Genomic DNA, 57,246 nt, shown 5'->3' on the forward strand with positions numbered 1-57,246 from the left:
GAGCTGCCGGGCTATGTGCAGCGCTACATGGATGGCGAGATCAAGATCGACGAGTTCATCACCCATGAGATGCCGTTCGAGAAGATCAACGAGGCCTTCGAGCTGCTGCACGAGGGCAAGAGCATTCGTACCGTGTTGAGGTTTTGATACGCACCGCTATTTAATTACGCCCGAAGCCGCGTGGGGCGCGATGAGCCCGGTACGCGCCTAGAATGGTGCGGGTGACCGTTAGGAGACCGACCCATGACCATGACCGAGAACCTCGAGCCGATATCGAGCAACAAGAGTTTCGGTGGCTGGCACAAGCGTTACCGGCACCGCTCGCGGGCGCTGGATTGCGAAATGGAATTCGCCATCTATCTGCCGCCACAGGCGGAGACCGAGCGTGTGCCTCTGCTGTGGTGGCTGTCGGGGCTGACCTGCACCGACGAAAATTTCATGCAGAAGGCGGGGGCGCACCGCGTGGCTGCGGAGCTCGGCGTGGCCATCGTCTGCCCCGACACCAGCCCGCGCGGTACCGACCTGCCGGGCGAGCACGATAGCTACGACTTCGGCTCGGGGGCGGGCTTCTACGTCAATGCTTCCCAGGAGCCCTGGAAGCAGCACTACCGCATGTACGACTACGTGGCCGAGGAGCTACCCTCGGTGGTGCGCCAGCATTTTCCGGTCAATGGTCGGGAGGCGATCAGCGGCCATTCGATGGGTGGCCATGGGGCACTGATCCTGGCGTTGCGGCGCCCCGGGCATTACCGTTCGGTGTCGGCCTTCTCGCCGATCGTCAATCCCACCCAGTGCCCCTGGGGCCGCAAGGCCTTCCGCGAGTACCTGGGCGACGATCCCGGCGCCTGGACACAGTACGATGCCTGCGAGCTGGTGGCCAAGGGGGCTTCCACTCAGCATCTGTTCGTCGATCAGGGCGAGGCCGATCAGTTCCTGGAGGAACAACTCAAGCCGGAACGACTCGAGGCTGTATGCGAAGAGCATGATCACCCCCTGACGCTGCGTCGTCAGCCGGGGTATGATCATAGCTATTTCTTCATCGCTACCTTCATCGAGGATCATCTGCGCTACCATGCCGAGCATCTCTACAAGCCTTGAGCCAGCTACCCGTCAGGGTGGTACATGATTCGCGTCTGGCTACACCGTGTGCTCCGCTGGGCGGCCCTTGTCGGGGCCGCCTTCGTCGTACTATCCATAGCTATGGTGATGCTGCTGCGACACGTGCCCACCTATGGCTCCATGGTGATGCTGGAGCGCAAGGTGGAGGCCTGGATGGGCGGAGAAAACTTGTCCATTCAGCATCAGTGGCGCCCCTGGGAGGAGCTTTCCGACCACGCCAAGCTGGCGGTGATCGCTGCCGAGGATCAACGCTTCGCCGTTCACCGCGGCTTCGATGTTGACGAGATGCGCCGCGCCTGGGAGGCAAGTCGCAACGGAGGGCGCCTGCGCGGGGCCAGCACCATCAGCCAGCAGACCGCCAAGAACCTTTTCCTGTGGACGGGCCGCAGTTGGGTACGTAAGGGATTCGAAGCCTGGTTCACTGTGCTGATCGAGGCGCTTTGGCCGAAGCAGCGTATTCTCGAGGTCTACCTCAATATCGTGGAATGGGACCATGGCGTGTTCGGCCTGGAAGCTGCCGGCCAGCACTATTTCGGGGTTCCCGCCGATCGCCTGAGTGATGTACACGCCAGCCGCCTGGCGGCGATCCTGCCCAACCCCAGAGCCTGGGATGCCAGCAGGCCGGGGCCTCACGTGGAACGCCGCAGCCAGTGGATTCGCCAGCAGATGCGCAACCTCGGGGGGGCGGGCTATCTCGAGCGGCTGGCGGCCGATTGAGCCTTGCTGCCTCTACATGCCTGGACCTACCGGCGGGCCTGTCCTCGCGCCGCGAGAACCACACCCACGATGGTGACAGCCATGCCGACCAGTGCCACCAGAGGCAGGCGTTCATCGAACAGCCACCAAGCCTGTAACGCCGTGACCGGTGGCACCAGGTAGAAGAGGCTGGCCACGCGCGAGGCTTCGCCGCGCCGGATCAGAGCCATCAGCAGCAGGATGGCGGCAATGGAGAGCACCAGTACCAGCCAGCCCAGGGTCAGCACGAAGGTAGTGGTCCACTCGATGTGCCGTTCCTCGACCAGCAGGGCCCCGAGGCCGAGCAGAACGCTGGCGGAGAGATACTGCACCACCGTGCCCGAGAGTAGCGGCATGCCAGTGCAGAAGCGCTTCTGGTAGAGCGTTCCCAGGGTAATGCCTGCCAGCGCGACGATAACGCAAGCCAACGCCCCGATGCCGAAGCCCTGGAACAGCGCGGTACCCGGATCGAGCTTGCTGCCCAGGACCATAGCGATGCCGGCCAGCCCCAGGGCGAGCCCCAGCCATTGAATGACATTGATGCGCTCCCCCAGCAACGGGCCTGCCAGCGTCGCCGTCAGCAGCGGCTGCAGGCCAACCAGCAGAGCCGTAAGACCTGCCGGCATGCCCAGATAGATGCCGTAGAATACACCGCCCAGATAGGCCGCGTGCACCAGCAGGCCCGATACGGCGATATGCCCTCTCAGCCGCCAGCTTGCCGGCCAGGCGCTTCCCATCATCTTCAACAAGGGGAGCAGCAGGGCGAGGGTCAGCACGAAACGGACGAACAGGAAGGTAAAAGGCTCGGCATGAGGCAAGCCGAACTTGGCGCCGATGAATCCGGTACTCCACAGGGCCACGAACAGCACCGGCATACTACCCAGAAGTGCGGCATCGAGGCGAGAGTTGGCGGATGTGGTCATTAAAAAGAAGGTCCTTGTACACAGACAATTGAGCTGATGACGATACTTGGTCGGCGGAGCGTAAGAAAGCTAGCAGGTTAACTTTTTATCGAAGCGTTTCACTATGGAATGAATGGCCAATACAATATTACGTTTTGTAACATAAAAAACTGAACTCCCTTCGTTCCTCTTCGTCAGACTCCATACATTCACAGCAACACCCTCGGAGGTATCCATGCAACGGATGACTGCACTGTTCTCGGCCGCCCTGCTCACTGCTGGGCTGATGACCGCACAGGCGCACGCTCAGCAAGACCCTGCCCAGGACCCGGCAGCCGGCCAACCGCAGGCGCAAGCACCGGCGCAGGATTTCAGCGATGATCAGCTTCAGCAGTTTGCCGACGCCTCCCAGGACATCGCCGTGATCTCGCAAGAGTACACCGAACGCCTGCATGCTGCTGAAGACGAGCAGACCCAGCAGGAAGTTCGCATGGAGGCCAACGACAGGATGGTCGAAGTGGTCGAGGAGAATGGCCTCGACGTGGATACCTTCAACGCCATTGGTCATGCTATCCAGCAGGATCCGGAGCTGATGCAGCGCGTGCAGCAGATGGCCGAGCAGTCGTAAACCGACCGTCGCTCCATCGAAGCAAGAAAGGCCACCTGCGGGTGGCCTTTCTTGTGTCGCGAGCCGGTGGGACTTTACCCACTGGTCGAGGGTACGATGGGTGCAAGGCATCGCCAGCGGGAGCCAGACAGGACATGGACGCGGAACTACTCGAGATTCGGCAGCACATGGGGCGCTTCCCTCCCTTCGATGTTCTCGACGACGAGCTGCTGGACAACGTAGCCGGGCAGGTCGAAGTCAGCTATTTCAAGGCCGGCTCCGACATTCTCCAGCTCGACCAGGAGCTCCACGAGCTGTGCTATATCCGCAGTGGGGCGGTAGAGATCCGGCGGCGTACGGGTGACCTCTACGATCGCCTGGGCGAAGGCGACATCTTTGGCCATTTCAGCCTGCTGCGAAACAACCGGGTACGCTTTCCGGCCCGCGCCCTGGAAGACACCCTGATCTACTACATCCCCGAAGCGATCTTCATGCGCTTGTGCGAGGCTGACGACCATTTCGCCGACTTCGTTGAGCTGGAGCGTCCGCGGCTGGAAGCGGCGGTGGAGGAGCATAAGAAAGCCAACGACATGATGATCACCCGGGTGCGCAAACTGGTCACGCGTTACCCGGTGATGGTCGAAGCCCGGGCTTCGGTACAGGAGGCGGCACGCCAGATCACCGACGCTCAGGCCTCGGCGGCGCTGATTCTCGACGAGCCGAACGACGATCCACGGTATACCTTCACCGATAGCGAGGATCGCCCCTGGCGTCTACGTGGCATCCTGACCGACAGTGATTTCCGCACCCGTATCGTGGCCGAGGGGCTGTCTCCCGATACGCCCGTGGGTGAACTGGCAGGCGGGCGGGTAATCACCATTCAATCGGACGAGTCGGTCCACGAAGCCATGCTGTGCATGCTGCGCAACAACATTCACCATTTGCCGGTGCTGTATCGGCGCCGCCCGGTGGGCATCGTCCATCTTTCCGACATCATCCGCTACGAGACCCACAGCAGCCTGTACCTGGTCAGCAACATCTTCCATCAGTCCAGTATCGAAGGGTTGGCTCGGCTGGCGCCCGACGTGCGCGCCGCCTTCATACGCATGGTGGAGGAGGGAGCCAATTCGCAGATGGTCGGCAGCGCGCTGTCGACCATCGGTCGCAGCTTCGTGAGGCGTCTGCTGGAGCTAGCCGAGGAAGCGCTGGGGCCGCCGCCGGTAGCGTATTGCTTCATGGTCAATGGTTCCATGGCACGCAACGAGCAAACCATCGTCACCGACCAGGACAATGCTCTGGTGCTTGCCGACGATTTCGAGCCGGCCCTTCACGATGCCTATTTCGCCGCCCTGGCGCAGTTCGTCAGCGATGGCCTGGCCGCCTGTGGCTATGCCTATTGCAAGGGCGCGGTGATGGCGACCAATCCCCAATGGCGCCAGCCCCTGGCGGTATGGAAGCGTTATTTTACCGAGTGGATAGAATCACCTACGCCGGAGCGGCTGCTGCACTGCTCGATCTTCTTCGATCTCGACAGTGCCTATGGCGAGGAAGCCTACGTCGAGCAGTTGCAGGACCTGATTGCCCAAAAGGCACCCAACAGTCCTCGTTTCCTGGCTGCTGTGGCGCGCAACGCGTTGAACCGTACACCACCGCTGGGCTTCTTTCGTACCTTCGTGATGGAGAAGGACGGCAAGCACAATAATTCGATCAACCTCAAGCGTCGAGGTACGGCTCCTCTGGTCGATCTGATTCGTGTGCATGCACTGGCCTGTGGTTCGCGGGGCCAGAACAGCTTCGAGCGCCTGGATGACATTGCCGCCACACAGCTGCTGGCCCCCGGTGTGGGCGACAAGCTGCGCTATGCCATGGAGCTGCTCTCCATGGTGCGGATCCGCCATCAGGTCCTCGACCTGCAGCAAGAACATGAGCCCGACAACAACATCGAGCCGGAGAATGTCGCCGACAGCGAGCGTCACCACTTGAAGGATGCCTTCCAGGTCCTGAGTCACGCCCAGAAATTCCTCAAGTATCGCTATCCGATGCCTGTGCGCACTGGCCGAGGGCGCTGAGCCATGTTGTCCCATCGTCTGGCTACGCCTTCGCGAGACCTGGAGTGGTCGGACTACCTGCAGCGACGGGCGGCCGAAGCGCAAGATCCATTGCTCAAGGCGTTTTTCGCGGCAGGCTGTCCAGACCCTGACATGCCGATCGGCGAAGCCTCGCTGGTGGCTCTGGATCTGGAAACCACCGGTCTCGACGTGCAGCGACATGCCATCGTCAGCATCGGCCTGGTTCCCTTCAACCTGAAGCGAATCTCCCTGGCCAAGCGGCGCTATTGGGTTGTGCAGCCCAGCAGGCCGCTGTCCGAAGGCTCGATAGCCTATCATCACATCACACACTCGGAGGTGGCCAAGGCGCCCGACCTGGAGGAGATCCTGCCCGAACTGCTCGAGGCACTGGCGGGCCGGCTCGCGGTGGTGCATTTCCGCCACATCGAGCGACCTTTTCTCAATGAGGGGGTCAAGGCGCGACTGGGGGAAGGGCTACGCTTTCCGATGATCGATACCATGTCGTTGGAAGCGCGGCTCTACAGGCTTTCGCTGTGGTCGCGGCTGAGGCGCTGGATGCGGCGCCCGCCGGTTTCGATACGTCTGGGTGACAGCCGGCGCCGCTATGGCCTGCCCGATTATCAAGGGCATCACGCCTTGGTCGATGCGCTGGCAACGGCGGAACTGTTCCAGGCCCAGGTAGCGAAGTACTACGGGCCCACACTTCCCGTCAGTGCGTTATGGACCTAGCTACCATCCCGCGTCGATTTTTCATGCGTTGCCTGGTGGTTCGCGGGTCTGGCTCATGCTCAGAGCCAGAGTTCGGCGAAGGTATCGCCATCCACGGGGCGGCCGTAGTGGAAGCCCTGGACGCCGGTGCAACCCAGTGCGCGCAAGGCCTCGGCCTGCTCGGCGGCCTCGACGCCCTCGGCCACCGTCAGCATGCCCAGGGTTTCGGCCATGGCAATGATGGTCGAGACGATGGCATGGTCGTGGCTGCTCTTGAGCATATCCTGAACGAAGGACATGTCGATCTTCAGGGTATCGGCGGCGAAACGCTTGAGATAGGAAAGCGATGAATAGCCCGTGCCGAAGTCGTCGATCGCCAGGCTGAAGCCGGCCTTGCACAAGGCCCGAGTGATGCGCACCGTCTGCTCGGGGTTGCGCATCAAGCCGCTTTCGGTGAGTTCCAGCCCCAGCTTGCCTGGAGGAATACGTGTAGCGATACGCTGAATGTGCTCGGCCAGGCGGGGGTCATCCATCTGCTGGGCCGAGACGTTGACGCTCAGACGCCCGGGAAACGGCTTGCCTTGACGCTCCCAGGTCATGAGCTGCTGACAAGCGGCTTCCAGCACCCATTCGCCCAAGGTGCAGATGAGACCCTGCTCTTCCGCCAAGTGGATGAAGGTGGCGGGGCTGACGTGCCCCAGGATGTCGTCGTGCCAGCGGCACAGGGCTTCCGCGCCGGTCAGCTGGCCCGTCTTGAGGCTGAACTGAGGCTGGAAGGCGAGCGATAGCTTGCCCTTGGCCAAGGCTTCGCTGAAGCGTAATTGCAGCAGCTCGTATTGGTGAAGTTCGTCCGCCATGGTGGCGGTGAAGAAGCGGGTGCGGCTACTGTCCTGCTTGGCATGGTTGAGCGCGATACTGGCATGCTGGAACAACGATTGGGCATTGTCGGCATCGCGGGGAAACAGCGCAGCACCAACGCTGGCGGAAATTGAAAAGCTGCGCTCTGACAGCTGGATCGGCGCGGTGAGGCTATTTCGATAACGCTCGATGGCATGAGCCATGGCTGCCGGTCGGGTATCGGTGAGCAATACCATGAACTCATCGCCTCCCAGTCGGGCGACGAACTCCCCGGGCTCGGCCTGGGCGCCGAAGCGACCGGCGATTTCGGCCAGCATGAGGTCGCCAAGCTCGTGCCCCTGGGTATCGTTGATCTGACGGAAGCGCTGCAGGTCGAGGTAGAGCAACCCCAGGGAGTTGCCGCGTAAACGGGCCTGCTCGCAAGCTTCTTCCAGCCGTTCCATGAAGTAGCGCCGGTTGGGCAGTCCCGTGACGCTGTCCCAGTAGATGAGCTGCTGGATACGGTAGTCGCTGCTGCGTCGCTTCTCTTCTTCTGCCCGCCGAGCCATCTCGGCACCTGCCTGGGCCGCGGCGATGCGCAACACTTCCGGAGCGTAGGCGGCCAGCTCGAGGGGGCGGCTGGAGAGCACCGCGAGAAGCCCGACGAGGTGCCCTTGCGGCGCGCGTAGCGGAATGCCTATATAGCTTTCGACCCCCAGATCCTGAAGCATCGTGTCGTCTGGGAAGCGTTGGCAAACGCCATCGGGAAATTCGCAGATTTCGTCATTCAGCACGTGCTCGCATGGCGTGCCTGCCAGCGTGTAGACCGTGGTGGGCTGCAATGCGCCTCGTGACCAGAAAGCGACTGTGCGGATGGAGGCCTCATCGGAAAGCAGTTTGCCGATGAGCACATGCTCCCCATCGAGTATCGTGGATATGCGCTCGACCAAATGATCGAACGCCTGGGGAGTGCCGGCCTTGCCCAAGCCATCGGCGAGCAGACGAAAGGCGTCTTCGGGGGCCATCATGGGCGTAGAACGGCTCCTTAGGCATAGTTGTAATGATCTATTGGGAATATGCCCGAAGCGCCAGCGTGTTGCTAGTGGTCGTTAGCTTCATGAAACACTTGACGAATGGGATTTTTTTAGTACTTGGGGGAAGCTTCGATCAGCGGGGCCGTGCCCGAGGCTACGACTTCGGGCCAGCCTGAGAAGAGAGCCTGAGAGCGGCAGGCGACCCAATGGGCCACCTGCCCTGAATCATGGCATCAGGCCCGCGGTTCGCTCATCAATCCTTTGATGATGGCATAGCAGCCAACCAACAGCACCAGGGTGAAGGGCAGTCCCGTCGAGACGGCCATTGCCTGGAGGGCGGCAAGGCCACCACCCAGCAGCAGGGCGATGGCGATGACGCCTTCGAGGATTGCCCAGAATACCCGCTGCGGCTTGGGTGCATCGACCTTGCCACCAGCAGTGATGGTGTCGATCACCAGCGAACCGGAATCCGACGAGGTGATGAAGAACACTACCACCAGCACGATCCCCACGAACGAGGTGATGGCGGTGAGTGGCAGTTCGCCGAGCATCACGAACAGCTGCAGCTCGAGGGCCGCGTCGCGCACGCCTTCGAATCCGGTACCCGCCAATTGGTCGATGGCGGTACCGCCGAAGGCGGTCATCCACAGCACCGAGACCAGCGAAGGCACCAGCAGCACGGCGACCAGGAATTCGCGTACGCTGCGCCCCCGGCTGACACGCGCAATGAACATCCCGACGAAGGGTGACCAGGAGATCCACCAGGCCCAGTAAAAGGCGGTCCAGCCTTGGGTGAAGTTGGCATCCTCACGGCCGAAGGGGTTCGACAGCGCCGGCAGGTTGACCACGTAGGCCCCCAGGTTCTGGAAAAAGCCGGTCAGGATCAGCAGGGTCGGCCCCACCAGGATGACGAACAGCAGCAGCAGTACGGCCAGGCCCATGTTGATCTCGGAAAGCCGGCGCACGCCCTTGTCCACCCCGGCCAGGATCGACAAGATGGCCACGGCGGTGATGCCCAGAATCAATAGCACCATGGTGGCGTCCGTCTCGGGCACGCCGAACAGGAAGCCGAGGCCGGCCGAAGCCTGCGAGGCACCGAGGCCCAACGAAGTAGCGAGGCCGAACAGGGTGGCAAACACTGCCAGGATGTCGATGATGTGCCCGGGCCAGCCCCAGACGCGCTCACCCAGCAGCGGGTAGAAGATGGAGCGCATGGTCAGCGGCAGACCCTTGTTGAACGAGAAGATGGCCAGCGCCAGGGCCACTACGGCATAAATCGCCCAAGGGTGCAGCCCCCAGTGGTAGATGGTGGCGGCCATGCCCAGGCTGGCCGCGGCCGCTGGATCGTCCGCGGCGGCGCCGAGCGGAGCCCAGTCGGTGCGCACGCCATCCTCGACGGTAGTGCCACCCAAGGCCGCACCGAAGTGCGACATCGGCTCCGATACGCCGTAGAACATCAGGCCGATGCCCATGCCGGCGGCAAACAGCATGGCAAACCAACCGGTGTAGCTGAAATCCGGCTTGGCATGCATGCCGCCGATGCGCACCTTGCCCAACGGCGATACGATCAGCACCAGACACAGCACCACGAAAATGTTCCCGGCAAGCAGGAAGAACCAGGCCAGGTTGCCGGTAAGCCAATTACGCAAGGCAGTGAACAGTGGCTCCACTTCGGCCTGCAGGGCAAGGGTGATTACCACGAAGAACACTGTGACCAGTGCCGAGATGGTAAATACCTTGCCGTGCAGGTCGATGCTGAAGCCGAGCTTGTCGGTAGCCAGGTTGTCCTGGCCGATGACGTAGTCGGTATCTATCAGATTGGCCGGTCCTTCCGGCGCCGGTACGCCTTCCGAGGGCTCTGTCTCCCTGATGCGATCGTCGTGAGAATGGTTATCCACGTTACGCTCTCCCATTGAAACGTCGAGGGTGGTGGCGAGGGGCTGCTACTTCTGCGGTGTTCTAACCATGCTGCTCGGGGCAGAGGAGGTCACTCCGACATAGCAGACCTCGGCCCGGTAGTGCCGAGCCAGATCGGCTACTGTTTGCAGGGAGGGCTCGAGCATTGCCAGATGGGCAAGGTCGAGCGGGACCATGATCTTGCTATACATATTCGTGCTCTCCTGGTTTACGTGATGTCGGCTGTCCGACGAGACGTACGCGGGTGCACGTTTATAGGAACGTTACACTATGGCAGTGTGGCGGCTTTGGCGCGTGATGCCAGTCCTGGGACCGACGTCCAAGAGCGTGACTGCACTCGTATGTGAACGAAAGATTGTACGCGAATGGGCCGGCGCTGCCGAGCCGGGCCCATGACAGTGCTGTCGTCGCTTTGGCGGTAACGTAAGGATTCTTTTGGGTAACGTTGAGTTACCCGATATCCCGGTTTCTGTCTCAGTTGTTGTTCAACGCTATTTGGACCCTGTGGGGATTGCGGTCACTGTCCGGAAAGGAATAGGGTCATGGTATTCCGATAAGAACAAGGCCCAGCCAGCTTGCACGAATGCGTCACCCTTTACTTTCGGCTGGCCATGAGTGGGAACCCTGCATGAACGTAAGCCTGCAACAAGAACGTAACGATAACGCACGGGAAGCCGGTCACAACGAGACGGATAGGCATTTCGTCCGTTTCCTCAACGTGCAGAAGAGCTATGATGGGGTCGAGCTGGTCGTTAAGGGCTTCAATCTCGATATCCGTCGTGGCGAATTCGTCACTCTGCTGGGTCCTTCCGGGTCGGGCAAGACCACCTGCCTGATGATGATGGCGGGCTTCGAGACCCCTACCCATGGGCAGATTCTGCTCAAGGGTAACCCGATCAACGACTTGCCCCCGCACAAGCGGGGCATCGGCATGGTCTTCCAGAATTACGCCCTCTTTCCCCATATGTCGGTCGCCGAGAACCTCGCCTTCCCCCTCGAAGTTCGTCACCTGTCAAAAGCCGAGACCAAGCGCAAGGTCCAGCGTGCGCTGGCCATGGTGCGCCTCGAGAATTTCGGCGATCGGCGGCCGGCGCAACTGTCCGGGGGGCAGCAGCAGCGTGTGGCCCTGGCCCGGGCACTGGTGTTCGAGCCCGAATTGGTGCTGATGGACGAACCCTTGGGGGCGCTCGACAAGAATCTGCGTGAGGAGATGCAGTACGAGATCAAGCGCATCCATGCCGATCTGGGTGTCACCATGATCTACGTGACCCATGACCAAACCGAAGCGTTGACCATGTCCGATCGCATCGCCGTGTTCAACGATGGCGTGGTGCAGCAGCTTGCTACGCCCGAAACGCTCTACGAAGCGCCCGAGAATGCGTTCGTTGCCAATTTCATCGGTGAGAACAATCGGCTCTATGGCGAAGTGACCGAAACGATCGGGGACCGGTGCCAGGTTCGCCTCGACAGCGGGGAGACGGTATTGGCCAAGGCCGTTGCTGCGGGCGGTATCGGCGCGCGTACGACGCTTTCTCTGCGTCCGGAGCGTGTCGACATCATGCTGGATGAAGCCGGTGAGGCTTTCGATAACCGATTCCGGGCCGAAGTGAAGGAGGTGATCTACCTGGGCGATCACCTGCGTACCCGAGTCAGCGTTTGCGGTAACGATGAGTTCATTCTCAAGACACCCAATGCGAAGGGATACGCTTCGCTGAGGCCAGGCCAGTCGGTCGATGTCGGCTGGTCCAGTAGCGACTGTCGGGCCCTGGATGCCTGATGCGCTCCAACGTGTGGCGATGCCACCCCTGTGGCAATAAGTACAACGGCAATAAGTACAACAAGAGTGGAGATCGAGATGAAGAAAGACAACAAGAAGCAAGCAGGGAAACCAGTGCTTAAGCTGATGACATGTGCCGTTGCGGGAGCTTCGGTCATGGGTCTGGCAGGCATGGCGCAGGCCCAGCAGACACTCAATATTGTCTCCTGGGGCGGCGCTTACACCATGAGTCAGCAGAGGGCTTACCATGAGCCCTGGATGGAACAGACCGGCGATCAGATCATCAACATCGACCGCAGCGGCAATGCCCTGGCCGGGTTGCGCGCGCAGTCGCAGGCGGGCAACGTGACCTGGGATCTGGTGGACATGTTGCCGGCCGACGCCATGATCGCCTGCGCCGAAGGCTTGATCGAGCCGCTGGACCACGACGAGCTGTTGGCGCCTGCACCTGACGGTACGCCAGCGAGCGAGGACTTCGTCGACGGTGCCTTGGGCGAATGCTTCGTCGCCTCGATCGTCTACTCCAACATCGTTGCCTTCAACACCGAGATGTTCCCGGAGGACAACCAGCCGAGCACCATTCACGATGTGTTCGATCTGGAGAATTTCCCCGGTAAGCGCACCCTGCTACGCAAGCCGATCAACAATCTCGAGTGGGCTCTGGTCGCCGACGGCGTGGCTCCTGAAGACGTCTACGACGTGCTCGAGACCGAAGAGGGCATTCAGCGCGCCTTCGCCAAGCTCGACACCATCAAGCACGAGGTGATCTGGTGGGAGGAGGGTGCCCAGCCGCCGCAGCTGCTCGCCGACAAGGAGGTGGCCTTCGGCTCCGCCTACAATGGCCGTATCTTCGATGCCATGGTCAGTGAGAACCAGCCCTTCGAGATCATCTGGGATGCCCAGGTGTTCGAGCTGGATGGCTGGGTGGTACCCGTCGGCAAGCTCGACAAGGTGAAGGACTACATTCACTTCGCCACCGACACCCAGCGCCTCGCCGACCAGGCCCAGTACATCTCCTACGGCCCGGCTCGCTACTCCTCCTCGGACATGGTTTCGGTGCATGCGGAAACCGGTATCGACATGATGCCGCACATGCCGACCTTCCCACCCAACTTCGCCACTGCCATCCAGAAGGACGACGAGTTCTGGGCTGACTACAACGACGAGCTGACCCAGCGCTTCGACGCCTGGCTGGCGCAGTAAGCCGTGTCCCCCACCCGGCCCTTGGCCGGGTGGGGCTGTCGACTCTATTTTCGCCACGTCGTTTCCTGGAGGGGCCTGAGTGTCCGAATCTGTCGCTTCCCCTTTGACTACTGCCGACGGTGTGCCGCTCAAGGTCAGCTTGCGCCGCGCCGTGCGGCGCTCGAAGGCCAAAGCCTTCCTGCTGGTATTGCCACTGTTGCTGTTCCTGGGCATCGCCTTCGTCATGCCGATCGTAGAAATGCTGTGGCGCAGCGTCGACAATCCCGAAGTTTCCACCCAATTGTCGCGTACCGTCGCCGCTCTGGAAGGCTGGGACAGCGTCGCGTTACCTGATGAGCCGGTCTTCGCCGCGCTGGTAGAGGACCTGCGTGAAGGGCAGGCCGCGCGCAATCTGGGGCTCTTGTCGAGCCGCCTGAACTACGAGAAATCGGGCATGCGCTCGGCGATCAACCGTACGGCGCGCCAATTGCCCGTGGAACCGCCCTATCGTGAAGCTTTGATCGAAATCAATGCCACCTGGGGAGAGCTCGATACCTGGAAGTTGATCGAGCGTGAGGCATCGCCCTATACGCTCACCTACTATCTGGCGGCAGTGGATCGACAGCTTACGCCGACGGGGGAGATCGTCCGGGTGCCCGACCACCTCAAGGTGCACGTTTCGCTGTTCTGGCGCACTTTCTGGATGAGTGCAGTGATCACCGGTCTGACTCTGTTGCTCGGTTACCCAGTCGCCTTCCTGCTTGCCAGTTTGCCGCTGCGCCATTCGAACCTGTTGATGATCCTGGTGCTACTGCCGTTCTGGACATCGCTGCTGGTGCGTACCACCACCTGGATCGCCATCCTGCAGTCCCAGGGAGTACTCAACGACATGATGGTTGCCATTGGCGTGATTGCCGACGAGGCGCGCTGGCAAATGATCCACAATAAGACCGGCACCATCATAGCCATGACCCATATCCTGCTGCCGTTCATGATTCTGCCGCTCTATTCGGTGATGAAGACCATTCCACCGAGCTATATGCGTGCGGCCCGCTCTCTGGGTGGCAAACCCTTCCTGAGCTTTCGGCGGGTCTACTTCCCGCTGACCGTTCCGGGCATTGCTGCCGGGGGCATTCTGGTCTTCATCCTGTCGATCGGATACTACATCACGCCGGCACTGGTGGGCGGGCAGTCAGGGCGCTTCATCACCAACTACATCGCTTACCACATGCAGACCTCGTTGAACTGGGGGCTGGCTGCAGCCATTGCCTCGATCCTGCTGTTCGTGGTGATCGTCTTCTACATGGTCTTCAATCGCCTGATCGGCGTCGACAAGGTCAAGCTGGGGTAATCCGATGGCCATTCCTTCCTATGCGACTCGCGGCGAACGTATCTGGCATTACGTCTTCCTGGGTATCTGTGCGCTGATATTCCTGTTTCTGGTGGGGCCGCTGCTGGTGATCATCCCGCTTTCCTTCAATGCGCAGCCCTACTTCACTTTCTCGGAGGCGATGCTCAAGCTCGATCCGGCCGCCTACTCGCTGCGCTGGTATGAAGACTTCTTTACCTCGCGGGCCTGGCTGCATGCGATCAAGAACAGCTTCATCATCGGTATTGCGTCGACGATCCTGGCGACGATTCTGGGTACCATTGCGGCGCTGGGGTTGTCGAGCCGGCATATGCCGGCGCGCGGGGTGATCATGGCGCTGCTCATTTCGCCCATGATCGTACCGCTGATCATCTCCGCGGCGGCCATGTTCTTCTTCTTCTCCAAGATCAACCTGGCGCAGACCTACCTAGGGGTGATCCTGGCGCATACCGCGCTTGGCATACCGTTCGTCGTCATCACCGTGACGGCTACCCTGTCGAGCTTCGATACTACGTTGATCAAGGCGGCTCATAGCCTTGGCGCCAATCCCACTCGAACCTTCTTCAAGGTGGTGTTGCCGCTGGTGACTCCGGGTGTGGTTTCCGGCGCCCTGTTCGCCTTCATTACCTCCTTCGACGAAGTGGTGGTGGTGCTGTTCATCTCCGGCCCGGAACAGCGCACCATGCCGATTCAGATGTGGTCCGGTATTCGCGAGCAGATAAGCCCGACGATACTGGCCGTGGCCACGCTGCTGGTGCTGCTCTCAATGCTGTTGCTGACGACGCTGGAGCTGTTGCGGCGGCGCAGCGAGCGACTGCGCGGAGTCTCTCCGGAGTAAGGCGTCGATTCACCGGCTTTCCTCAACCTGACAGGGGGCACCTATTGGTGCCCCCTGTTGCGTCATGTCTTGCGTCAAGCGGAATCTTTGCGGCAACAGCTGTGGCAGACCTGACCATGTGTCAATTTGTACCACGTTAAAGCCATGCCAAAGCGACATTATATTAGTTCTTGTTCAAACCTAATTGTCTGATTTTTATGAAATATAAGAAAAAATGGCAAGACTGGCACAGCCTGTGCTGCATATTGGGTGAGGACGAACCAACCAGGGAGAGATCCACATGAGCCATGAGAAACGTGCAAGCAGGTCTGCCAGGCGATTGACGGCCTTGGCCTCGGCGGTGGCTCTTGCAATGGGCGCATTGTCACTCGCCGGCTGCGGCAATGACGATGATGAGCTTCCTCCGGTTGAGGAAGAGCGTCCAGCCATGGAGGAGCAAGGCTCGCCGATGCAGGACACAACGGCTGATCCTGGCATCGACCAGACAGATACTGCCGCTGGTGATGGCGCTGCGGATCCCACGACTGGTGTCGAGGAGAGCCCTGAAGGCGCGGGGGATGTGGCTCCTGAAGAGGATCCGCTCCCGGAAGCCGAACAGGAGCCGGTGCCTGAAGAAGAGCCCGACGGGCAGCAGGCTACCATGGATGGTGAGGAAGAAGATCCCCTTGAGGATGAGGAAGAGCAGGGTGGCAACTAACGTGCTACCCGATGGTTCAAGTGCCGTCATCGAATGCGGTGACGGCTAGGGCGGGAAGCCCATTCCATTCGTCGCAAGACGATACCGCAGGAGGTGGAAGTATGATGTCCAAGGAATTTCTGAAGAAGCTAGGCGTCCTGGGCGTGACCATGGGGCTGACCGCCAGCCCGCTGGCCTTGGCGCAGCAGACACAGCAGGACGAATTCCAGACCCAGCAGGGTACCGAGCAGCCGGGTGACTATCCGGCCACCGAGGCAGCTCCGGGTCATGAGACAGGTGTTGGTGAGCCCCCGGGTGACCCCGCCGCGCCGGGCTTCGATGGCACCACGGCGCCAGGCGAGGATCCGGCCATGCCGGGCACCGAGACGGATCCGGGCATGCAGCAAGATCCGGGCATGCAGCAGGATCCGGGCATGCAGCAAGCGCCTGGCACCGAAGCGGCACCGGGTACCGATCCAGCCGCGCCTGGTATGCAAGACGAGCCCGGCTTCGGCGAGGGCACCGAGGCGATGCCGGGTGACGAACCCGAGTTCGAGTACGAAAACGAGGAAGAAGAGTGGGACTATCCGGAGGATGAGGGCAGCGACGAAGCCTATTGATCCTCTTTGGTTCCGGCCCCGGCCGAATGGCTGGGGTCAGAGGAGAAGTGTCGACGCAAGGATGCGTCATCCGCTAAGCATGACGCGGCGCAATCCGCTGGCGGCCCGCCACCCTCCCCCCTTGCACCGTCAGATGGATTGCATGGCGTGCTTCGCCCCCGAGCTCCCACGGGGGCCTTTTTGTGCCTTCCATCGGCGTGTCGTGATATCGAGTCGTGATCATGACAAGGGGCGGCTATTCCTCCTCCAGGCGGCGATAGAGGGTGCGTCTGGCGATGCCAAGGATATCGGCGGTGCGCCGCTTGTTGCCGCCCGTCGCCTCGAGTACTTTCTGGATGTAGCGCTTTTCGACTTCCTCCAGGCTTGGCCAGCTCTGCTGGCTGCTGGCGACCAGCGACTTGCCCGTTTCGATCTGACGCATGACGCCACGCTGCTCCTGGCCGTGCTGGCGAATGCGCTCCGGCAGGTCGGCATGGCTGAGCAGCCCTTCCTCCGCCAGGGTCACGGCACGCATGACGGCATTCTCGAGTTCGCGAACGTTGCCAGGGTAGGGGTAGTCGAGCAGGGTCTGCAGTGCCACGGGTTCGATGCGCTCGATGCTCTTGCCCTGGGCGCTGGCGTGCTTCTCGATCATGGCGGAGATCAGCCGCTCGATATCCCCTTGGCGTTCGCGCAGCGGAGGAATGCGCAGCGAGAAGGTCTCCAGGCGGTAGAACAGGTCGCTGCGGAAGTTGCCGCTTTCTATCTCCTGCTCCAGGTCACGGTGGGTGGCGGCAATGATACGGACGTCCACCGCCTCCTCCCTCTCGGCTCCCACCGCCTTGACCATCTTCTCCTGCAGCGCCCGCAGCAGCTTGGCCTGCAGGCCGGGTGACATTTCGCCGATCTCATCGAGAAAGAGGCTGCCGCCGTTGGCGGTCTGGAACAGGCCCTGGCGCGATTCGCTGGCGCCCGTGAACGCGCCCTTGATGTGGCCGAAGAACTCGCTCTCCATCAGCTCCGAGGGAATGCTGGCACAGTTGACGGCAACGAAAGGTTCGCCGGCGCGTGGGCTCTCGGCATGAATGGCACGGGCCAACAGTTCCTTGCCGGTGCCGCTCTCGCCCAGTATGAGGATGGGCGCATCGCTCTTGGCCAGCCGCGCGGCATCGTGGAAAAGTGCCTGCATCGTCTCGCTTTCGCCGACGATGCCATGGAAGTGGCCGGGCGGCTCGTCCTGATGCAGGCGCTCGGCCAGGCGCCGGTTTTCCAGCACCCGGTAGACCGCTTCTCCCACGCTCTCCAGATCCAGCGGCTTGGTGAGGAAGTCGTCTGCGCCGATCTTCAACGCCTCGACGGCCTGGTCGATGGTTCCAAAGGCGGTGATGACGATGAAGCCCAGGTGGCTGCCCTCGTGGCGTAATTGCTCAAGCAGCTGCATGCCGCTCATGCCGGGAAGGCGCACGTCGCTGATGACCAGGGCCACTTCGCTGTGGCTCAAGGTAATGACGGCATCCTCGGCACTGCCGACGCCTAGTGTCTGATAACCGGCTTCCTGGAGCTCCTCTTCCAGCAGCTCGAGAATGGCAGCGTCATCCTCGACGATGAGTATGGGTAAGTCGGTATGGCTGTGGCTCCCAGTCACGTGGCAGTTCCTCCTTCATCGGCATCGTTCAGTGGCAGTCCGATCTCGAAGCCGGCTCCCCCCAGTTCGCTGTCGAACACCCCGACGGTTCCGCCGTGGTCATTGATGATTCGGTGCACCATGGAAAGCCCCAGGCCGCTGCCTTGGCCGACGGGTTTGGTAGTGAAAAAGGGATCGAAGACCTTGGATTTGTCCTTGTCGCCGATACCCGAGCCGTCATCTTCCACCCACAGCGTCAGCCAGCCCTCTTTTTCCCGCGTGCGTATGCGTACACGGCTGACTTCCTTGACCTGGGCGGCATTGCGCAGGAGGTTGGTCAATACTTGAATCAGTTGCTGACCGTTGGCCAGCAGCGGTGAAGAGGAAGGGGGGAGATCGAGTTCGAGGCGGATAGCGTTCTGCTCGAAGTCTTCCTCCACCAGTTCGCGTGCCGCTCCGAAGAGTTCGGTCAGGTCCAGCGGCTCCTTTTCGACATTGTGGCGGCGGCCGAGCTCCATCAGCTGACGCACGATCTCGACGATGCGCTCCACCTCGCTGCGAATGCGCCCCAACCTGGCCCGGTCGGCGTCGTTGAGCGTTTCGCGCCGGGACAGCCGCTGGGCCTGGCCATTGATCACCGTGAGCGGGGCGCCGATCTCGTGGGCGACCCCGGCAGCCAGCACCCCCAGCTCGGCGAGCTTCTTCGACTTGCGCAGCCGTTTCTCAAGCTCGATCTCCTTGCGCCGGCGCGCCTCGATGTCGGCATCCTTCTCGGCCATGGCGTCCAGCATGCCGTTCAGTGCCACGGCGAGACGTTCATACTCCTGGGGTCCTTCGGCTTCGGCGCGCTGACCACGGTCGCCGGCCTCGACGCGTTGCATGACGGTGAGCAGACGCTCGAGCGGCCGCTCGATGTGGCGTCGAAAGCCCCACCAGATGCCCAGCACGATGCCGGCCGCGCCGATGATGAAAGCCAGTAGGGCCAGTTGGCTTAGAAACCCTGTGTAGTTTTCGATACCGGTGTTGAGCCGATTGACCTGTAGCACGCCCTGCACTTCGCCAGTGGCAGAAAGCAGCGGTTTCAGCGCCGAGTAGTAGTGCCAGCCGTCGTGTTCGCGGTAGGCGGCACGCATCTCGCCGTGCTCGGCCACCTCGCGAATGGTCTCGGGGCTGAACAGCGCCTGGCCCAGCCCAAGGCCGTAGATCTCGCGGCCATTGGCATCGAATACATAGGCGCCATAGATCCGGTGGAAGGAGAAGGCGGAGTAGAGCGACTCCTCGAGGGGTTCGGTGGCATTGCGGGCCAGGGCGTGGCTCAAGGTGGTGCCGATCACGTTGGTGATTACCTGGACTTCCCGCTCCAGGCGATTGCGCACGTTATCCTCCAGTGACTTGATGGCCACCAGGCTGAAGATCAGCAGCGCCAGGAAGAGCGGCGCAATGACGGTAATCAGTATGAGATTGCGTAGGCGCATGGCGACTCGCGGACGGTGTTCGACGAATGTGACGGCACCGGGCTTCAAGCCCGGCGCCACACTTGGGATCAATCGACTGGCCTCAGCCGGTAAAGGCTGCCCTGGGGATCGTCGTTGATCAGGTAAATGGCACCATCATGTCCCTGGAGTACGTCGCGAATGCGCCCGATTTGCCCATCGAGTACGACCTCACTGTCGACCAACTCATCGCCATCCAGGGCCAGACGGTGCAACTGCTCGCTTTGCAACCCTCCCGCCAGCAGATGGCCCTGCCATTCCCCGAACATGGGCGAGCTGACCTGGGCCAGACCAGAGGGGGCGAAACGGTCTTCGAAGACATGAATGGGATCGCGCATGCCTGGCAGGGAGTCCTCGCCGACGGGCTGTTGAGCGCCGTAGCTGAGTCCCAGGCTCACCTCGGGCCAGCCATAGTTCTCGCCGCCAACGAGGCGGTTGAGTTCGTCGCCGCCCAGAGGGCCGTGCTCGGTGGCCCAGGCCTCGCCCTCTTCCGTGACCACCAGACCCTGGGCATTGCGGTTGCCGAGGGTGAAGATCTCATCGAGCGTCTCGTCGTCGCCGACAAAGGGGTTGTCCTCTGGAACGCCACCAGTTTCCGTCAGGCGCAGTATGCTGCCAGCATGGTCACGGCTCTCCTGGGCTCGCGATGGGCTGCCGCGGTCGCCAATGGACATCAGCAGCGTGCCGTCCGGCAGCCAGGCGAGCCTGGAACCGTAGTGGCGTCCGGGGTCGGCGGGCTGTTCCTGTTCGAACAGAGTCTCGAGGTCGATCAGGCGGTTGTCGTCCAGGCGGGCTCGGCCCAGGGCCGTAGCAGTCTGGCTACCGTCGGGCTTGCTCCAGGTGAAGTAGATCCAGTCGTTCTCGCCGTCGCCATAGAGTGGGTGCAGCGCGACGTCGAGTAGCCCACCCTGGATCTGGGCGCTGATCTCGGGTAATCCCTCCAGGTGGGTAATGCTGCCATCCTCGTCGACCAGCGCCAGACGCCCCGGGCGCTCACTGACCAGGAAACGGCCGTCGGGCAGCATGGCCACCGACCAGGGGTGTTCGAATCCCTCGGCAAGGCGCTCGAGACGCAGCTCCAGATGTTCGGTGGCAATGCGCTCGGCGACGATCTCCGCGGCCTGGGCCGAACCGACGCTTCCTGCGATGCAGGCCAGCAGCGGAACTGCCAGCCGTTTGCTTGCTTCGTGCATGATTCTCTCCCTTGCATTTCGATACCGCCCCGGTAGATACAGACTCTGGAGCAGCCCGGGTGTTCCCATCACCCTCGTGGTCCGCTGGCGGCTACATCAGTATCGCCAACAGGATCGGCAGATAGAGCAGTGCCAGCAGTGTCGAGCAGAACACCAGACTGGCCACGTACTCCGGCTCACGCTTGGCACGCTGCGCGAACAGGTAATTGAAGACGGCCACCGGCATGCTCATCTGTAGCACGAGGATGCTGAGCGCCAGCGTCGACAGGCCCAGCAGCGTGCCGATTCCCCAGGCCAGCAGAGCGGCAAACGGGATGCGCAGCAGGCTGAAGCCGATACCCGAACGCAGGTTCTTCACCTGGATGCTGGCCAGCGAGACTCCCAACGTGATCAGCATGAGCGGTACGGTGAAGCCAGATATCAGGTCCACGCTATTGGCCAGCCATCGCGGCAGCTCGGTGTCGCTCAGCAACAGAGCCAATGCAATCAGGATAGCGTAAACCGTGGGAGTCCTGACCAGAGTTCGCAAGGGATTGCTGCCGCTGCTGGCAATGATGGAACCGATGGTGAACTGGAACAGAGAAACCGTGATCATCACGGTAATGCCGAACGCGAAGCCGGCGCTGCCGAAGGCGTAGAGCACCACCGGCAGCCCCATGTTGCCCGTGTTGGGGTACATCATCGGCGCCAGCAGCACCCGCCAATCCCGGCGCAGCAGGCGCGCCATGGCGAAGGTGGCGAGGCCCATGCTCATCATCACCAGCGCAGTGGCGAGCATGGTACGCCCGAAGCTGCCGGCATCTATCTCGGCGTTCGTGAGCGACGCGATGACCAGGGCCGGTGTGCCGATGTTGAAGACCAGGCGCGTGACGAAGTCCACCGGGTAGGGCTGGCCCAGGCGAATCCAGGTAAAGCCCAGGCCGGCGCCGGCCAGAACGGGGGCCATCACGGCGAAGAGGTCGGCGAGCATCGAGCATCCTTGGCGGTGAGCAAGCCAAACATTGTCGTGAATACCGGCGTGGCGATGCAAGTTCGACGCAACGTTGCTCGATTTCGAACGCCCTGTTGCGAAAATCGGAAGCCCAGTTTTCGCCTTGGTGAAAGCTTCCCCGACCCGGTAAGCTGCGACTCTTGCTCGAGACGCTTGCTCGAAAGGAATCCCTCATGTCAGCCAATACTTCCGCCAACAGCTTCCAGGCACTGGTGCGCCTGCTGCGTTATGCGCGCGGTTACCGGCGCCGTATCGTCGCCGCCACGACGTGCTCGATCATCAACAAGATCTTCGATATCGCTCCGGAGATACTCATCGGCGTGGCCATCGACGTAGTGGTCAACCAGGAGCGCAGCTTCGTCGCTCGGCTGGGCTTCGAGACCGCCCAGCAGCAGATCATGGTGCTCGCCGTACTCACCTTCTTCATCTGGGCCGGTGAATCGATCTTCGAATATCTCTACAAGATCCTGTGGCGCAACTTGGCCCAGCGGCTACAGGCCGACATGCGCCTGGATACCTACGAGCACGCCCAGCGCCTCGACATGGCCTACTTCGAGTCGAAGAGCTCGGGCCAGCTTGTTGCCACCATGAACGACGACGTCAACCAGCTCGAGCGCTTCCTCGACGGCGGCGCCAACTCGCTGATCCAGGTTGGCGTCACCGTGGTCGCGGTGGGCGCGGTGTTCTTCGTCATCTCACCCTTGATCGCGCTGCTCGCCTTCACGCCGATTCCGCTGATCATCTGGGGCGCGTTCTTCTTCCAACGCAAGGCCGGCCCGCTGTATGCCGACGTGCGCGAGAAGGTGGGCGACCTCGCCAGTCGGCTCTCCAACAACCTCGCCGGCATCGCCACGATCAAGAGCTTCACCAGCGAGGCACGCGAGGCCGAGCGGCTGCGCCAGGTCAGCGAAGCTTACGTGGAGGCCAACCGCCGCGCCATCCGGGTCAGCTCCGCCTTCATCCCGGTGATCCGCATGGCGATCCTGGCCGGCTTCCTGGCCACCTTCACCGTGGGCGGCATGATGGCCCTGCGCGGCGACCTCAACGTCGGCGCCTACGGTGTGCTGGTCTTCCTCACCCAGCGCCTGCTGTGGCCGCTGACGGGGCTCGCCGAAGTGATCGACCTGTTCGAGCGCGCCATGGCCAGCACCCGACGCATCCTCGACCTGCTGGCGGTACCCATCACGGTCAAGGACAATGAAGGGCAGCCACTGGCGGAACCGGTGCGCGGCGAGGTGAGCTTCGACAACGTCAGCTTCCGCTATGCCGCCAGCGGCGTCGGCGTGGGTGGTGTGAGCCTGCAGGTGCCAGCCGGCAATACCCTGGCGTTGGTGGGTGCCACCGGTTCGGGCAAGTCGACCCTGATGAAGCTGCTGCTGCGCTTCTACGATCCAGAGGCCGGCCAGGTGCGTATCGACGGCCAGCCGATCGGCGAGGTAAGCCTTGCTTCGCTGCGCCAGGCCATCGGCCTGGTGAGCCAGGACGTCTATCTCTTCGAGGGTTCGATTCGCGACAACATCGCCTACGGGCGCCCCGAGGCGAGCGAAGCCGAAGTGATCGAAGCGGCGCGTACCGCCGAGGCGTGGGAGTTCATCCAGGCGCTGCCCCAAGGGCTCGACACGACCGTGGGCGAGCGCGGCGTACGCCTCTCCGGAGGCCAGCGACAGCGCCTCTCGCTGGCCAGGGCGCTGCTCAAGGACCCGCCAATCCTGGTGCTCGATGAGGCCACCAGCGCGGTGGACAACGAGACCGAAGCGGCCATCCAGCGCTCGCTGGCCAAGATCGGCCACGGTCGCACGGTAATCATGATCGCCCACCGGCTCTCGACCATCGTGCACGCTGACGAGATCGTGGTGGTCGACGGCGGGCGGGTCGTGGAACAGGGTACCCATACCGCACTGCTGGAGCGTGGCGGCCGCTACGCCGCCCAATGGAGAGTGCAGACTGGCGCGCTGGAGGAGAGCGAGGCGCTGAGCTGAACCCGTGCGGCCGCAAGCCTTGGTGCGCCGACGACGGTGGCGGCGCAGCACGTCACCGTTTTCCCGCTAGATGAACAGGCCCACCCAGACCACCGTGACGACCACCAGCAGGCCCGCCAGCACGCGATAGTTCTGCCACAGCGGCTTGCCGGCAAGCTCGCGTGACTCCTCGCGCCAGGCCTCGCGTGACCAGACGTACTCCTTCTGAGTCTCCTGGGGCGGCGGTTCGGTACTCAGCGTGATGGCGACGAACAGCGATGCGCTCAACAACAGCATGATGCCGGCGCCATAGAGGAACTGCAGCGTGTACAGCGCGAAGATCTCGCCTGCCAGGAAGGCAGCAAAGCCAATGGGGGCGGCGATGACCAGGGTCCAGAAGGCTGCCGCACTGCTGGCTCGATGCCAGAACAGCCCGCCGAGGAAGATCACCACCACCGGCATGGTCACGTAACCCAGGAAGGATTGGAAATACTCGACGATACCGTCGAAGGTGAGGATCACCGGTGCCCACAGCCCAGCAGCCACCATGAACACACCCACCATGGCTCGGCTGATCAACATCAGCTGCTTCTCGCTGCGCTGCTTCTTTCGTGTCTTGATAAAGTCGTTGACGACCAGTGACGAAGCGCCGTTGAGTACCGAGTCGAGGGTGGACATCAGTGCGGCCACCAATGCTGCCAATACCAGTCCACGCACGCCGATGGGCAGGAAATCGAAGGCTAGCGTTGGCCAGATCAGGTCCGCGTCGGACAGATCCGGATAGAGCGCCCGCCCCATGGTGCCGGGAAGGATCAGCAGGAACAGCAGCGGCAGCTGCAGCAGGCCGGCCATCAGTGCACCCCAGCGGCCATGGTCGATGCTCTTGGCGGAAAGGACTTTCTGCATGACGATGTGGTTGGTCGTCCAGTAATAGAAACCCAACCACAGCACGCCGGTGAGTACGCCGGGCCAGGGCAGGAAATCGTCGTCCGCCGGCTTGAATACCGTGAAGCCATCTTCCGGCGCTGCATCCCGGACGGCATCCCAGGAGCCCAGCTCCTGGAACAACATGTAGAAAATGACTCCCCCGGCCACATAGAGCAGTACGGCCTGGATGGTGTCGGTGATCATCACCGCACGCAGGCCGCCCAGAATCACATAGAGACCGCCGAGCAGCGCCATGGCGGTAATCAACAGGCCCAGCGGCACTTCCGGGAACAGCAGCTTCAAGACGATCCCGCCGGCAAAAAGCGCGCCGGCACTATCGATGAACAGGGCAGTGAAAACCGAAAAAAGAGAGAAGGCGTAGCGTGAGCGCTTGTCGTAGCGGTTTGCCAGGAACTCAGGCATGGTGCTGACACGCGAGCGCAGGTAGAACGGTAGGATGAACAGAGCGAAGAACACCAGCACCAGAGTGGCCATCCACTCGTAGTTCCACACCGCGATGCCATCGTGATAACCGGCACCGGCGAGACCGATATAGGACGTCCCGGAAAGGTTGGCAGAAACCAGGCTGAGCCCGACCAGGGGCCAGATCATGCCGCGGCCGGCGAGAAAGTAGTTCTCCGAATCCTGGCGCTTGCGGCCCGCCCAGAAGCCGACGCTCAAGATCATGACCACATAGAGGCCAACGATCACCAGATCGATTGTCGCCAGATCGAACTCGGGCACGGTCTTCCCTCCAGCCCATGATTCCCTGTCGAAGTCGCCACGATGTCCGTCCTGGGGACGTGGCTGTCTCAACTGCAGTTCGCCTTCTAAACCGTAGACTAGCAGCAACGAGGCAGCAACGAAGCGTTAACAGCTTCAGGAAGCGTGCCGGAACTTAGTCCATGCAGGGCGGCCATCACACCGCCCAGGGGAGGGGAACGCTTAGGCTCGAGTCAGCGACCAAGGGATTATGAGTCTCCCGACTTGACCAGCATGGCATCGAGACTGACCGGCACCTCGTCGCCGATCTGCTCGTAGCCGAGCAGCAGCATCACCGAGCGCAGGGTCGGGTCGGCCATCAACGCCTTCCCATCCAGCGCCACCCGCTCGGCATTGGTGACCTGGATCTGACTGCTACCGGTCTTGGTGAAGCGCACCGGCAGCGACTCCTCACGCATGGAGTTGCCCGACTGCACCTTCATCGTCAGGTTTTCCACCATGGACTCCCCCTCGGCGAGCTGATCCAGCCGTTCGGGCGGAAACTGGGTGGTCAGGGTGGCCATGGGCCGCTGAGTGATGCCGGAAAGCCACGGCGGCAACTGCCCGAGCCGCTCGATCACGTCGCTCTGGTTGAGCCGCAGCGGCAGTTCCAGGTTGCCGCTGGCATCGGCACTGCCACTCAGCCGGCGCACCTCGTGCTGGCGCGGAATGGGGCCGTCGGGCGTAATCTGCATCACCATGGCGGAAACCCGCGAGCGTTCGGGGTCGAGCTCCCAGGCTGCCAGCGGCAGGGCGAACAGCAGGGCGGAGGCACCCAGGGCGACCAGCGGGAAAGAAGAGAAAAGGCGTTTCATGAACAATGCGTCTCCTGGAGCGGAAGGCTCACCCCAGAAGACACGCCAAACGCTGGGAAGTGCCCGGCGCGGCGAAACGAAATTGCCATTCGCGAGCCTCTGGCCTCGCCCACCAGCTTTCGCTATCATACGGCGGCGCAATGCAGGGCCTATAGCTCAGTTGGTTAGAGCAGGGGACTCATAATCCCTTGGTCGCTGGTTCGAGTCCAGCTGGGCCCACCAATCATCGCAATCGATAGTCTGCTCGTGTATCTGGCCTTTCCAACCTTTCCATCAGTCATTGGAAATGTGACCATGGCTCAGCTCTAAACGCATCTTGCAAGGGGCTGATAAACGATGCTGGTCTACAACGCCACCAAGCAGCAGTTCATTGATGACGTGCGAGCCAACGTTATCACCGACGCCATAGAGAACGAGGTGGCGCGCAAGCTGAACCGCAACTCGCCACGCAGCGAGGTGGCGTCTTGGGAAAACTCTCTTCGTTTCATGATGAGCGTGCTGCTTGATGAAGGAATTCCCGCATCGGCAGGGGTGGCCATCGAGTACAACATTCCGCTGACCAACCGCCGTGTGGACTTCATCCTGACCGGCAAGAACCACCAGCGTGACGATGCCGCCATAATTGTGGAGTTGAAACAGTGGCAGTCCGTTGAGGTGACGAAAAAAGACGCCATTGTGCGTACCCAGTTGGGAGGTGGAATACGTGAGACCAATCACCCCTCCTATCAGGCGTGGTCCTATGCGGCGCTGATCGAAGATTACAACGAGACAGTGCGTTCCGAGTCCATTAGCCTGGTTCCCTGTGCCTACCTGCACAACCTGAAGCAGGCAGACGCAATCAATGACCCCTTCTACGAGCACCACACTCGGCGTGCTCCGGTTTTCATATCGCACGATGCCATGCGGCTGTCCAAGTTCCTGAGCCAGCATATCAAGTACGGCGACAGCAGTAATATCATGTATCGCATCGAGCATGGTGTGATAAAGCCAAGCAAGAACCTGGCGGATGCGTTGGCGTCGATGATGCAGGGCAATGCCGAGTTTCTGATGATTGATGACCAGAAACTGGTGTATGAAACCGCTATCGACCTTGCGCATCGCGCGGTCAGCGGTAATAAGCAGTGCCTGATCGTCAGGGGAGGTCCGGGAACCGGCAAGTCTGTAGTCGCTGTCAATCTGCTGGTAGAGCTGACCAACCGAGAGATGATGACGCAATACGTATCACGCAACTCGGCCCCGCGTGAGGTATTCAAGAAGAAGCTGACGGGCACCAAAAAGAAGTCTCATATCAACAACCTGTTCAAGGGCTCGGGGAGTTACGTTTATGCCGAGCCAGATACCTTTCATGCCCTGATCGTGGACGAGGCGCACCGCCTGAACGAAAAATCCGGTATGTACCAGAACATAGGAGAGAGCCAGATCAAGGAGATGATCTCGGCTTCCCGCCTGGCGGTCTTCTTCATTGATGAAGCGCAGCGCGTCACGCTGAAGGATGTGGGTACGGTCGAGGAGATCAGGCGGAGAGCAGCGGAGTGCGGAGCCGAGGTCCAAGAACTCGAGTTGGCATCGCAGTTTCGCTGCAACGGTTCTGATGGCTACCTGGCGTGGCTGGATCATGCGCTACAGGTTCGCACTACGGCCAACACCGATATGGATGACATCGACTACGATTTTCAGGTCTTTGATGACCCCTGCGAGCTGCGTCGAGCCATTCTTGAAAAGAACCGCAAGGCTAACAAGGCGCGGATGGTGGCGGGGTACTGTTGGCCCTGGGCGAGCAAGAAGGACAGGCACGCCATGGACATCGTCTTTCCCGAGCATGGCTTTGCTGCCCAGTGGAACCTAAATGACGATGGCATGCTGTGGGCCATCGCTGATGAGTCAGTCGAGCAAGTAGGTTGCATTCATACCTGCCAAGGTCTGGAGTTCGACTACGTCGGCGTCATCATAGGGGATGACTTCGTGATTCGCGATGGGCGAGTGGTAAGCGATGCTGGAAAAAGGGCAGGACAGGACCGCTCCGTTCATGGGTACAAGACGCTGCTCAAGGAGGAACCTGAGCGGGCGAAGGCCCTGGCAGACCAGATCATCAAGAACACCTACCGTACTCTGATGACACGGGGGCAGAAGGGTTGTTATGTCTATGCCACCGACCCCGAAACCCGAGAGTACTTTGCAGCTTTCGTCCGCTCCCGATCAGTGGCCGGGTATCCAGACCCGGCTGAGAACGTTGAGATTTTGGATGGCTTACATCTTCCAATCGTGTCGCGAGAGCAGGCAGATCCGTTCGAGCGCCATGTGCCCGTGTACGACTTGAGCATCGCCGCCGGCGAGTTCAGCGAGATGCAGATCGCCGAAGCCGAGCACTGGGTCGAGCTGCCGGACTTTATGCGGGCGAGCTCCGACCTGTTCGTCAGCCGGGTAGTGGGAGAGTCGATGAACCGGCGCATCCCCAATGGCGCCTGGTGTCTGTTCCGTGCGAACCCAGGCGGCACACGGCAAGGGAAGATCGTTGTGGTGCAGCATCGAGCCATTGAGGACCCGGATCATGGCGGCAGCTTCACGGTAAAGCTGTACCAGAGCGAAAAGGTCGAGGAGTACGGCGAGTTCGTGAACCAGCGTATCGTCCTGAAGCCACAGACCAACGCTTTTGGCTACAAGGACATCGTGCTTGAGGATGAACTTGAGGATCTGAAGGTCATCGGCGAATTTCTATCTGTACTGTGAGGAGATGGGCGGCTTGATGGTCGCCTATGCTGATGCGGACTGGATAGCAAGCAGCAGAACAGGCATGCTCAAAGCAATCCAAAACCGTAGAACTCAGGTGGAGCCCTCATGTCCGACCCGTTCAAGCAGCTACACGACGCGATGGACCAGTTCGCCACTGAGCGCGACTGGGACCAGTTCCACTCGCCCAAGAACCTTGCCATGGCGCTGACGGTGGAGGCGGCTGAGCTGCAAGAATGCTTTCAGTGGCTGACTGAGGCACAGTCCAAAGAGCTGGATGAGCAGCAACTGGCCGCCGTGCGCGATGAGATTGCCGATATACAGCTCTACCTTATTCGTCTGGCGGGTAAGCTGGACGTGGATATCGAAGCGGCATGCTGGGCGAAGATGAGAAAGAATGCGGAGAAATATCCCTTCGACCAAGTGAAAGGAAGTGCGAAAAAGTATACACATTATCAGGATTAATATGATGCGTGGCCGTTTTGTCCTCTGCCACTGCTTCTTCAGCCTGGATGTTTTTCCTCAAACTGCCGCCCCGCTACGACGTCGCTCCGGGCACTGGAATGTGAACGCGGTGCGTCGATGTTGTCCAACTGATTCTGCAGCCCCTGTAGTGGGCGACTCTTTGGAACGAGCAGATCCGGATATATAGTTGCTGGTTTAAAGTCTGTACTGAAAACGGCCTTTAACGGCGATTATAAGTTTAACGTTAAGCTGGCATGGTTTACCCTCCACTCTAAAGACGGAATTTAAGGCCGCTTTTTTCGCGTGAAAATAAACCGTCTGCTGCAAAAGATCCCGCAGGGCGCCGTCGTTACGACTGTATGGCTTGCTTCATCGAATCAGGTGCGTATGCTGGCCGGCAGTGGCAGGTTGCAACGTGTGGGGTACGGTGCCTACTGCCAATCGGGGCATTCCCTGAACTGGCAGAGCGCTGTTTTCGCCCTGCAGGCAAGCGACGACTCGGGGTTGCCAACGCTTTTGCCGGGTGGCCAGACGGTCCTGGCACTGCATGGCTTTGTCTACTACCTGGCTCGCCACGCCGGGCATACCTGATACGGTCGACTTGAACCGCGCCGATTCAACCTAGGCAAAGGCAAGCGGCAGCTCTGCCAGGGGACCAACTGGGCAGGGTATATCACGTCACGGTGCCGGAGGCGTTGCTGCATGCCGATTGAAGTTCGCTACTACGGACAGGCACGGTCATCAACCTTTTCGTGCAGCTGTTTCCGCGCCTCTCGGTCGATATCGACCTGGCCTACCTGCTTTTGGAACCCCATGACGAGGCCCTGCGACGCTGTCGAAAGCGTTGCAGTGACTTGCACAGACCTTCAGTGCTCGTCTACAGGCGTGCGGGCTCAGCGGGGTGGGGTCAGGCAAGCCCCACGACACCGAGAAACGGCGCCTGGCCGAGATCATCGACCGGCTCAACGACCTCTACGCCAGGCCAACGCAGCGGGTACTTCAACGTGCCGCAGATCTGCCTGCTGGACGAGGTAATCGCCCCCAAGTTAAAAACCCCGAGGCTTTCAACCTATTGTTGTTGAATTGCGATATTTTTGTCTACGATATCTCCGTCAACCAATATGGGATTGTCATCCAAGAAAAGAGAGCAGTTTCTCATCGGTATGTCCAGGTGGCAGGCGGTGTCATTTTTTCCGCCAAGCTCATTGTTGGGTCCTGTCGAAAACATGACGTTGCCATAGAAGCTTCTGGGCTCCATGCCCATGCCGCCAGGAAATTCGCCTGGAACCATTCGGTGCCATTTGGCATCTCTGTTCATTCCCCACCCGACGTGACTCATTCCAAAGCCGCGTTCGTCTTCAAAGCTTGCCATATAGGATTTTACAATTTCCGCTTCTAATCCCCCTTGGATGTTTGTAATCCAACCTTTTTCTATGGTGTATGTAATGGGCTCTCTAACATAGATGTTCTGTGGGAGTAGAATATCGCCTGGTGCTACGACTATTGTCCCATCTACGCCATCATCGTCTCCCCCGGTAAAAACAAAACCCGATGGCCAATGGTCCCATCGTCCAGGTTCGTCGGTACAGGCATATTCCGCGACGGTGGGGTAAGTATTCAATTGGTAGGTGACATCTGTCCCATGGGGCGATGTAATCCGCATGACCTTGGCTTTTTCTAGCAAGGAAGCAGCAATCTCAACTTTCTCCCTTAATTCCTTTGTAGGTAGCATTCTTGCCAGAAGCTCAGGGGGCTCAACGACAGTAAGTATGCGCGTACCCGCAGCTTGTATAGCCATTTGTTCCGGAGAAAAAAGCAAAAAAAGACAGTCGATCAGCATGTCGCAATTTTTAAGCGCTTCTATCGCATCGGGCATGCTGGCTAGGCCAGTCGTACCCACATTCCACCCACCTGTCGGCAGTGGAGCCGGTAAGCGCATGTGATACATGTGGGCACCTATGCGCTGGCCTGCTGCCATAAATGCATCGGCATACTCAAGGCGTTCGTTTCCCTGTGTAAGGATGATTAGTCTCTCACCCTCGTGCACCCCAGACATTTTTAGCTGATGTAGACATATTTCTGTAAAGCTAGCCTGGTTCATGATGTCCTCCGCTTGAATTATGTGGTTTGAATCTGGTGTCTAAAATAGGGGGCGGTATCACCCCCTGCCGAGCACTAATCACGCAGCTGAGCTATGTGCGGTACGGTCGTGTTTCTATTGGATTTCACCCTGAAGCGATGGTGGAAGTGTTGTCTCGTTTTGCTTTTTGGCTTTGGCTTTTTTGGCAAGCTCTTCCTTGATGGCTTCCATGAAAGTATTGGCAGAAGAATGGCAAGGTTGAGTAGCAAGGCTTACGCCTACAAACAGTACGCTGGAGATGATAATGCCCCATACTCCAGCCGGAAGGCCCAGGAAGGAGTTGCCGATGGCGTAGACGAACAGCACGAAGGCGCCGGTGCCCAGCACGCTCGTCAGAGCGCCAGCAGCGGTGCCACGCTTCCAGTAAAAGGCGCCGATGATTGCCGGCACCATGGCAACCAGTCCTGAAGAGGCGGCTACCGACAGCACCGCGATGAGATCGAGCTGTAGCTCGGCGAAGCCCAGCGCCATGAGTGCGATTACCGGAATGACGATCTTGCCGACCAGCAGCTGACGCTTCTCGCTGGCACCCGGTTTGACATTGGCATAGACGTCACGCGCCAGCATCGAGGAGAGGGTCAGCATGATCGAGTCGATAGTCGAGACCGCCGCGGCCATGATGCCGATCATCACGATGACGCCCAGCACCGGTGGCACGAATTCGGACGCCAGCAGCGATGGCGTAGCCAGGTCGGCGCGTTCCAGGCTCGGGAAGGCGGCGAGGGCCGAGAAGCCCCACAGCACCGAGACCAGGGTGTAGATGAAGCCGAAGACCAGGAACCCGATCAGCATCTGCCGCATGGAGCGCAGCGAGGAAGGCATGAATAGCCGCTGGCTGACCTGGGGATTGGACAGGCTGAAGAAGAACCAGGGGATGGTCAGGCCGAGGAAGGTGATGAAGCTGAACAGGCCGGAGCCCGGTACCGTAAGCGACTGGGGATGCTCAGTGGCCAGGGTATCGAACAGAGCGGCGAAGCCGCCGAGGCCTTGGATGACCAGGAAGGCGACCAGGGTCGAGGCGATGATCATCATGATCGCCTGCAGCGAGTCGGTCCACATGACCGAGCGAATGCCTGCCACATAGGAGAAGAAGATCGCGATCGCCGTGGCCAGCATCACCCCGGTGGTGAAGGGAATGGCGCCGTTGGTGGTGCCTTGCAGCAGGTAGCCGACCCCTGCCAGTTGCACTGCCGCATAGGGGATCAGGAAGATGCAGCTGGCGATCGACACCGCCATGGCGACTTGCTTGCTGTTGTAGCGGTGCCCCAGCATCTCGCTCGGGGTCACGAAGTTGAACTTCTTGCCCACGGCCCAGAACTTTGGCCCGAAGATGGCCACCAGCGAGACACCTGCGAAGTAGATGATCTCGAAGCCCAGAGCCCCTACGCCACCGGCGTAGGTGAGTCCGGCCAACCCCACCATCATGAAGGCACTATAGGTCGTGGCACTATAGCTCAACGCCGACACGAAACCGTTCATCTGCCGGTTACCCAGGAAGTAGCCCGACATGCTCTCCGACTTGCCCTGGCGCGACAGGATGGCGATGACGATGGCAACCAAGAGGTAGATGGCGATCGACCACCAGATCAGTGACTCAGTCATTGCCGTGCTCCTCGAAGTCCTTGGTGATGAAGAGGTTCAGAGCGATGACCGCGACACCGGCAATCGTCCAGAACAGGAAGCTGCCATACCATGCCTGCACATCGGTCAACAGGGTGTAGGGCACCAGGTAGCAGAGCAGGACCACTGCCCAGACCAGCCATATCCACTTGCTTCTTTTCATGATCGACCTCGTCTTGTTATTGCGTCAGGGGTGGGGGAAGGACTGTTGTTATGCTGGCGAATCGTCGTCACGCGCGACTCGATGTTTCGCCAGGGGGCTTGGTCGGGCGCAAAGCGCGCCCGTAGGTAGGCCGTCAAGGTGACGACCTGGGAGTCGCTGAAACTGTCGGTGAAACCGGGCATGTTGCCGAGGCCGGGTACATGGTCGGCATGCACGCCACCCAGGATCGACTGGATGGCGTTGTCGGGATGCTGGCTATGTAGGTTGGTGTTCAAGGCCAGCGAGGTCTGAGCGCTGGTGAAGGAAGGTGGGCCATTATCCATATGGCAGCTGGCGCAGGCCCCTTCGAACAGGCGTTCTCCCTCCTCCATGCCGGCGGGGCCGCTCTGGGCCGTGGCGATGCGCGCCGCGGCGTCGGCTCGCACGGTCTCGCTATCGCCCGCCGGTGCGTCCATCTGGACCGCCACATAGTGAGCCAGGGCGCGTACGTCATATTCCGGTAGCTCGCCCAGGCCGGCCACCACCGGTGCCATGGGGCCCGAGGCCACACCATGCAGTGACGACGCGCCGTGGCGCAGGTAGTCGTAGAGGGAGGCCTCGCTCCAGGGAATCGGCGAGCTGGATAGCCGATTGAGCGGTGGGGCCTCCCAGCCGTCCACCATGGCACCGGCCAGGCTGTGCACTCCTTTCTGCTCGGCTCCCATGGCGTTGCGCGGCGTATGGCAGGCGCTGCAGTGCCCCAGGCCCTCGGCGAGGTAGGCGCCGCGATTGTAGAGGTCGCTCTGGCCGGGATCGGGCTCGAAGGGGCTGGGGTCGTGGTAGAGGGCGTTCCATCCGGCCATCAGTGGTCGCAAGTTGAACGGAAAGCTCAGCGCATTGGCCGGCGTCTCGGCGCTCACCGCGGGCTGCGCCATCAGGTAGGCGTAGAGTGCCTGCATGTCGGCATCGCTGATCTTGGCGAAGGCCGTGTAAGGGAAGGCCGGATAAAGATGCTTGCCGTCGCGGCTGATACCGTGACGCATGGCGCGCTCGAAGGCGGCATAGGACCAGCGACCGATCCCTGTATCCTCGTCTGGCGTGAGGTTGGTGCTGTACAGCGTGCCAAATGGTGTATCGAAGGCGCGTCCGCCGGCATTCTCTTGACCTCCCTCGGCGGTATGACAGGCCGCACAGTCGCTGGCCGCGGCCACCAGGCGTCCACGTTCGATGGTCTCGGCGGAATAGAGGTTGGCCGCGGGGCGGTTGATCGGTGCGATCGCCCCCTTCCAGGGCCAGGCCATGATCGCCGTGCCGGCCAACGCGGTCAGGGCCGCCACCTTGAGCCAGCGGCGCCTGGTCGGTCTGCCTGGTGCCTCTTCCTGCAAGGGATTGACCTGCTGCTGGAGAGCCTGACGCACGCGGCTGGCGGTGAAGGGCGGCTGGCGGAAGCGCACGCCGGTGGCATCGAACAGCGCATTGGCGATCACCGCCACACCGGGTGCAAGATTCACCTCGTCGAGCGGCTGCGGCAGCGAGGTCACCGCCTCGCTGCCTGCGCTCTCCCTGGTTGGCATGTCGGTGCGGGTCGCCAGGGCACCACCGGGCATTGGGTCGACAGCCCTGGCGCCCTCGCTGCCATCGCCCCATTCGTCGAAGGCGGGTACGCGGCCCAGCAAAGGGCGAGCACTACCCAGCACCCGGGCCTGCAGTGTCTGCTGCAGGCGATCCGTATCTACCTCGGGGCCGGCATCCTGGCCGACCACCAGCCGGGTCAGGGTCACGTCGCCGGTGATACGGTTGATCTCCACGTCGGCGATCCAGGCCGAGCGCACGCCTTCCGGGATGCGTTGATGTCGATCGGGCAGCTGTGAATAGGCGAAGCCGCGGCCGCGCAGCCGATCCGGCGATGTGGCGGCAGCGGGCGACGGCGCTTCACCCCACCGGGCACGCTGTGACACCGAGGTGATCAGCTCGACGCCACGGGCATCCTCGAGGTGACGTAGCCGCAGCGCCAGGGGATCCTGACCACTGTCGTGGGCCACCTCGTCCAGGAAGGATTCCCGGGCAAAGGCCTGCTGAATCTCGGCGAGGCTCTCGCTGTGCCGACCGGCGCCATGATCGTCGCGACGCGTCGCCAGTTGGGCGCTATAGAAGGCATAGGGCGAGAAGGGCGGCGTTCCGCCGGCTTCGGTCCGCCGGATGGGCGGTCTGCCGCAGAGCCACAGGCCCACGGCGGCGATATCGCCCGAGGCATGGGCCTGATGGAAGCGGTAGTCGGCGATCTCGCCGCTCTCCGCCAGGTTGGCGCCCAGGGTGATGCGCTGTGCCTGGCCCAGGGCATGCACATCACGGGTGTAGGCGGCATCCAGCCATACCGCCACGGGGCAGCCCAGTTGACGGGACATCACTGCGGCATCCACTGCAGCGTCGTCACCACAGTGACGCCCCAGGCTGGAGACCCGTGCCGGGGTAGTCCCGTAGAGCTCGATCCGCTCGGCCGGCAGGCCGGTGAGGGTCATCAGGTCGTGAATTAAGGCCTCGGGCGTGATCGTCTCTCCCCAAAGCATCAGGCGTTGATCGGAGCAGTCGGCCACCACCCAGCCGGGAGCATTGCCCCAGCGCAGGCGGCTCGGCCAGCCATAGTCATGGCGATGGGCCGAGGCCGCCTCGCCATGTCCAGCCGCCAGCTCCCGGGACCGCGCCCTGGTCTCCAAGGGGACCTGGTCGTGGTCGCCTTGGCCTGCGTGGGAGGGCGCACGCCATTCGAGCCGCAGGCGACGCGCAGCGTTCTGCGCCGCGTCCAGATTGTCGGCCACCACGCCCACGAAATCGCCCTCGATGACGACTTCGATCCGACCCGGCAGGCCCGCCACGCTGGCCCGATCCACGGCCACCAGCCGATCGCTGACGAAGTGCTCGCCGTTCCAGGCATAGTGAGGCGGCCTTACCGCTACACCGAAGCGCTTGGGGGACACCAGCGGAGCGGGGAGCTCTGTGGGTTCAGCCCGGGAAGTGGGGGGCTGCCGATCACTCATGGGGCGCCTCCGGCGACTCGGCGGCGTTGATTGCCACGGCGCGACTCGCCGCCTCGAGAATCTCCAGGTGGGTGCCGCAGCGGCAGAGGTTGTACTCCAGAGCGGCCCGCAGCTGGGCTGATGAGGGCATAGGGGTGTGATTGAGCAGAGCGCGCACGCTGATGATCATGCCATTGAGGCAGTAGCCGCATTGGGCGGCCTGGGCCTCGATGAAGGCGCGCTGCACAGGGTCGAGGCGGCCTTCGCTGGCCAGGCCCTCGAGGGTAAGGATCTCATGCTCGACCGCGACCGAAACCGGCAGCACACAGGCCCGGGCGGCCATGCCGTCGATCAGCACACTACAGGCACCGCACTCGCCCAGGCCGCAGCCGTACTTGGGGCCATTGAGCTCCAGGTCATTGCGCAGGACGGTCAACAGGGAGGTGTCCGGCGGTACTGCCAGCTCGTACGAGCGGCCATTAACGGTCAGGGAGATCGCTTGGGTCATAGGGCTCGTCGTTATTCTTGGTGTTATCAACGTTTTTTGGCTCTTGAGAGCCAATTCAGGTATCACCCTGCGCCTCCTTCGAGGATCCGGGTGTGTCGATTTTTGAGGTGTGTACGTTGTTAATTTTGGGTTTCTACACATATAGCACCTTGAGTCCTGTTCCTGCAAGCTATGATGTGTGTCATGCTTTTTCTTCTTAAAACCACCATTTTATAGGACTATATCAAGGTTTTCTCTTTTGGTGACTAGGTCGGGCTGCCCGGTGAGCCAATCGATAAACGGTGCTTGACGTGAAAAATAATGGTGTATACGTTGTAATTGAGTTTCGTGTCACCCCTGGCGCGTGCCCCATGCTGGAGCGCCCTGACGAAGAGTTGCTCTACGCATGCCCTCTGCCCTCTGTCTTCTGCCACTGGCATCAGGGCATCGAGGAAGATCAATAAAATCAAAGAGGTGGAGTAAATGACCAAGAATCGAAAAATTGCCGTTATTGGTGCAGGTCTCGGAGGCGCTGCAGCGGGTGCGCTCCTGCAGCAGGCAGGCTACGACACAAGGGTCTACGAGCAGGCTCCAGCCTTTTCCCGGCTGGGCGCCGGTATTCACCTCGGCCCCAACGTCATGAAGGTGATGCGTCGCATTGGCATCGAGGACAAGCTCAACGCCATGGGCTCCCATCCGACCCACTGGTTCAGTCGCGATGGCAGGAGCGGCGAGTACCTGTCGCGCATCCCGCTCGGTGATTTCGCCCGCGAAGAGTACGGTGCGGCCTATATCACCGTGCACCGCGGCGACTTGCATGAGTTGATGGTTAGCACCTTGGATCAGGAGCGGCTCTACTTCGACAAGCAACTGGTGAACGTCGACGACAGTGGCGACAAGGTGACCATGACCTTCGCCGATGGCACGACCGACGAGGCCGACCTGGTGATCGGCGCCGATGGCGTCAATTCACGCATCCGCGAGAAACTGCTGGGGCCCGAAGCGCCCACCTACAGCGGCTGGGTCGCCCATCGGGCGATCATCTCGGCGGAGAAGCTCAAGGCCTATGACCTCGACTTCGAGGCGTGCGTGAAGTGGTGGTCGGAGGATCGCCACATGATGGTCTACTTCGTGACCGGCGATGAGAAGGAGTACTACTACGTCACCGGGGTGCCGGAGCCGGAATGGAATCACGGTACCTCCTTCGTGGACAGCTCTCGCGAAGAGATGCGCAAGGCCTTCGAGGGTTATCACCCCACGGCCCAGGCACTGATCGACTGCACCGAGACGGTCACCAAGTGGCCGTTGCTCGAGCGTAACCCCTTGCCACTGTGGCATGACAACCGCCTGGTGTTGCTTGGCGATGCTTGCCATCCGATGAAGCCGCACATGGCCCAGGGCGCCGCCATGGCCATTGAGGATGCCGCCATGCTGGTGCGTTGTCTGGATGAGGTCGGTGCCGACCGTTATCACGACGCCTTCGAGCTGTACCGTACCAACCGCTTCGAGCGCGCCTCCCGCGTGCAGAAGGTCTCCCACGACAACACCTGGCTGCGTCATGACGAAGACCCGGCCTGGGTGTTCGGCTATGACGTCTACGAGGTGCCGCTCAAGCAGCTGCAGCACACCGATGAGGAGAGTCCGGCATGAGCAGTACCTTCCTGTACGGTGCCAATGTCCAGGCCAATGGCATCCGCCAGCACTACCTGCGCTACGGCGGTGAGGCATCGGCCACCCGCCAGCCGCTGGTGCTGATTCCCGGTATCACCAGCCCGGCCGTGACCTGGGGATTCGTGGCCGAGCGCCTCGGCCGACACTTCGATACCTATGTGCTCGACGTGCGCGGCCGCGGTCTCTCCTCCAGCGGCCCCGAACTCGCCTACGACACCGATACCTGTGCCGATGACGTGAGCGCGTTCATCGCGGCGCTGGGGCTGGAGCGTGTCATTCTTGCCGGCCATTCCATGGGCGCCCGCTTCGCATTGCGTGCCCTGTCCCGGGGCGCTCGAGACATCGACAAGCTGGTACTGATCGATCCGCCGGTCTCCGGTCCGGGGCGCCGCGAGTACCCCAGCAAACTGCCTTGGTACGTGGATTCGATCCGTGACTGCCTCCGGGGTGCCGACCTCGAGACCATGCGTCGGTACTGCCCGACCTGGAGCGAGGATCAGTTGCGCCTGCGCGCCGAGTGGCTGCACACCTGCTACGAGCCAGCCATCGTCCAAGCCTTCGAGGAGTTCCACAGCGTGGATATCCATCAGGACCTTCCCGGTGTGACGGTACCGACGCTGTTGATCTGCGCCGGCAAGGGCGGGGTGATTGAGGATCAAGATCGTGCCGAGATCCGCGACCTGCTGCCGTCGATTCGCATCACCACCGCCCCGCGGGCGGGACACATGATTCCCTGGGACGACTACGAGGGCTTCTTCGCCGCCTTCGAGGACTTCCTGGGCACTGAACTCTGAGAGAGGCCTTACGCCATGACCAAGACATACCGTATCGGCCAGATCGTACCCAGCTCCAACATCACCATGGAGACGGAAATTCCCGCGATGCTGGCTGCGAGACAACTGGTTCGCCCAGAGCGTTTCACTTTCCACTCCAGCCGCATGCGCATGAAGACCGTGAGCAAGGATGAGCTGGCTGCCATGGACGGTGAGTCCGACCGCTGTGCGCTGGAGCTCTCTGACGCGGCAGTGGACGTGATGGGCTATGCCTGCCTGGTGGCGATAATGTCCATGGGGCCGGGATACCACCGCGAATCCCAGCGGCGCCTGCGTAGCCGCACCGAGGAGAACGGTTGCGACACTCCGGTGGTGACCAGTGCCGGCGCCCTGGTGGATGCCCTGGGCGTAATGAAGGCTAAGCGCGTGGTGGTGGTGGCGCCCTACATGAAGCCGCTCACCGAGATGGTGGTGGATTATATCCGTGAGGAGGGCGTCGAGGTGGTCGACTACCGCGCGCTGGAGATTTCCAACAATCTCGACGTGGCTCGCCACGACCCCGCCAATCTGCCGGAGATTGTCGCCGGCCTCGACTACAGCGACGTGGATGCCATCGTGCTCTCTGCTTGTGTGCAGATGCCCTCGCTGGCCGCCGTCTCCAAGGTGGAAGCGATCACTGGCAAGCCGGTGGTCACCGCAGCCATTGCCACCACCTACGCCATGCTCAAGGCCCTCGATCTCGAACCGGTGGTGCCGGGAGCCGGCGCTTTGCTGTCGGGCGCCTACTGAGGAGACCGTCATGACGCAACACGCTCAGGAAGCCAGCGACAACTACAAGGGCGTCTGGGATGGCCGGATCGGTTTCGGTAAAAAGGCCGCTCTATTGGTTGTCGACTTCATGCAGGGATACACCACGCCGGGCTCGCCGCTCTATGCCCCGGGTGTGGTAGAGGCGGTGGCAAGGATGCCGCGGCTGTTGGCGGCGGCGCGCGAGGCCCGGGTGCCGGTTATTCATACCAATATTCTTTACCAGGCGCCGGACCAGCGTGACGGTGGCATCTGGGTCAAGAAGGCACCGGTGATGCGCGCCATGGTGCCGGGCAACCCCTATGCGGCCTTCTGCGAGGAGGTAATCCCGTCTGGCGATGAGCTGGTGATCACCAAGCAGTATGCCAGCGCCTTCTTCGGCACCTCGCTGGCCTCGACACTGGTGGCCATGGGGGTGGATACCCTGATCCTGACCGGCTGCTCGACCAGCGGGTGCATTCGCGCCACCGCCGTGGATGGCCTGCAGCATGGCTTCCGAGTGATGGTGGTGCGCGATTGCGTCGGTGATCGCCACCCTGCGCCACACGAGGCCAACCTGTTCGATATCGACAGCAAGTACGGCGACGTGGTCTTCCTCGACGAGACGCTGGATCATTTGCGGCATGACTGACCCGACCCGGCCGACAGCGGCCGGGCAGCTACCTCAGCCGTCGGCGTTCATCTTCTCCAGCAGATGCATCAGGGCGATGCGTTCGGCGGGATTGAGGTTGCTCATGGTCTGATCGCTGATCTGCTTGGCGATGGGCACCATGGTCTCGACCAGGGACTCACCCGCCTCGGTGATGACCACCATCACCTTGCGCTGGTCGCCGGGATCGGTGGTCAGGGTGATCCACTCCCGTGCCTTGAGCCGCTTGATCACCCCACGGATCGTGGCGGGATCGATGGCGGTGGCATTGACGATCTCGGTGAGCGAGCTTGGCCCGCGCTCCATGACCGTGCACAGGGTGACGAACTGGATGGCAGTCAGCTGTTTGTCACAACTGTGGCGCTGGAAGATCGCCGTATGGCGCTGGTAGGCCTTGCGCAGCAAATGACCGACCTGCTCCGAGAAGTCATAACCCTGTTCGGTGGGGGTTCGGTGGTCGCTGGACATGGCGGCGTGAGATGGCGTCTCTGTAGTCATGGGGCATCCTTGGTGTGCTGCCGACAACCTATGGTTGTCGCGGTCTCACCGCCGGAGTATGGCTCTGGCGGGGCAGAGTAGCCTCTAGTGTCAATGCGGGCGCGACATAGGCTTGCGGGCGATGGGAAAGTCGTGCTTATTTATGGTGTATACACTATAACTTAATGGCGAGCAGGGCAAGCTGGCCTACCCCTTCCATGCGATGCCGCTGTCACCAACGTATCGCGCTCCTGGCCACCGATAACAGCAATGAGGCTTGAATGGCGTCCACCACACTGCCGGATCGACACGCGCTCCTCCATGGCACCGACCTGTTGGTGGTCTACCGAGAGCCCGTGATTCCTCCCAAGCCGGCACCTGGCCAGCCGGGTACACACTCGGATTTTATACCCACCGAACCCGAACTCTTCATTGCCGTGCTCGCGGATGGCCGGGTGATGGCTTTCAACGGCCACGTGGATCTGGGCACCGGTATCCGCACGGCTCTGGCCCAGATCGTCGCCGAGGAGCTGGAGGTTGACCTCGAGCGGGTCACCATGGTGCTGGGGGATCCCTTCGAGGTGCCCAACCAGGGGCCGACCATCGCCAGCGCCACCATTCAGATCACCGCCGAACCGTTGCGGCGTGCGGCAGCCCAGGCTCGCGAATACCTGCTGGATCTGGCCACTAGCCACTTTGGCGTAGAGCGGGGCGGCCTGCGTTGTGTAGCGGGAACCATCCTGCCGGCCGAGGGTGATCGACCCGCCGTGAGTTACGGTGAACTTCTCCACGGCGAGCGTCATGCCCTGAAGCTTGCCGATGAGGTACCGCTCAAGCCGGCCAGTGACTATCTGCTGGTAGGGTGGGCGGCGCCGCGGGTGGATATTCCTGACAAAGTAGTCGGCAAGCTGACCTTCGTTCATGACCTGCGCCTGCCCGGCATGCTGCACGGCCGAGTGATCCGCCCGCCCTATACCGGCCATGATCGTGGAGACTTCGTCGGCACCAGCCTGGTGGCGGTGGATGAGGCCTCGGTGGCCGGCATGCCAGGGCTGATCCAGGTGGTGGTGATCGGCGATTTCGTGGGCGTAGTCGCCGAGCGTGAGGAGCAGGCCGCGGCGGCGGCCAGGCGGCTCAAGGTCACCTGGCGCGATCCGAAGGGCTTCCCCCGGCTCGACGATCTGGAACAGGCCCTGCGAGAGCTGCCGGCCCAACGGCGACCCTTGCTGGAGGAGGGCGATGCGGCGGGAGCGCTGGCCCGGGCTGCGCATCGTGTATCTCGCACCTATGTCTGGCCTTTCCAACTACACGGCTCCATCGGCCCCTCTTGCTCGGTGGCCGACTATCGTGACGACCGGTTGCAGGTGTGGTCCGGCACCCAGAATCCCCACAGCCTGCGCGCAGACCTGTCGCGGCTGATGGGGCTCGACGAGGGCGTGATCACCGTTACCCGCATGGAAGCCGCCGGTTGTTACGGTCGCAACTGTGCCGATGATGTGGGAGCCGATGCCGCGCTGCTGTCGCGAGCGGTGGGGCGGCCGGTGCGGGTACAGCTGACCCGGGAGCAGGAGCATGGCTGGGAGCCCAAGGGGGCTGCCCAGTTGATGGAGGTCCAGGGGGGCCTGAACGCTGATGGCAGCCCCGCCGCCTATCGCTTCGTCGCCCGCTATCCCTCGAACAATGCCCCGACCCTGGCCCTGCTGCTGACCGGCATCGTAAAGCCCAGCGATATCCCCTTCGAGATGGGGGATCGTACCTCGGTCCCGCCTTATCGCTACCCGCATCGGCAGATCGCCTGCGATGACGTGCCGACCCTGGTACGCGCCTCCTGGTTGCGTGGGGTCTCGGCCATGCCCAACACCTTCGCTCATGAGAGCCATATCGACGAACTGGCCCAGTTGGCCGGTGAGGATCCGGTAACCTATCGGCTGCGCTACCTGACCGACCCGCGTGCGGTGGAGTTGACCGAGGCCGTGGCAGCGCGAGCGGGCTGGCAGCCCCGGGTGGCCCATTCCGCACCCCGGATGGTCGAGGGTTGGCACCATGGGCGAGGGGTGGCCTACGCCCAGTACGTACACAGTAAGTTTCCCGGTTTTGGCGCGGCCCTGGCAGCATGGGTGGTTGAGTTGAAGGTGCACCCCGAGAGTGGACGCATCGTCATCGAGCGGCTGGTCGTGGGCCAGGACGCCGGCCTCATGGTCAACCCGGCCGGCGTGCGTCATCAGGTGCACGGCAATGTCATCCAGACGCTGAGCCGGACCCTCAAGGAGCGGGTCGCCTTCGAGGACGGCCTGCCGGTGAGCCGGGAGTGGGGCGGCTATCCGATCCTGCGGTTCTCCGAGCTGCCCGAGATCGACGTCATGCTCCTCGAGCGCCCCGAGGCACCGCCGCTGGGAGTGGGTGAATCCACCTCTCTGCCCGGTGCCCCGGCCATCGCCAACGCCCTGTACGATGCCATCGGGGTGCGTTTCACTCGTCCTCCTTTCACGCCAGAAGTGGTACGTCGAACCCTGGCCGTCTCTGCTGATCGACCCATTCGCCACTTTGGCATCGGCGTTGGAAGCTGAAGGGGTGGTGTCCAGATTCTAGAACTTAAGACTTGTGAACCTGATAGTCCGAAGTGCCAATGTTGTGCTCCTGTGTTTGCAATAGGAGCGCCGCTCTAAATCTCTCCTCCACTGCAGTTCGGGCTGTCGTCATTTTGAGACTCAAGTGCCTGAAATTCTCAAAGAGTGTGGATCATCATCCGGTCCATGAACCCTCTTCCTCACGAGGCTGTATAAGGGATACAGCGCATCGGCAACCAGTGGCCCCATGAGATGCGATTTGATGCTGCGCTGCGCGGTTTCGACGGCTTGCGCTCCGGCCAAGGCGGCGAGTGGATACCGAAGCCGGGGCGGTTGCTTGGTTGCCAAAGAAATCAAACTGGATGATTGGTCGTAATTGACCCTATTGGGAGGGAAACGATATGCGAATGCTATCTATCGGACTGCTGACCGGCGTGCTGGCCCTGGGACTTACTGGCTGCGGCACCACCACCGGTGAGCGAGCGCTGAGTGGCGCCGGCTTGGGGGCAGCCGCCGGCGCCGGCACTGCAGCCATGACCGGCGGCAGCATGACCAAGGGGGCGGTTATCGGGGGTGGCCTGGGCGCTGCCGTCGGAGCGGCCACCAACCGCGACGACATCGATCTGGGACGTCGGCGTCGCTGATCCCCTCGAGATGATGCGGGCGTCCACGATGTCGATCGGCGCCCCCATCATCGAGCCTCAATTCGCTTCCACCTAACGCCACTCCAGGTCCACCGCAATCGGGTCGTGGTCCGATGAGCGGAAGGGGTCGGAGCGGAAGTGGGGCGCTGCGTTGTCCGGCCCGTCGTAGCCTAGGTAGGGCGGTTCATCGGCATTGATGGGCCACGGGCGGACTTCTGCCACTGCCGCGGCCAGTTCTGGGCTGGCCAGGGCATGGTCTAAATAGCCTGACTCGCCGCGGAACACATAGCTGTAGCGGCGCTCCGGCGGCAGCTCTCGGGCGATCAGATTGACCAGCCCTGCGTGGGTCAGGGTGCGTGTCGGGTCCTCGGCGCCGTAGGCGTTGAGGTCGCCGATCAGCAGCAGGCGCTCGTGTCCCTCGGCGGCAGCGAGGTGGTCGAAGAAGCCGTTCATGGCCTGGGCTTGCTCCACCCGGCGCTGGTTCCAGCAGCCCTGGCCGCGGTCGATATCGCCCCGGGGCGGGCAGCCGGTCTTGGACTTGAAGTGGGCGGTGACGACGCCGAAAGCCGGGCCACCGTCCAGGCTGCGGAAGAAGGCCGCCAGCGGTGGGCGGTGATGGGTGGGGTCGTCGTCGGCATAGAGTTCGCTCACGGCCTCTACCCGGTCCGGCCGGTAGATCAGGGCGAGCTTGATGGCATCGCTGCCGCGGTTGGCATCCCCACCGACCGCACGATAGCGGATCCCGGTCCGCTCGCTGAGCTGCTCGACCAGGTCGGCCAGGGCGCGCGGGTCGTTCTCGACTTCCACCAAGGCCAGGATATCGGCCTGCAGGCCCTCAATCGCAGCGGCGAGCTTGGCCCGCTGGCGCTCCAGCTCTGCGGCGTTGGCAGCACCGCGCTGGCCGAGGGTGAGAAAGTAATTCTCGACGTTGAAGGTTGCTACCCGCAGCCGTTCCCCCGGTTCCGGCAGCGGCCCCGGGCGGGGGTTGGCGTCCTCGAAGTGCGGCTCGAGGGTGGGGTGCAGGCGGTAAGCGTCGAAGGCGTGGGTGAGTATCCCGGTCAGCCCCTGAACGGTACTGCCAACGCGGCGGCTGCCGTCCGCATCCAGGTAGGGAATGGGGCTTGGGAAGGCGCGGTAGCTGCCGTCGTCCAGTACCAGGATATCCCGCTGCTGGGTCTCGCCGGGTGTATTGGTGGGGCGGAATAGGCGGGTGTCGGCCAGTCTCAGTGAACCGTAGCGGGCGAGCTCATAGTTTCCGGTAACGGTCAGGGGCTGCGGAAACGCCAGCAGTAGCCCCTCCTTGCGTGACAGCTGCTCTTCGCTGAGTGGCCAATCAACCGCAAGCGGCTCGGGCAGCTCGTCACTGGCACAGGGCTCAATCCGCTCGACCCGCTGCAGCTGGATCTGGCCGCGGTACTCGCCGGTACGGGCGTGGAGTTGCAGGTGGTTGCCGGGTGCGATGAGCGCCTCATCGCTTGGCGTGGTGCCAGGCATATAGACGAACAGGCCGACGGGACCATGCTCGGTTGCCTGCTGCAGATAGAAGCCGTTCAGCCGGTCGCGACCGAGAAAGGCTCCGGTGACCACGCCGTCGGCGATCACCGCCTGGCCGGCGGGTAGGGCCGAGTGCTCACCCACTCCCTTGATAGCGGCCAGGTCGGCGTTGGACTCGGCGGGGCAATTGGCCGCCGCGGAAGCTGCTATCGGCAGCAGGGCCAGCAGCAGGGTTACTAGACCTGCGCAGCTGACCACGGTATGGCGCCGCTTCGCTCCGTATTCAGTCACTTTCATCAATGACGAATTCAACCCGGCGATTCTGCTGGCGGCCTTCGGGATTGTCCGATCCGTCCGGATGGGTGTTGTCCGCCACAGGTCGTTCGAAGCCATGGCCTTCTTGCGTGAATTCGATATCGGAAAGCTGCTCGTTCTCGATAAGCCAGTTGATGGCCGCCTGGGCGCGACGCTCCGAAAGTTCGAGATTGTAGCTGGCTGAACCAATGCTGTCGGTATGACCTTCGACAAGCACGGCTTCAATGTCGGACTCGCGAAGGAATGCCGCCAGTTCTTCCAATACCCGTGCTCCGGCGGGTTCAATTGCGTCGCTGTCGAAAGCGAAGAGTACATCTCCCAATATTGAGAGCCGAATCTCATCACCGACAACGGTTGCTTCGATTGTTTCGCTGGTTTCGGAGAGAGTCATGGCCTGTTTCGCCAGGGGCGATATCGATGCGACAGTGCCAAGGGCAAGACCCTCGATCGGGATCACAGTCCGTTCGATCGGGAGAATTACGGTGGATGAAAGATCAGGCACCCGCTCGTTATCTTCAGCGGCAAACGCCGTGCCTGCAATAAGCGCTACGCACCCGCAGGCACCGGCAAACGCCAATCGACTATTCATCGCTGATCGGCACGTTGTCGAAGAGCATACCGCCGGGGAGTGCGAGCGAAAAGCTTGTTATGTCCTCTTCGGGAGCGGGAAACTTGCCCCACCAAGTCCCGCGGACGGTATTGCCCTCGCGCGTAATCGTCAGTGATGGGACGGTCAGAGGTGTGCCTTCGGTGTCGGCCAGCAATAGATGCCGGTTCTCGCCCGCGATGACATAGAAATTCTGACGGTAAGAGGTTGTGCCGATCGAACTGTAGAGCGTCTCATGCTCTCTGCGGCTTGAGCTGGCGGCGCCTTCCGGTGCGGCAAAGCCAACTCTGACGGTAAGCACACCGTCGGATCGAATGGCCTGTGTCACTTGGCCGACGGCCAGGCCGCTGCTGAGTTCTGCTTCCGCCAGCGGTTCCTCGGCCAGGGCAGTTGCTGTGATGACGAGGGCAAGCAGAGCGATTCCAGTACAGATGGATTGTTTGATCTTCATTGGACGTCCCTTTTCTGCCCACGAAAGGTGGCTACATCCCTTTATGTTCACCACCGGGGGTAATGTTCCAGAGCGTGGGTGTAGTAACTTTAGCATCCCTGCACATGGCTGCCAGCCCTGCCAACTCGGGGCCTATCGAGAGGGGCTGGCTCACCCGGCCAACATCACCACTACCCCAAAGGCTGCCACGCCCGCCGCCACCGGCCAGCCCAGGGTGCGCTTGTACCACCACACGACCAGGGTCGCCAGAACGCCGATGAGGGTGGCCAGCCAGGAGCTGGCGCTGGGCGTTACCGGCATCAGCGATACCCCGAACACGGCGGCGATCATCACCGGACCGAGCAGGCTCAGCCACTGGGGCATCGCCTCCATGCTGTCGTCGCCTTGCCGCTCGAGGCGGCGCTGCATCCAGAACAGTGGCAGCACGCGTATCAGCAGGGTACCCAGCGCCGAGGCGAGGACGGCAAACCACAGGGCGCTACTCATGGCGGTCTCCCTGTGCGTGTTCGCTTCTTTGGCTGTGGCCGAACTTGACGACCTGGAAGCACAGGGCGCCACAGGCGGCAGCGAGGGGAATCGCCAGATTGGTCAGCCCCAGGATCGTCAGCAGCAGAGCGCTGAGAATGGTCAGGCCGAGGGCCAGGCTCCAGCGCCGTGAGGTGAACCGCGGCGCTATCAGCACCAGGAAGAGCGCAGGCAGGGCGAAGGGCAGGATCTCGCCCATCAGGGTCCAGCGGGCGATCAGCTCGCCACCGGCCACTGCGCCCAGTGCCGTGCCACCGATCCAGCTCAGCCAGGCCAGCAGCGCTGCACCGGTGAACCAGCCAAGGCGCTGAGAGGCCGGTAGCTGGGGCAGGCGGGCATGGGCCACGGCGAAGATCTGGTCGGTGAGGCCGTGCATCAGCCAGGGCCACCATCGGCTGGATGTCAACCAGGGGGCCAGGTTGGGGGCGTAGACCACATGGCGCAGGTTGATCAGCAGGGTCATGGCCACTACCAGCCATAGCGGCGCGCCGGCAGCCACCATGCCGACGAACAGAAACTGGGAGGCGCCGGCATAGATCAGCGTCGAGATGAGCACGGCTTCCCAGGTACTGAAGCCGGCCTGGGTGGCAATCAGCCCGAAGGAGATCGCCACCGGCACATAGCCGCCGAGCAGCGGGATGGCCTCGCTCATGCCGGTCAACCAGGGGCGGTAGGACGGTGTGGTGGCTTGCAGACTCATGAGGTGGGTTCCTCGTGATAGACGACGCTGAGCAGCAGCGTGGCCCAGTTGTCCTCGGTGCGGTAGAGGTGGGGGCGGTCGGCAGCGAAGGTCAAGGTGTCGCCGGCCGAGAGGGTTCGGGTGTCGCCTTCCGGGCCGGCCTCCAGGGTGCCGCTGATCAAAATGAGCGATTCACGAGCGCCGGGGGTGTGGGGTTCGGCAAGACGCAGGGTATGCGGCGCGCAGCGCATCCAGTAGGCGTCTACCTGAGGTCGCTCCTTGCCCTGGTCGAGCAGGCGTACCTCCACGCCATCCTCGCCCAGGGGCACGGCGATAGGCGCCACGAGGGTGCCGAAGGGTACCTTCAGCTGCACCGCCAGGCGCCAGATGGTATCAAGGGTGGGATTGCCGTTGCCCTGCTCCAGGCGCGACAGGTTCGACTTGGCGATACCGGCGGCGGCGGCCAGCTGCGATAGCGACAAGCCCTGTGCCTGACGCAGGCCCTGCAAGTGCTGGCCCAGGGTGCCGAGAGAGAGTTTGTCCATGGCGGGCGATCCAGAGTGTTCCTTTTAATGAACGTTCTATAAAAGGAACGGGATCTTGTCAACTGCTCTCAACCACCTTGCTGTGCCTGCGGCGCCTAAGCTCTGCCAGCCGGGGGCTGGCCAGGGTTGAGAATCGCCGAGGCTCTCAGGCGCTCCGCTGCCAGGTCGAGGAAGGTACGGATCTTGGCGACGGCGCCACGGCCTTCGCTGTGCACTAAGTGGATAGGCAGCGGCGGGGGTTCGTATGCTTCCAGCACGGCCTTTAGCCGTCCTGCCTCGAGATCCTCCCCCACCTGATAGGAAAGCACCCGGGCGATTCCCCAGCCATTGCGCACGGCCTCGATACAAGCCGCGATACTGCTGATCGTCGCTCGGGGGCTGATACGCACCACTTGGTCGTAGTCGCTGCCGAAGCGCCACTCCTTGTTGGCGCTCAGTGTCGTGGTGGCGAGGATGCGATGTGCCGTCAACTCCTCCAGGGTGGTGGGCGTGCCGTGGCGGGCGAGATAGCCGGGCGCTGCGCAAACCACCCGGCGCACGCTTCCCACCTTGATGGCGGAAAGGCCGGAGGAGGGCAACGAGCCGATACGCACCGCGATATCGAAGCCCTCTTCGATGATGTTGACCACGCGATCCACCATCACGATTTCCGCGCGCATTTCCGGATAGGCATCGAGGTATTCCAGCAGGACCGGCATAACGTGGATGCGGCCGAACTCATTGGGACAGTTGATACGCAGCAGCCCGGTGGGGCGAGCCGCCGCTCCGCTGACGGCATCATCGGCCGCCTGCAGTTCCTGGAGGATGCGCCGTGCGTCCTCCAGGTAGCGCCTCCCGATCTCCGTCAGGCGAACCCGTCGCGTGGTGCGCGTGAAGAGGCGTACCCCGAGACGCGCTTCCAGCGCGTTGATGCCGCGGGTCACCGAGGGGGCGCTCATGCCGATGGCCCGACCTCCGGCGGCAAAGTTGCCGGCATCGGCCACGGCGACGAAGACTTCCAGGGTCTGGAGACGATCCATTAGGGATATCCGAAAGCACGCTGATTGCTATTAATTCCCGGAATAATGAATTGCCAGTCGTGAGGATTCTAGTGGTATGGCGCAAAGATTAGTCTGGTGATGTTCCGCCGTCGTGACCCTTCACGGCGTGTCATGCAACCAGCAGGAGTCTTTTGCCATGCCGACGCCCACTAGCGTGAATGCGCGCTTTCCGCGTGACGCCGCGCCAATCCGTCTGTTTCGCAACCCCAAGTCCGGCCACTGCCACCGGGTCGAGCTGATGCTCGCGCTGCTTGAGCTGCCCTATGAGACCGTCGATGTCGATATGGCCAACGGCGCGCACAAGGCGGCCGAGTTCCTGAAAATCAGCCCGTTCGGTCAGGTGCCGGCGATAGAGGACAACGGCGTGTTCCTCAGCGATTCCAACGCCATTCTGGTTTACCTGGCGCGGCGCTATGACGCGCACGACCGCTGGCTGCCCACGGAGCCGATCGCTGCTGCCCAGGTACAGCGTTGGCTGTCCGTCGCCGCTGGGGAGATTGCCACGGGGCCCTGTGCCGCGCGTCTGGTGACGCTCTTCAACGCGCCACTGGATCATGAGCAGGCGATTGCCCGGGCGCACTCGCTCCTCTCGGTGATGGAGAAACATCTCGGCCGCCAGGCGTATCTGGCCGGCAGCGCGATCACCCTGGCGGACGTGGCGGGCTACAGCTATATCGCCCATGCCCCGGAGGGTGGGGTGAGCCTGAAGGAGTATCCCGCCATCCTCGCCTGGCTCGGGCGCATCGAGGCACAGCCCGGTTTCGTCGGCATGGTGCGCAGCCCGGCACTGGTCTGATCGAACGGCGGCGACAGGAGGCGAATCCCATGACAGCGAACCGGCAGGTATTCCATGAGGGCGAGCGCAGGGTGCAGCAGCGTGCCGGCGTGCCCGACACCTATGTGCAGCGGGTTTCCGCCTTCGTGCGTGCCGCAATGCCCGACCAGCACGTCGAGTTCTTCGGCAGCCTGCCGGTGCTGTTCATGGGGGCGCTGGACCGACAGGGGTGGCCGTGGGCGGTAGTGACCTATGGCGCCTCGGGTCAGCTGTGTACGGCGACGGCCAGCGAGCTGCTGATCCACCGGGTGCCACCGCTGGCGGAGGCTCTGGGTCTCTCACTGGAGCCCGGAGCAAGAATGGGGCTGCTTGGGCTCGAGATGACCAGCCGTCGCCGCAATCGGCTGAATGGCACGGTGCGTTCCCGTGATGCCGAGGGAATACGGGTCTCGGTCGACCAGAGCTTCGGCAACTGCCCCCAGTACATACAGCAACGCGAGGTGGACTGGCAGACGGGGCAAGAAGCGCCACCCGTCAGTCGGCAGGTATCGATCGCCTCGCGTGTCGGCAGGGCCCTGCTGGCCCAGGCCGATACTTTCTTCATCGCCACCCGCGCCGGCGAGCTGGGGGATGCGAGCCAGGGCGTGGATATCTCCCATCGCGGCGGCAAGCCGGGTTTCCTGCACTTGAACGCGGACGGGAGCCTGTCTTTCCCGGATTTTCCGGGCAATCGTTTCTTCAATACCCTGGGCAACATCGAGCAGGACCCGCGGGTCAGTCTGTTCATTCCCGATTTCACGACCGGTGAAGCCCTGGTGCTGCAGGGGCGCGGCCGGATCGACTGGGACCCTCGGCGTGCGTCGCTGGTCGAGGGGGCCGAGCGCATCGTGGACATCGTGCCGGAGCGGATCTGGCATGTAGAAAACGCCCTGCCTCCGCACGGGCGGCTGCTTGAGCGTTCCCCCTCGTTGGCACAGACGGGCACCTGGCCCAAGGAGGCGGCCGGAAACGCCTATCGCCACCTGCGGATTGCCGACAAGGTCAGGGAGAGCGACGTCATCACCTCCTTCTACCTGGAGCCACTGGCCGCGGACGACCTGCCGCTGGCGCCTTATGCGGCCGGGCAGTTCCTCAGCGTGCGTCTTTCCGCCAAGACCGGGCATCCACTTGCTCGCGGGCAGGCCACGCTGACGCGCAGCTACAGTCTCTCCGGCGCATGGTATGAGCGGATGCCTCGCTACCGGATCTCGGTCAAGCGCGAAGAGCATGGAACAGTCTCTCGCCTTTTGCATGACGAGTACGTGGTGGGGGACGTGCTCGAGGCGCTATCTCCGGCGGGAGATTTCACGCTGCGCGAGCGTTCGAACGTCGTGGTGCTGGTGTCGTCCGGCGTGGGCATCACTCCGATGATCGCCATGCTGGAGGCCATGGTGCAGCGTGCCGACGCCGGCGAGCCACCGTCTGGCGAGGTATTCTTCGTGCACAGCGCGCGCAACGGGCGGGAACAGGCCTTCGCGCACGTGCTGCAGGCTTGGGCTGGCCGCTATCCCTGGCTGCACCTGCATATCGCCTACACCCGCCCCACAGCGGAGGATGTACTGGGCAGGACGCATCACTCGCAAGGGAGATTGAAGCTGGCAACGCTCACGGCCTGGTTGCCGGACATGGCCCGCAGTCACGTCTATCTCTGTGGGTCGGAGGGGTTCATGCGAGTGCAGTATGCGGCGCTGCTGGCGCTCGGCATGCCCCGCGAGCACCTGCACCACGAGTTCTTCGGGCGCGGCTCGCTTGAATCCCCCGAGGCAACTGAGATGAAAGCGGCTGCGCCACAAGCGCTGCCGGCGCATGCCCAGGTCACGTTCTCATCAGCATCCAGGAGCCACGATAAGCCACACCAGCCGCAGACCGTTGTCGAGTGGACACCAGCGCAGGGCACCTTGCTGGAGTTGGCCGAGCAGGCAGGGCTAGCGCCGCTGTCCAGCTGTCGGGTAGGGCGCTGTGGGAGCTGCGCGCAGCGCCTGGTATCCGGCGAGGTGCGCTACCCCGTGCCGCCACTGGCGATAGCTGCGGAGGGCGAGGTGCTGATGTGTTGCGCGGTTCCTGCACATGCAGCGCCGGTGATCATCGGGTTGACCGAGTAGATACCGCGTCAAACGAACTCCGAGTCGTCGGTCCGGACGGTCGTGCCACCTTCCTCGCCTGGCACCAGGATCATGAACTCACCGTTGCCGAGGTAGGTCACGTCGTGGCCGTCGTGGGTGCGAAAGCTGGTTGAGCCTCGCGTGGCCCCGGCATGCTGCATCTCGCTGAGTTCGCGCGCGCTGACGAACATGTCGATCATGTACTCGCGGCCCTGATCATCGAAGGCCATCACGGTTCTTTCATGCTGGGTCATGAGGCTACCTCCTGAAGCTGTCCTTCCCTAACCCATAGCATACGGCGGCGGCTTGGCGAGCTGCGCGTCCTGCCAAGTATGAGGAATACGGATATGGCCATGAGGAAAGGGCGTGCAATGGACCTGCAAGATCCTACAGGATTAGGGGAGGTTGGGGTCCATGCTCATGAGTTCGTCGTCTCCACGAGCCGCTTGCAGTGACACGCTTCGGTTAGCGCAGGGGGCAACGTGAACGTACGTGAATGTACCGAAATCGATCGGCTCGTGGTCTGGGCGACGCGCGATGGCTGGACGAAAGCTCCACGGGGCAAGGGAGCTGGCTATCGGGTTGCGAAGGTTTTCCATGTGGGTGCCCTCGGTAACGCTATCCGCACAATGCATGACGGCGACAAGACAGTCTTGCCCCAGCCTGTCCCGAAGTTCGGTGCGCTGGCGAACCGACAGGAGCATGGTTTTTCCGCATGATTCCGGTGGTGACATATCGCCTGCCCCAGTGGGTAAGGCGCATCGACCAGGATAGTGCTCGTGCCCTTTCTTCATCGTATTGCATTTCGGGCTTTTACCTCGTCAACGCCCTGGAATGATACCGTCCCGGTGCGGCAAGAGCTGTTCAGTGCCGAACGGCTCGAACAGCACGCCGGCAGCCTTGCGCTGGCTCAGCGTGTCACTGACCAGCCTCCTCGGGTCTTGCCACTGGCAAGACGGCTCGATGACAATGCCAAGGTTCTGCTGAAGGCCTATCGCGCCAGCGCCGCAGAGTTGGCCGAGGGGCGCGATATCGTTCCCGCCGCGGCCTGGCTGCTCGACAATTACCACATCATCGAAGCTCAGATCCGCGAGATCCGCGGCGACCTGCCTCCCGGTTATTATCGACAGCTACCGAAACTGGCCGAAGGCCCCTTTGCCGGCTATCCCCGCGTCTTCGGCCTGGCTTGGGCCTTTGTCGCCCATACCGACAGTCACCTCGATCCCGATACCCTGCAAGGCTTCATTGCCGCCTATCAACGCGTTCAGCCGTTGAGTATCGGTGAGCTATGGGCGGTAGCGATTACCCTGCGAATCGTGCTTGTCGAGAACCTGCGGCGCCTTGCCGACCAGATCGTCAGTGAGCAGGCGGCGCGCAACGAGGCTGACTTGCTGGCCACTCGATGGCTCGCTCCCGAGGGCCATCGCTCCAACCTGGATGACGGTACGCCACCGCGTAACATGAAGCCATTGGCAGCGCCTTTCGTTGCCCAACTGGCGAAGCGTATGCGAGGGTTGGATTCGCGAGCCAACCCCATGGTGGGCTGGTTGGAGGAGCGAGTCGCTGCCCAGGGCGACTCCATCGATGACATGGTTCAGCAAGCTCAGCAGCGCCAGGGTGCTGCCAACGTCACCGTGCGCAACGTCATTACCAGCATGCGCTTGGTATCGAGTATCGACTGGGCGGAACTCTTCGAAAGCGTCAGTCTGGTCGACGCACGGCTGAACCAAGGTAGCCCCTTCACGACGCTGGATTTCCCGACTCGCAATAGTTACCGCAGTGCCGTAGAACAGCTGGCCCGGGGTTCAAGGCATGAGGAACTGGAAGTCGTGGAATATGCCCTGGCCGCGGCGCGTGAGGCCATGGCGAGCGCTGAAGGCCCCGTCGAGGCCGCCCGGCTGGGCGACCCCGGCTATTTCCTGATTGCGTCAGGCCGGCCTTCGCTGGAGCAAGCGATCGGCTTTCGACCTTCGCCGCGCGAGCGCTTGCGGCAGGCCTTTCTGACGTACGGCATGAGTGGTTACGTCGGCCTGATTGCGCTCGTCACGGTTGGGTTGCTGGCACTGGTAATGGGGTCGTTATGGTCGCTGTCGCTTTCCGCAGGTGAGTCGCCCCTGGGGTGGCTGTTGTTACTGGGTCTATTGGGGCTGCTGCCCGCCACCGAAGTGGCTACGCTGCTGGTCAACCGCCTCATCATTTTCACCGTCAGTGCGAAGCCCCTGCCAAGCCTGGATCTCTCAGGAGGCGTTCCGTCCTCACTTCGTACACTGGTCGCCGTACCGACACTGCTGACCAGCGAGGCCGACCTGCAGGAGCAGATCGAACGGCTGGAGGTCCATCACCTGGCCAGCGGTGGCGGCGCCATCGTATACGCTCTGCTGACCGATGGGGTCGATGCCCAGCATGAAGATATCGCCGAGGATGCTCCGCTACTGGCCGCCGCCGGTATGGCAGTCGACCAACTGAACCGTCGCTATGGCGCCAGTGACGGTAACGAGCGTTTCTATCTCTTGCATCGCCGGAGGGTGTTCAATAGCAGCGAAAACTGCTGGATGGGGTGGGAGCGCAAACGCGGCAAGCTGCATGAACTCAACCGCCTGCTCCGTGGCGCCCGCGATACCACCTTCCTGAACCCAGCCGCTCTGCCGAACGACGTGCACTACGTCATCACGCTGGATGCCGATACTCGGCTGCCCCGGGGATCGGCCAGCCGACTCATCGGCAAGATGGCACATCCGCTGAACCGACCTAGGTTCGATGAACGCCACCAGCGTGTCATGGAGGGCTACGCCATTCTCCAGCCGCGTGTCACGCCCTCGCTGCCGTTGGGTCAACAAGGTTCGCTCTATCAACGTCTTTTCTCCGCGCCCGGGGGCATCGATCCCTATGCCGCGACCATTTCCGACCTGTATCAGGATCTTCTCGGCGAGGGCTCTTTCGCCGGCAAGGGCATCTACGACATCGATGCGTTCGAAGCCTCACTCAGCGGACGCATACCGGAGAACAGCGTACTCAGCCACGATCTGTTCGAAGGGGTTTTTGCTCGTGCCGGTCTCGCCTCGGATGTGGAGGTCATCGAGGAGTTTCCCTCCCGCTACGATGTCGCCGCCAAGCGCCAGCATCGCTGGACCCGTGGAGACTGGCAATTGGTGCCATGGATTTTCGCGCGGGAGATGCCCTGGACCGGGCGTCTGAAGCTGCTGGGTAACATGCGCCGCTCGCTACTGACGCCTCTGCTGCTGGCGTGTCTCGTCGTCAGTTGGCTATTGCCGCTGCAGGCGGCTCTGGCAGGCACGCTATTCGTCATCACGGCCATTGCTGCGCCCACGCTGTTGCCCCTCTTGATATCGCTGGTTCCGACTCGGGTGGGCGTCAACTGGCCCCACTATTTCCACCAGTGGATTTTCGAGCTGAAGCTGGCATCGGCCCAGACGCTGCTGTGGGTCGCCTTACTGCCCGACCAGACCTGGAGAATGCTGGATGCCATCGTCAGGACCCTGGTACGCGTATCGTTCACACGCCGCCACCTCCTCGAGTGGACGACCGCTGCTCAGTCGACGGGGTGCCCACGACTGACATTGACGGGCTTTTACCGGAGCATGGCACCGGGAACCACGCTGGCTCTAGTGGTGTCATTGGCCACCGTGAGCCATGCGCCTGGGGCCTGGCCAGTGGTACTGCCCTTGGCGCTGCTCTGGTTGGTCGCGCCGGCTATTGCCGCGTGGATCAGCCGGCCGCGGAGTCTCGCGCCGCAACACGTGCTGCCGGTAGCCGAGGCGCGTGAATTGCGGCTGATCGCTCGGCGCACCTGGCGCTTCTTCGAAACGTTCGTCACGGCTCGCGACAACTGGCTGCCCCCGGACAATTTCCAGGAAACGCCTCGACCCGTCATTGCCCGGCGTACCTCCCCGACCAACATGGGGCTTTATCTTCTCTCGGTCCTGGCCGCTCGTGATTTTGGTTGGCTGGGTGCCTTGGCTGGCGCCGAGCGTCTCGAGGCCACGCTGGGCGCCATGCAGACCCTGCCGCGCTATCGAGGGCATTTCTTCAATTGGTATGACACCCGGGATCTTCGTCCGCTGGACCCCCAGTACGTCTCTTCGGTCGACAGCGGCAACCTGGCGGGCCACCTGCTGGTCGTCGCCAACGCCTGCGAAATGTGGTTGGAAGCCGACCTGTCATTCGACCCTCGCCCGGGAATCGCGGATCACGTGCGCCTGGTGCACGTGGCCCTCGAGGCGGCGCCCATGGCGCGAGGCGCGGAGGTTACATCGCTCGAGGCTGGCCTGGGTGATATAGCGGCGCACTTGCAGGGCGATCCCGATCACGAGGCGTGGTTACCAGGGCTGAAACGACTCA

48 protein-coding genes, 1 tRNA gene and 2 pseudogenes (1 of these 51 only partly in view) are annotated in these 57,246 nt (G+C 62.1%); 27 read left to right on the forward strand and 24 right to left on the reverse strand.

The window, feature by feature from the left end:
* The 3 genes and pseudogenes from SPH52_RS16100 to mtgA all read left to right on the forward strand — a co-directional run.
* Positions 1 to 147, forward strand: a pseudogene (locus SPH52_RS16100) (S-(hydroxymethyl)glutathione dehydrogenase); the annotation flags it as partial.
* Between the two features lie 96 nt (positions 148 to 243).
* The gene (fghA, locus tag SPH52_RS16105) at positions 244 to 1,098 is read left to right on the forward strand and encodes an S-formylglutathione hydrolase (protein ID WP_411796066.1); all 855 of its coding nucleotides are present in this window, start codon (positions 244 to 246) and stop codon (positions 1,096 to 1,098) included.
* Between the two features lie 24 nt (positions 1,099 to 1,122).
* On the forward strand, positions 1,123 to 1,836 hold the full coding sequence (gene mtgA / locus SPH52_RS16110; RefSeq protein WP_411796067.1) for a monofunctional biosynthetic peptidoglycan transglycosylase: 714 nt from the start codon (positions 1,123 to 1,125) through the stop codon (positions 1,834 to 1,836).
* Positions 1,837 to 1,862: 26 nt separating this feature from the next.
* Here mtgA and SPH52_RS16115 read toward each other — a convergent pair whose 3' ends face one another.
* Complete coding sequence (locus tag SPH52_RS16115; protein ID WP_411796068.1) at positions 1,863 to 2,777, reverse strand: DMT family transporter; 915 nt, start codon at positions 2,775 to 2,777, stop codon at positions 1,863 to 1,865.
* Between the two features lie 214 nt (positions 2,778 to 2,991).
* On the opposite strand from SPH52_RS16115, the gene SPH52_RS16120 reads away from it, so the two are divergent.
* From SPH52_RS16120 to SPH52_RS16130, 3 genes are all read left to right on the forward strand, one after another.
* Positions 2,992 to 3,384 (forward strand): DUF4168 domain-containing protein, encoded by a 393-nt coding sequence (locus SPH52_RS16120; protein ID WP_411796069.1) that lies wholly within the window; start codon positions 2,992 to 2,994, stop codon positions 3,382 to 3,384.
* Between the two features lie 134 nt (positions 3,385 to 3,518).
* Positions 3,519 to 5,432 (forward strand): DUF294 nucleotidyltransferase-like domain-containing protein, encoded by a 1,914-nt coding sequence (locus tag SPH52_RS16125; protein ID WP_411796070.1) that lies wholly within the window; start codon positions 3,519 to 3,521, stop codon positions 5,430 to 5,432.
* A gap of 3 nt (positions 5,433 to 5,435) precedes the next feature.
* Positions 5,436 to 6,161 (forward strand): 3'-5' exonuclease, encoded by a 726-nt coding sequence (locus SPH52_RS16130; protein WP_411796071.1) that lies wholly within the window; start codon positions 5,436 to 5,438, stop codon positions 6,159 to 6,161.
* A gap of 59 nt (positions 6,162 to 6,220) precedes the next feature.
* On the opposite strand, the gene SPH52_RS16135 is transcribed toward SPH52_RS16130, so the two are convergent.
* From SPH52_RS16135 to SPH52_RS16145, 3 genes are all read right to left on the reverse strand, one after another.
* Positions 6,221 to 8,005, reverse strand: a complete 1,785-nt coding sequence (locus tag SPH52_RS16135) for a putative bifunctional diguanylate cyclase/phosphodiesterase (RefSeq protein ID WP_411796072.1) — start codon at positions 8,003 to 8,005, stop codon at positions 6,221 to 6,223.
* Between the two features lie 239 nt (positions 8,006 to 8,244).
* Positions 8,245 to 9,924, reverse strand: coding sequence for a BCCT family transporter (locus SPH52_RS16140; protein WP_411796073.1), 1,680 nt, complete (start codon positions 9,922 to 9,924; stop codon positions 8,245 to 8,247).
* A gap of 30 nt (positions 9,925 to 9,954) precedes the next feature.
* Positions 9,955 to 10,119, reverse strand: a complete 165-nt coding sequence (locus SPH52_RS16145) for a hypothetical protein (RefSeq protein ID WP_411796074.1) — start codon at positions 10,117 to 10,119, stop codon at positions 9,955 to 9,957.
* A 437-nt stretch (positions 10,120 to 10,556) separates the two neighbouring features.
* Here SPH52_RS16145 and SPH52_RS16150 point away from each other — a divergent pair, with 437 nt between their 5' ends.
* From SPH52_RS16150 to SPH52_RS16175, 6 genes are all read left to right on the forward strand, one after another.
* Positions 10,557 to 11,705, forward strand: coding sequence for an ABC transporter ATP-binding protein (locus SPH52_RS16150; RefSeq protein WP_411796075.1), 1,149 nt, complete (start codon positions 10,557 to 10,559; stop codon positions 11,703 to 11,705).
* A 156-nt stretch (positions 11,706 to 11,861) separates the two neighbouring features.
* The gene (locus SPH52_RS16155) at positions 11,862 to 12,908 is read left to right on the forward strand and encodes an extracellular solute-binding protein (protein ID WP_411796076.1); all 1,047 of its coding nucleotides are present in this window, start codon (positions 11,862 to 11,864) and stop codon (positions 12,906 to 12,908) included.
* A 79-nt stretch (positions 12,909 to 12,987) separates the two neighbouring features.
* On the forward strand, positions 12,988 to 14,238 hold the full coding sequence (locus SPH52_RS16160) for an ABC transporter permease (RefSeq protein WP_411796077.1): 1,251 nt from the start codon (positions 12,988 to 12,990) through the stop codon (positions 14,236 to 14,238).
* A gap of 4 nt (positions 14,239 to 14,242) precedes the next feature.
* On the forward strand, positions 14,243 to 15,094 hold the full coding sequence (locus SPH52_RS16165) for an ABC transporter permease (protein WP_411796078.1): 852 nt from the start codon (positions 14,243 to 14,245) through the stop codon (positions 15,092 to 15,094).
* Positions 15,095 to 15,374: 280 nt separating this feature from the next.
* Positions 15,375 to 15,791, forward strand: coding sequence for a hypothetical protein (locus SPH52_RS16170; protein WP_411796079.1), 417 nt, complete (start codon positions 15,375 to 15,377; stop codon positions 15,789 to 15,791).
* A gap of 104 nt (positions 15,792 to 15,895) precedes the next feature.
* Positions 15,896 to 16,390 (forward strand): hypothetical protein, encoded by a 495-nt coding sequence (locus SPH52_RS16175; RefSeq protein ID WP_411796080.1) that lies wholly within the window; start codon positions 15,896 to 15,898, stop codon positions 16,388 to 16,390.
* Positions 16,391 to 16,625: 235 nt separating this feature from the next.
* Here SPH52_RS16175 and SPH52_RS16180 read toward each other — a convergent pair whose 3' ends face one another.
* The 4 genes from SPH52_RS16180 to SPH52_RS16195 all read right to left on the reverse strand — a co-directional run bounded on the left by SPH52_RS16180 (position 16,626) and on the right by SPH52_RS16195 (position 21,649).
* Positions 16,626 to 18,014: a sigma-54-dependent transcriptional regulator gene (locus tag SPH52_RS16180; protein ID WP_411796081.1), complete on the reverse strand. Its 1,389-nt coding sequence runs from the start codon at positions 18,012 to 18,014 to the stop codon at positions 16,626 to 16,628.
* Positions 18,011 to 19,468: an ATP-binding protein gene (locus SPH52_RS16185; protein ID WP_411796082.1), complete on the reverse strand. Its 1,458-nt coding sequence runs from the start codon at positions 19,466 to 19,468 to the stop codon at positions 18,011 to 18,013. Before SPH52_RS16185 ends, SPH52_RS16180 begins: the two co-directional genes overlap by 4 nt.
* Before the next feature lie 68 nt (positions 19,469 to 19,536).
* On the reverse strand, positions 19,537 to 20,679 hold the full coding sequence (locus SPH52_RS16190; protein WP_411796083.1) for a PQQ-dependent sugar dehydrogenase: 1,143 nt from the start codon (positions 20,677 to 20,679) through the stop codon (positions 19,537 to 19,539).
* A gap of 91 nt (positions 20,680 to 20,770) precedes the next feature.
* Positions 20,771 to 21,649, reverse strand: coding sequence for an AEC family transporter (locus SPH52_RS16195; RefSeq protein WP_411796084.1), 879 nt, complete (start codon positions 21,647 to 21,649; stop codon positions 20,771 to 20,773).
* Between the two features lie 194 nt (positions 21,650 to 21,843).
* On the opposite strand from SPH52_RS16195, the gene SPH52_RS16200 reads away from it, so the two are divergent.
* Complete coding sequence (locus SPH52_RS16200) at positions 21,844 to 23,649, forward strand: ABC transporter ATP-binding protein (RefSeq protein WP_411796085.1); 1,806 nt, start codon at positions 21,844 to 21,846, stop codon at positions 23,647 to 23,649.
* Positions 23,650 to 23,715: 66 nt separating this feature from the next.
* On the opposite strand, the gene SPH52_RS16205 is transcribed toward SPH52_RS16200, so the two are convergent.
* Complete coding sequence (locus SPH52_RS16205) at positions 23,716 to 25,299, reverse strand: sodium:solute symporter family transporter (RefSeq protein WP_411796086.1); 1,584 nt, start codon at positions 25,297 to 25,299, stop codon at positions 23,716 to 23,718.
* Positions 25,300 to 25,526: 227 nt separating this feature from the next.
* Positions 25,527 to 26,132, reverse strand: a complete 606-nt coding sequence (locus SPH52_RS16210) for a hypothetical protein (protein ID WP_411796087.1) — start codon at positions 26,130 to 26,132, stop codon at positions 25,527 to 25,529.
* Positions 26,133 to 26,277: 145 nt separating this feature from the next.
* Here SPH52_RS16210 and SPH52_RS16215 point away from each other — a divergent pair.
* The 5 genes and pseudogenes from SPH52_RS16215 to SPH52_RS16235 all read left to right on the forward strand — a co-directional run.
* Positions 26,278 to 26,354 (forward strand) — tRNA-Ile (locus SPH52_RS16215).
* Positions 26,355 to 26,468: 114 nt separating this feature from the next.
* Positions 26,469 to 28,859, forward strand: a complete 2,391-nt coding sequence (locus tag SPH52_RS16220) for a DNA/RNA helicase domain-containing protein (RefSeq protein ID WP_411796088.1) — start codon at positions 26,469 to 26,471, stop codon at positions 28,857 to 28,859.
* 108 nt (positions 28,860 to 28,967) lie between these two features.
* Positions 28,968 to 29,324, forward strand: a complete 357-nt coding sequence (locus tag SPH52_RS16225; protein WP_411796089.1) for a nucleotide pyrophosphohydrolase — start codon at positions 28,968 to 28,970, stop codon at positions 29,322 to 29,324.
* 303 nt (positions 29,325 to 29,627) lie between these two features.
* On the forward strand, positions 29,628 to 29,915 hold the full coding sequence (locus tag SPH52_RS16230; protein ID WP_411796090.1) for an AbiEi antitoxin N-terminal domain-containing protein: 288 nt from the start codon (positions 29,628 to 29,630) through the stop codon (positions 29,913 to 29,915).
* Between the two features lie 131 nt (positions 29,916 to 30,046).
* Positions 30,047 to 30,163: pseudogene (locus SPH52_RS16235) on the forward strand (nucleotidyl transferase AbiEii/AbiGii toxin family protein); the annotation flags it as partial.
* A gap of 230 nt (positions 30,164 to 30,393) precedes the next feature.
* Here the strand turns inward: SPH52_RS16235 and SPH52_RS16240 are convergent.
* From SPH52_RS16240 to SPH52_RS16260, 5 genes are all read right to left on the reverse strand, one after another.
* On the reverse strand, positions 30,394 to 31,425 hold the full coding sequence (locus SPH52_RS16240) for a leucyl aminopeptidase (RefSeq protein ID WP_411796091.1): 1,032 nt from the start codon (positions 31,423 to 31,425) through the stop codon (positions 30,394 to 30,396).
* Positions 31,426 to 31,539: 114 nt separating this feature from the next.
* A complete protein-coding gene (locus SPH52_RS16245) occupies positions 31,540 to 33,066 on the reverse strand; it encodes a sodium:solute symporter family protein (protein ID WP_411796092.1) in 1,527 nt (508 codons plus the stop codon).
* Positions 33,059 to 33,247, reverse strand: coding sequence for a hypothetical protein (locus SPH52_RS16250; protein WP_411796094.1), 189 nt, complete (start codon positions 33,245 to 33,247; stop codon positions 33,059 to 33,061). Before SPH52_RS16250 ends, SPH52_RS16245 begins: the two co-directional genes overlap by 8 nt.
* Complete coding sequence (locus tag SPH52_RS16255) at positions 33,244 to 36,261, reverse strand: c-type cytochrome (RefSeq protein WP_411796095.1); 3,018 nt, start codon at positions 36,259 to 36,261, stop codon at positions 33,244 to 33,246. The genes SPH52_RS16250 and SPH52_RS16255 overlap by 4 nt, the downstream gene beginning before the upstream one ends.
* Positions 36,254 to 36,748, reverse strand: coding sequence for a (2Fe-2S)-binding protein (locus SPH52_RS16260; RefSeq protein WP_411796096.1), 495 nt, complete (start codon positions 36,746 to 36,748; stop codon positions 36,254 to 36,256). The genes SPH52_RS16255 and SPH52_RS16260 overlap by 8 nt, the downstream gene beginning before the upstream one ends.
* Positions 36,749 to 37,210: 462 nt before the next feature.
* On the opposite strand from SPH52_RS16260, the gene SPH52_RS16265 reads away from it, so the two are divergent.
* From SPH52_RS16265 to SPH52_RS16280, 4 genes are all read left to right on the forward strand, one after another.
* Positions 37,211 to 38,377: an FAD-dependent monooxygenase gene (locus tag SPH52_RS16265; RefSeq protein WP_411796097.1), complete on the forward strand. Its 1,167-nt coding sequence runs from the start codon at positions 37,211 to 37,213 to the stop codon at positions 38,375 to 38,377.
* Positions 38,374 to 39,192, forward strand: coding sequence for an alpha/beta fold hydrolase (locus tag SPH52_RS16270; RefSeq protein ID WP_411796098.1), 819 nt, complete (start codon positions 38,374 to 38,376; stop codon positions 39,190 to 39,192). Before SPH52_RS16265 ends, SPH52_RS16270 begins: the two co-directional genes overlap by 4 nt.
* A 66-nt stretch (positions 39,193 to 39,258) precedes the next feature.
* Positions 39,259 to 39,960, forward strand: coding sequence for an Asp/Glu racemase (locus SPH52_RS16275; protein ID WP_411796326.1), 702 nt, complete (start codon positions 39,259 to 39,261; stop codon positions 39,958 to 39,960).
* A gap of 10 nt (positions 39,961 to 39,970) precedes the next feature.
* A complete protein-coding gene (locus SPH52_RS16280; RefSeq protein ID WP_411796099.1) occupies positions 39,971 to 40,609 on the forward strand; it encodes an N-carbamoylsarcosine amidohydrolase in 639 nt (212 codons plus the stop codon).
* A 33-nt stretch (positions 40,610 to 40,642) separates the two neighbouring features.
* On the opposite strand, the gene SPH52_RS16285 is transcribed toward SPH52_RS16280, so the two are convergent.
* Complete coding sequence (locus tag SPH52_RS16285; RefSeq protein ID WP_026038256.1) at positions 40,643 to 41,125, reverse strand: MarR family winged helix-turn-helix transcriptional regulator; 483 nt, start codon at positions 41,123 to 41,125, stop codon at positions 40,643 to 40,645.
* A gap of 260 nt (positions 41,126 to 41,385) precedes the next feature.
* On the opposite strand from SPH52_RS16285, the gene SPH52_RS16290 reads away from it, so the two are divergent.
* Together SPH52_RS16290 and SPH52_RS16295 are read left to right on the forward strand one after the other, a co-directional pair.
* Positions 41,386 to 43,671 (forward strand): molybdopterin cofactor-binding domain-containing protein, encoded by a 2,286-nt coding sequence (locus tag SPH52_RS16290; protein ID WP_411796100.1) that lies wholly within the window; start codon positions 41,386 to 41,388, stop codon positions 43,669 to 43,671.
* Positions 43,672 to 44,078: 407 nt separating this feature from the next.
* Positions 44,079 to 44,315, forward strand: a complete 237-nt coding sequence (locus SPH52_RS16295) for a hypothetical protein (RefSeq protein ID WP_411796327.1) — start codon at positions 44,079 to 44,081, stop codon at positions 44,313 to 44,315.
* Between the two features lie 72 nt (positions 44,316 to 44,387).
* Here SPH52_RS16295 and SPH52_RS16300 read toward each other — a convergent pair whose 3' ends face one another.
* From SPH52_RS16300 to SPH52_RS16330, 7 genes are all read right to left on the reverse strand, one after another.
* A complete protein-coding gene (locus SPH52_RS16300) occupies positions 44,388 to 46,106 on the reverse strand; it encodes an ExeM/NucH family extracellular endonuclease (protein ID WP_411796101.1) in 1,719 nt (572 codons plus the stop codon).
* On the reverse strand, positions 46,093 to 46,713 hold the full coding sequence (locus SPH52_RS16305) for an OmpA family protein (RefSeq protein ID WP_411796102.1): 621 nt from the start codon (positions 46,711 to 46,713) through the stop codon (positions 46,093 to 46,095). Before SPH52_RS16305 ends, SPH52_RS16300 begins: the two co-directional genes overlap by 14 nt.
* Complete coding sequence (locus tag SPH52_RS16310) at positions 46,706 to 47,182, reverse strand: hypothetical protein (RefSeq protein WP_411796103.1); 477 nt, start codon at positions 47,180 to 47,182, stop codon at positions 46,706 to 46,708. The genes SPH52_RS16305 and SPH52_RS16310 overlap by 8 nt, the downstream gene beginning before the upstream one ends.
* A gap of 150 nt (positions 47,183 to 47,332) precedes the next feature.
* The gene (locus tag SPH52_RS16315; protein WP_411796104.1) at positions 47,333 to 47,668 is read right to left on the reverse strand and encodes an AzlD domain-containing protein; all 336 of its coding nucleotides are present in this window, start codon (positions 47,666 to 47,668) and stop codon (positions 47,333 to 47,335) included.
* Positions 47,661 to 48,407: an AzlC family ABC transporter permease gene (locus SPH52_RS16320; RefSeq protein WP_411796105.1), complete on the reverse strand. Its 747-nt coding sequence runs from the start codon at positions 48,405 to 48,407 to the stop codon at positions 47,661 to 47,663. Before SPH52_RS16320 ends, SPH52_RS16315 begins: the two co-directional genes overlap by 8 nt.
* Positions 48,404 to 48,931: a helix-turn-helix domain-containing protein gene (locus SPH52_RS16325; RefSeq protein ID WP_411796106.1), complete on the reverse strand. Its 528-nt coding sequence runs from the start codon at positions 48,929 to 48,931 to the stop codon at positions 48,404 to 48,406. The genes SPH52_RS16320 and SPH52_RS16325 overlap by 4 nt, the downstream gene beginning before the upstream one ends.
* Before the next feature lie 95 nt (positions 48,932 to 49,026).
* Entirely contained in the window at positions 49,027 to 49,950 is a 924-nt protein-coding gene (locus SPH52_RS16330) for a LysR substrate-binding domain-containing protein (protein ID WP_411796107.1), read from the reverse strand.
* A gap of 157 nt (positions 49,951 to 50,107) precedes the next feature.
* Here SPH52_RS16330 and SPH52_RS16335 point away from each other — a divergent pair, with 157 nt between their 5' ends.
* Complete coding sequence (locus SPH52_RS16335) at positions 50,108 to 50,767, forward strand: glutathione S-transferase family protein (protein ID WP_411796108.1); 660 nt, start codon at positions 50,108 to 50,110, stop codon at positions 50,765 to 50,767.
* Positions 50,768 to 50,796: 29 nt separating this feature from the next.
* On the forward strand, positions 50,797 to 52,887 hold the full coding sequence (locus SPH52_RS16340) for a pyridoxamine 5'-phosphate oxidase family protein (protein ID WP_411796109.1): 2,091 nt from the start codon (positions 50,797 to 50,799) through the stop codon (positions 52,885 to 52,887).
* An 8-nt stretch (positions 52,888 to 52,895) separates the two neighbouring features.
* Here the strand turns inward: SPH52_RS16340 and SPH52_RS16345 are convergent, their stop codons facing one another.
* Positions 52,896 to 53,141 carry a hypothetical protein gene (locus SPH52_RS16345; RefSeq protein ID WP_411796110.1) on the reverse strand — a complete coding sequence of 82 codons (246 nt, stop codon included), beginning with the start codon at positions 53,139 to 53,141 and terminating at the stop codon, positions 52,896 to 52,898.
* Positions 53,142 to 53,735: 594 nt separating this feature from the next.
* Between SPH52_RS16345 and SPH52_RS16350 the strand changes: the two genes are divergently transcribed.
* A protein-coding gene (locus SPH52_RS16350; RefSeq protein WP_411796111.1) for a GH36-type glycosyl hydrolase domain-containing protein crosses the window boundary here: on the forward strand, positions 53,736 to 57,246 show its beginning. The gene runs 5,000 nt beyond the window's last position; 3,511 of the gene's 8,511 nt are visible here — the first part of the coding sequence; the start codon lies at positions 53,736 to 53,738; its stop codon lies off the right edge, out of view.

Origin of the sequence: Halomonas sp. A29, from assembly GCF_046723295.1 — a bacterium.
Lineage (GTDB): Bacteria > Pseudomonadota > Gammaproteobacteria > Pseudomonadales > Halomonadaceae > Halomonas.

Excerpts from the sequence above, each read along its gene's own strand:
- SPH52_RS16155 (WP_411796076.1), top strand. The coding sequence starts at position 11,862 with ATGGGTCTGGCAGGCATGGCGCAGGCCCAGCAGACACTCAATATTGTC.
- SPH52_RS16190 (WP_411796083.1), bottom strand. The coding sequence starts at position 20,679 with ATGCACGAAGCAAGCAAACGGCTGGCAGTTCCGCTGCTGGCCTGCATC.
- SPH52_RS16165 (WP_411796078.1), top strand. The coding sequence starts at position 14,243 with ATGGCCATTCCTTCCTATGCGACTCGCGGCGAACGTATCTGGCATTAC.
- fghA (WP_411796066.1), top strand. The coding sequence starts at position 244 with ATGACCATGACCGAGAACCTCGAGCCGATATCGAGCAACAAGAGTTTC.
- SPH52_RS16115 (WP_411796068.1), bottom strand. The coding sequence starts at position 2,777 with ATGACCACATCCGCCAACTCTCGCCTCGATGCCGCACTTCTGGGTAGT.
- SPH52_RS16200 (WP_411796085.1), top strand. The coding sequence starts at position 21,844 with ATGTCAGCCAATACTTCCGCCAACAGCTTCCAGGCACTGGTGCGCCTG.
- SPH52_RS16340 (WP_411796109.1), top strand. The coding sequence starts at position 50,797 with ATGACAGCGAACCGGCAGGTATTCCATGAGGGCGAGCGCAGGGTGCAG.
- SPH52_RS16285 (WP_026038256.1), bottom strand. The coding sequence starts at position 41,125 with ATGACTACAGAGACGCCATCTCACGCCGCCATGTCCAGCGACCACCGA.
- SPH52_RS16335 (WP_411796108.1), top strand. The coding sequence starts at position 50,108 with ATGCCGACGCCCACTAGCGTGAATGCGCGCTTTCCGCGTGACGCCGCG.
- SPH52_RS16125 (WP_411796070.1), top strand. The coding sequence starts at position 3,519 with ATGGACGCGGAACTACTCGAGATTCGGCAGCACATGGGGCGCTTCCCT.
- SPH52_RS16140 (WP_411796073.1), bottom strand. The coding sequence starts at position 9,924 with ATGGGAGAGCGTAACGTGGATAACCATTCTCACGACGATCGCATCAGG.
- SPH52_RS16265 (WP_411796097.1), top strand. The coding sequence starts at position 37,211 with ATGACCAAGAATCGAAAAATTGCCGTTATTGGTGCAGGTCTCGGAGGC.
- SPH52_RS16290 (WP_411796100.1), top strand. The coding sequence starts at position 41,386 with ATGGCGTCCACCACACTGCCGGATCGACACGCGCTCCTCCATGGCACC.
- SPH52_RS16295 (WP_411796327.1), top strand. The coding sequence starts at position 44,079 with ATGCTATCTATCGGACTGCTGACCGGCGTGCTGGCCCTGGGACTTACT.
- SPH52_RS16280 (WP_411796099.1), top strand. The coding sequence starts at position 39,971 with ATGACGCAACACGCTCAGGAAGCCAGCGACAACTACAAGGGCGTCTGG.
- SPH52_RS16320 (WP_411796105.1), bottom strand. The coding sequence starts at position 48,407 with ATGAGTCTGCAAGCCACCACACCGTCCTACCGCCCCTGGTTGACCGGC.
- SPH52_RS16175 (WP_411796080.1), top strand. The coding sequence starts at position 15,896 with ATGTCCAAGGAATTTCTGAAGAAGCTAGGCGTCCTGGGCGTGACCATG.
- SPH52_RS16325 (WP_411796106.1), bottom strand. The coding sequence starts at position 48,931 with ATGGACAAACTCTCTCTCGGCACCCTGGGCCAGCACTTGCAGGGCCTG.
- SPH52_RS16315 (WP_411796104.1), bottom strand. The coding sequence starts at position 47,668 with ATGAGTAGCGCCCTGTGGTTTGCCGTCCTCGCCTCGGCGCTGGGTACC.
- SPH52_RS16305 (WP_411796102.1), bottom strand. The coding sequence starts at position 46,713 with ATGAATAGTCGATTGGCGTTTGCCGGTGCCTGCGGGTGCGTAGCGCTT.
- SPH52_RS16225 (WP_411796089.1), top strand. The coding sequence starts at position 28,968 with ATGTCCGACCCGTTCAAGCAGCTACACGACGCGATGGACCAGTTCGCC.
- SPH52_RS16240 (WP_411796091.1), bottom strand. The coding sequence starts at position 31,425 with ATGAACCAGGCTAGCTTTACAGAAATATGTCTACATCAGCTAAAAATG.
- SPH52_RS16345 (WP_411796110.1), bottom strand. The coding sequence starts at position 53,141 with ATGACCCAGCATGAAAGAACCGTGATGGCCTTCGATGATCAGGGCCGC.
- SPH52_RS16150 (WP_411796075.1), top strand. The coding sequence starts at position 10,557 with ATGAACGTAAGCCTGCAACAAGAACGTAACGATAACGCACGGGAAGCC.
- SPH52_RS16260 (WP_411796096.1), bottom strand. The coding sequence starts at position 36,748 with ATGACCCAAGCGATCTCCCTGACCGTTAATGGCCGCTCGTACGAGCTG.
- SPH52_RS16195 (WP_411796084.1), bottom strand. The coding sequence starts at position 21,649 with ATGCTCGCCGACCTCTTCGCCGTGATGGCCCCCGTTCTGGCCGGCGCC.
- SPH52_RS16255 (WP_411796095.1), bottom strand. The coding sequence starts at position 36,261 with ATGAGTGATCGGCAGCCCCCCACTTCCCGGGCTGAACCCACAGAGCTC.
- mtgA (WP_411796067.1), top strand. The coding sequence starts at position 1,123 with ATGATTCGCGTCTGGCTACACCGTGTGCTCCGCTGGGCGGCCCTTGTC.
- SPH52_RS16135 (WP_411796072.1), bottom strand. The coding sequence starts at position 8,005 with ATGATGGCCCCCGAAGACGCCTTTCGTCTGCTCGCCGATGGCTTGGGC.
- SPH52_RS16130 (WP_411796071.1), top strand. The coding sequence starts at position 5,436 with ATGTTGTCCCATCGTCTGGCTACGCCTTCGCGAGACCTGGAGTGGTCG.
- SPH52_RS16145 (WP_411796074.1), bottom strand. The coding sequence starts at position 10,119 with ATGTATAGCAAGATCATGGTCCCGCTCGACCTTGCCCATCTGGCAATG.
- SPH52_RS16310 (WP_411796103.1), bottom strand. The coding sequence starts at position 47,182 with ATGAAGATCAAACAATCCATCTGTACTGGAATCGCTCTGCTTGCCCTC.
- SPH52_RS16220 (WP_411796088.1), top strand. The coding sequence starts at position 26,469 with ATGCTGGTCTACAACGCCACCAAGCAGCAGTTCATTGATGACGTGCGA.
- SPH52_RS16185 (WP_411796082.1), bottom strand. The coding sequence starts at position 19,468 with ATGCGCCTACGCAATCTCATACTGATTACCGTCATTGCGCCGCTCTTC.
- SPH52_RS16270 (WP_411796098.1), top strand. The coding sequence starts at position 38,374 with ATGAGCAGTACCTTCCTGTACGGTGCCAATGTCCAGGCCAATGGCATC.
- SPH52_RS16210 (WP_411796087.1), bottom strand. The coding sequence starts at position 26,132 with ATGAAACGCCTTTTCTCTTCTTTCCCGCTGGTCGCCCTGGGTGCCTCC.
- SPH52_RS16300 (WP_411796101.1), bottom strand. The coding sequence starts at position 46,106 with ATGAAAGTGACTGAATACGGAGCGAAGCGGCGCCATACCGTGGTCAGC.
- SPH52_RS16170 (WP_411796079.1), top strand. The coding sequence starts at position 15,375 with ATGAGCCATGAGAAACGTGCAAGCAGGTCTGCCAGGCGATTGACGGCC.
- SPH52_RS16275 (WP_411796326.1), top strand. The coding sequence starts at position 39,259 with ATGGAGACGGAAATTCCCGCGATGCTGGCTGCGAGACAACTGGTTCGC.
- SPH52_RS16250 (WP_411796094.1), bottom strand. The coding sequence starts at position 33,247 with ATGAAAAGAAGCAAGTGGATATGGCTGGTCTGGGCAGTGGTCCTGCTC.
- SPH52_RS16330 (WP_411796107.1), bottom strand. The coding sequence starts at position 49,950 with ATGGATCGTCTCCAGACCCTGGAAGTCTTCGTCGCCGTGGCCGATGCC.
- SPH52_RS16120 (WP_411796069.1), top strand. The coding sequence starts at position 2,992 with ATGCAACGGATGACTGCACTGTTCTCGGCCGCCCTGCTCACTGCTGGG.
- SPH52_RS16245 (WP_411796092.1), bottom strand. The coding sequence starts at position 33,066 with ATGACTGAGTCACTGATCTGGTGGTCGATCGCCATCTACCTCTTGGTT.